Consider the following 57112-nt stretch of genomic DNA (forward strand, 5'->3'; position numbering starts at 1 on the left):
GGAACCTCCCGCCGGCCGAGTTTGCGGAGAAGATCAGGCTGGAAATGCGCGCCGCATAGCCCCAGAAATCAACCCACGGACTCTCCGGAAACTCGGAGGAGAGTCGGGTCTCAGGTCACCGGTCATCTTCTTCCGCTCGAACGCCCCGAGCGGCTGGTTGAGAGCCTCGCGACCTTCGGAACGGAGATCGAGAGGCAATGAACATCCCCGCCAGATGGGCCTATTTTTCCGTCTTCGTGGGCGTGTGCGGACATGCAAGTTCGGAGTTCTTCGCCAAGCTGTCTGGATTGGCCGGCCCGGAAGTATCCGTGTGGCGGTATCTTATCGGAGCGGCCGGGCTGATCGCCTGGTCGGTGTCGCGAAGCGAAACACGCGATCTCGTGACGCCGCTGCGAGAGGATTGGCAAAGTCTGGTGCCTCTATCGCTGCTTGGCGTATCGCTTGCCTACCTGTTCTTTCACTGGTCCCTGGATTTCGCCAGCGTTATCCAGGTTGCCACCTTGGTAACGACAATCCCGATTTTCGTCGGGCTGATAAACCTTGCGGTCAACCGCACGCCGATTTCTACGGTCAAGATCATCACCGGATTGCTCGCAGTGGTCGGTGTTTCAGCGCTGCTCACCGATGGATACCTTGACGTCCTGAAGGCTGGCGGACAGTCGCTTTGGGGTGTCCTCATGGCCTTGCTCTGCGCGGCGCTGGTTGCCGGCTACTCGGTACTCGCCAAACCGCTCATGGTGCGCCACGGCGGTATGCGCATAACCACTATTGCGGTCGCCATCGGAGCGCTCGGACTCTGGGTGGGTGTCGGATTGTTCTGGGGACGATGGGTGAATCCGATCGAACTATCCGGCATGTCAGGCGTTGCGGTCTGGTCGCTCATTGTTCTGGGGCTATGGAACACGACGATCACGCAACTGCTGTGGCTTGGAGGGTTGGCCGCAGCCGCCGACATGACACGGGCCTCTTACCTGTTCTTCCTCAAGCCGGTAATAGCGGCCGGGCTTGCGATTGCATTCCTCGGAGATAGTCCGACGTGGCTGCAGCTTGCAGCGATCCTAGTAGTGTCCGGATCGGTCTTCGTCGAGGTCTTGTGGCCGCGGGCGCGCGACGCAGCAGCGCAGAAATGAAGCGAGTCCGCCAAGAACGGCAAAGTCTGCCTCGTCCCGCAAATCAGTCGTTTAAGAAGATCGCACCGAGGTCCGGACTGCCGATCAGACGGCTGTTTGCGCACTATCAGATCGTCGGCTTAAATTGCGGGTATATGTCCGCCAGTTTCGTGCAGCGGGCTCGCTGGCTGCCGAGAGACGCGAGCGCTTAATCGGCAAATGTAGAGGATCGAGCCTCGAGCATCTGTCGCAGGGCGGGGATATCTTTGACGACAAGACGTCCGTAGAGGCGCTCAAGCACACCCGATCGTTCGAACTCGGTCAGCAGGTCGCCGATCATCGAGCGGGACAGGTTGGTCATCTGGGCAAGCTCGTGCTGGGTGATATCAAGTTCCGTCACGAAGCCCACCGGGTCAGTCGCGACCCGTGCGCCGCAGAGCCTGAGGAGCACCGCCGCGAGGCGTGAACCGGATGCGCGGATCGTCAGGTCGTCGAGGCCCGCGACGGCCAGCGCAACATGATCCGCCGCGAGGTGGCCAAGAGCTCGCCAGACCTGCGGTCGTTCCCTGCCAAGGGTTTCGAGTACCGGAAGCGGCAGAAAGAGATAGGTCGAGGGGCGCAGGATGGTGAGCGTGGTAAGCCGGGGCATCCCGGAGAAAAGCTCGACTTCTCCGAGCCATGACCCGGCGTGAAAGTGGCTCAGCATGGTTGGCCCGTGGTCAGACTGCACAGTGTCCATGCGTATGTAGCCCGACGCGAGATAGAACAGCCCGTCAGGCGCATCCCCCACTCGGTAGAGGACCGCACCGCCATCAGCCTTCCGCAGAATGCCACGCTGCAGTATCCTGGTGCGGTCTTCCTCGGGCAGAAGCGAGATCCATCCGCTCTCTCCGATCCGCGATATTACCACCTTACCCGATCCTTCCATCGCTCCGCGACCTCAGAATGTCCGCCACCGGCATTCGAAGACCCGGTCGGCTGCTAAGGTTACCATCGAGTGAGGCGGGCTCAACAGCCACAATCTAGAGTACTGAGACTTCGGCCAGCTGAGAGGAGAGAGACCATGACGATGAGACTTGGATGCGGCACGCTCGCCCTCTGCACACTGGTACTGCCTACCGATGCGATTGCTCAGGAATTGCCAGGGCTCCGGCCAGGCATGAACATCGAATACTCACCGTACCTGCAGGAGGACTTCCCAAACCAGGTGTTCTTTGGCGACACGCATCTGCACACCTCCTATTCGGCCGATGCGGGCCTGGTCGGCGCGACAACCACGCCGGACGACGCGTTCCGCTTCGCAAAAGGCGAAGAGGTGATCTCGTCCAATGGCATCCCGGCCCGCCTGAGGCGGCCCCTCGACTGGCTGGTGGTCACCGATCATGCGGAAAATCTCGGCATTCCCGCTGCGCTTGCCGACGACGATCCGGTGCTCACCGATACCGAATGGGGCGCGCAACTCGCGGAGATCGCAGCGCCGGGCACAGAGGAGTCGATGGTCGCGTCCTACGAGTTCTGGATGCAGGCGACCTTTGCGGGGGAGGATCCGCTCGCCGGCACGCCCTTCGGCCAAACGATGTGGGAGAAGGCGACCGAGTCCGCCGAGCGGCACAACGATCCCGGCGCCTTCACTGCCTTCATCGGCTTCGAATGGACGTCGCAGCCGAATGGCTCGAACATGCACCGCAACGTCATCTATCGCGACGGCAAGGACCTCGCCGACCAGAAGGTGCCGATCAGTTCCTATGACAGCGACGATCCAGAAGTGTTGTGGGACTGGATGGAGGATTTCGAGACGACGACCGGCGGACGCATGTTCGCGATTCCGCACGGCGGCAACCTGTCCAACGGGCTGATGTTCGACGATATCACCCTTTCGGGCGAGCCGTTGACCGAGGCCTACGCAAGCCGCCGAATGCAGTATGAGCCGCTCTACGAGATCACCCAGATGAAGGGTGACGGCGAAGCCCATCCGATGCTGTCGGCCGAGGACGAGTTCGCCGACTACGGAACCTGGGACAAGGGCAGCTTCGGCCCCGAGCCCAAGACGCCAGACATGCTGCCAAGGGAATACGCACGATCCGCATGGATGCGGGGACTGGGCTATGAGGCAGATCTGGGCGCCAACCCGTTCAAGTTCGGTGTCATAGGCTCGACCGATGCCCACACCGGTCTCTCGACGGCGGCAGAGAACAACTTCTTCGGTAAGGTCGCGCTGGTGGAGCCGACAGGCGATCCGATCCGCTATGAAGAGACGATCACCGGGCGTGCGACGCCAGATCCTTCGGACGACCTCACGCACGCCGATGCGCTTGCCTCCGGCCTCGCCGCGATCTGGGCTCGGGAGAACACGCGGGAAGCGCTATTCGACGCGATGGAGCGCAAGGAAGTCTACGCTACCACAGGCACGCGCCTTCGGGTGCGGGTCTTCGGCGGCTGGGACTTCACGCCGGAGGACATGGTCCGGTCGAACTTTGCCGCGCATGGGTACGAAGCCGGGGTGCCGATGGGCGGCGACCTGAGCGCGGCTCCGGACGGCGGTGCGCCGGCTTTCCTGATCCGGGCGCTGCGCGACCCCGACGGGGCCAATCTCGACCGGATCCAGGTGATCAAGGGCTGGACCGCCGAAGATGGCCCGCAGGAGCGCGTCTACGATGTGGCATGGTCGGACGACCGGACGCTCCACGCCGACGGCAAGCTGCCACCGGTGGGCGACACGGTTGACGCAGGAACGGCAACCTACACCAATGCAATCGGAGCTCCGGTCCTCGGGGCTTACTGGCAGGATCCGGATTTCGACCCGACACAGCGCGCTTTCTACTACGTCCGCGTGATCGAGATCCCGACGCCGCGCTGGACGACATATGACAGCGTCTTCTTTGGCATAGACCTCCCGGACGGCATGGATGCGAGCCAACAGGAGAGGGCATACACCTCGCCCATCTGGTACACGCCGGCCGGGTGACAAAGCGTTAAGGGGAAAGGCAGTAACCCCCTATCCTCCACCCGACATGGGAAAGCCGAAGATTGCGATGTCTTTGCGCCCCTGAACGCAATTCTTGTGGAGGGCTTCGCACAGATAGGTGTATTCGCGCCAGCCGTGGGGCGCGATACCTAGTATTTATATGGACAAAGTTGTCACATCAGCTCGCCAATATGTTCTGGAGATATGATGCGAACGCCACAGCTCCCGGTATAGTGAGCGTCAGGATGAAAGTCGGACAACATCGCCCATGCTAGTGCTAAAAGCCGCTATCTTCGTCGTCGTTATTGGTGGGGCGGGTATCCTAGCTCTCCGCATTGCCTTTCCGCTTCCCGACACGAACTTCGCAGAAGCCACGTACAGTCTGCCGGCAAACCTTGATGGGCCCCTGGGCAAGGCCATCCAACCAGCCTTGCAGAGGCACCCGAACCAGAACGGGGTTCGGCCACTGGCCGAAGGACGTGGCGCTTTTGCAGCTCGGGCGATCCTCGCGCGTGAGGCGGTGAGCTCGATTGATGCGCAATATTACATCTGGCAGGACGATACGACCGGGCTCATGCTTCTGGAAGAGTTGCGCGCGGCTGCTGAACGCGGGGTGAGGGTTCGCTTGCTGGTTGACGACAACGGCATCCCGGGTCTCGACGCATTGATGGCGGAACTTGACGCCATGCCGACTGCCGAGGTGCGGATTTTCAATCCATTCACCATGAGATCACCCAAGCTGCTGTCCTATTTCTTCGATTTCCACCGACTAAATCGTCGGATGCACAACAAGTCGATGATTGTGGATGGAGTTGCCAGCATCGTCGGCGGACGCAACGTGGGTGACATCTATTTCGCCTATGGCGACGGCACCCACTACTTCGACATCGACGCGATCACCATCGGCCCGGTCGTGGCGGAGATTTTCGCCGCCTTCGACAAATACTGGAACAGCGACGCGGTCTATGCGGCCGATCGCGTGCTTGCTGCTCCCTCCACTGCTGCCATCGAGAACCTGGCCGCCACGGCGCGCAAGAGCGACGACGGCGCGGTGTACCAGCAGGCGGTGGCCGACAATGCGCTGACCAAATCCATCGAACAGCGAAGCATTACATTCGAATGGGGCGAGGCCCGGCTTTTTGTGGATGACCCTGCCAAGGGGCTGGGCGAGGCTGCGCAGGATAAGCTTCTGGTCGAGGACCTCGTCGCACTGGCCGAAGAGACCGACACCTCGCTGGATCTGGTCTCGGCATATTTCATTCCTGGGCCTAGAGGCGAAGAGGTGTTGACCCGACTCGCGAACCGCGGCGTGCGTGTTCGGGTGCTGACCAATTCGCTCGACGCGACCGACGTGATGCCGGTCCATGCCGCCTATATGGGGTACCGGAAGGCCCTGCTGCGCTCCGGCGTCGAGCTTCAAGAGCTTCGTTCGCTACGGGATGAACGGGTGGAGATGAGCTTGCCCGAAATTCTCGCCGGTTCGGCCTCCGGTCTGCACGCGAAAGTCTTTGGCTTCGATGGTAACCGCGTCTTCATCGGTTCCTACAATCTCGATCCCCGGTCGGCACAGTTGAACTGCGAGATGGGGCTCCTCGTCGAAAGTCCGAACTTGGCTGCAGCGCTTGCTCAGCAGCTCAGCAATCACGACACCGTCTATCGTCTCGAGCTGGACAAAAGCGACAAGATTCGCTGGATCGGCGAGACACACGGGGAAGAGCGGGTCTACTCGGTCGATCCCGAGACGAGCGCACTACAGCGCGGGCTGGCGCGGCTGGTCGCACTGCTGCCGATCGAATGGATGCTTTGAGGGCTCAGCAAATGGCCGCGTGTATCTTCTGCGAACCATTACGTCTGGCCTTCGCTTCGTCGCGATTTGTCCGTGCGCGGCTTACCATGAGCTTCTCGGCTTAGGCGGTTTAGAAAGCGCTACCTAACCTTGGCAGCGGTAGTGCGTACAGATCTCAACGCTTAAGTAGCGCGCTCTTGAGTCATTCACTCCGTTGGTACCGAAGGACCGTAACTCCGGCGCCGTTAACAAAGGCAAGTTGATTGCCGCCGAGCACATAGCCCGTGGTATCCTTGAGAGCCTCCAGAACGTCCGCCTCAAGCTTCTCGCGTTGCTCCGGACAGGCCATGCGGGTCCCTGCCATCACATCCGGGAAAGCGATCCTGTCCCGACCGATTGCTGCCTGCCCGGTGAACCTGTTGCAACCGCCATATAGCGCGAAACTTCCGCCCTCACCAAAGGAGAGCGAAGGCGGCTCTTCGCCCACGAACATTCGTCCTCTGATCTCGAAGCTGCGCCATTTCGTCCCTGCAAGAATGGGTGCCCCAGCTACCGCGTCGGTTCTCGCCCCCGGCATTGCCTCAAGCAAGATCTCAACTTCATTTCCTGCGCCGCGGGTCAGAACCGGATAGGAAGATGTCGTTCTCAGAAGCAGGTTACTGCTTTCTCCCCGGATCGAGGCAGAGACGACATAAGACATTCTGGCGTCGATCTCTGCCGCGTCATAGGGCAACTCGACCCGAGCCGGGTAATCGGCAGACCAGAATCTCCGCGTCGCAATCGTCTCCGACGGTGCGTCCGCGCGCGAGACGTCGAGTAACGCGACTTCCAGTATGGCGCCGCCGGGGATCGCGACCTCCTCTTGCAGGCGGATTGTCACGGTAATTGACTCATCCTGAGCCGCGACCGGCGTGGTCGCGCAAATCGCGGCACCGAGGATCGTCATCGCCTTCCACGTCATCATCAAAACACCTTTCTTCAAACCCCAGCTATGGCATTGATGCTGCAGAGGCTCGACTGAAGGTAGCATCCTCTAGCTGTCCGGCGAGCATGCCCTCTCAGTATCACCATCACTAGTGGCGGAAACCAACAGCGCCTTTGAGAGATGGGTTCGGGCTTCTGCAAGGTCGCTGCAAAGCCGTCGAAATTGCGCTCACTCGCCAATTTGCCTGCTACCAGCCATACTTGGCCTCCGATACAAATTCGAGGCGTGGATATCATGCAGCAGAGTTTTCCCGACAGGTTGAAGCGCGCCTTGGCGCAACTCGCCCTGGCCGCGCTCAATGCGACATTGATCTTGATCGTGCTCGGCTTGTTCTTCGCATGGCGGCTGGCAGTGACCGCAGAACGGATAACCGATCAGGCGATTACCTCCGCCGCCGCGCAAGTGGCGCAGCTATCCTCGGTTCAGGAAGATCTGACCGGGCTGAAAGACCAGTTCGCCGGTCTGAGAGCGGACATCGAGGAAGTGCGCCTGGAGGGGACCGAAAGCGCTTCGGAAGCCTCGGAAAGGATTGCCGCGAAACTCGACGAGATCGAAGCGCAGATCTCCGAGGTAAGCGGCCAACTCGGGCCTGCTGTCGAGGCAATCTCCATAGATCCGGGAATCCTGGTTGATCGCGCTGTAGAGACAGGGATGTCCGAGTTCGGAACTTGGGTGGCAGGCATGCGTGGGTGCGATTTTCCGGGTACTGAGTGACCAGGGCAACATCTGACCAGTTCAAACCGGTCTCGATGTGCCCGCGTTCGCGCGAACTTAAGTTGCTCCGAGACGCAAAAGCCCGGGACGCGATGAAGCGGCGCGCAGTTTTTGCCGCGACCGGCACCCGCACGCGGGTGCCGGTCTTCAGCGGCTGGGATTTCGAAGAGGATGAGGTCTTGCGGCCAGATTTCGCGGCATAGGGATACGCTCGGGGCATTCCCATGGGCGGTAACTTGTGCCCCGATCCCGCAGGCGCCGCACCTCGCTTCAGCACCGAGCCCCACGGGATCCGGACAGCCCGAACCTAGACCGTATCCAGGTCGTGAAGAGCTGGCTCGGGGCGAAAGTCCAGACGCAGGAACGCATCCACGACATTCCCTGTGCCGACAGGACATCATCGATGGGGCCTGTGACGGCAAGGTAGGCAATACCGTAGTCATCGACAATGCGACCTTCACCACCAGCATCAGGCGGGTCGTGCTCAGTAGTTGGTGGCACGATCCAGATTTCGATCCTACACCCTGGGCTTTCTACTATGCTCGGGTCCTGCAGATATCGTCCCCGCGCTGGACGACCTACAACACCGCATACTTCGGTGTCGAGATGCCGGAAGGAACGAAGAAGACTGTCCAGAACAGTGCCTACACTCCACCCGAACCGGCCATTGAAACTTCGCAGCCATCTGAGCATTGGGCGGATGGAACCAGTTACGAATTGTCCTAGCTAAATGCCTCGTAGATGCTCGGCGAAGGCGCAAGTTGGGGGACGGGACCGTGCGAACACTAAGCCGCAGGAAGCTGTTGAAGGGGGTGCCGCAACCGCAGGCCTCATGGCTCCGGCCGGCTGGGCGATCGGTCAGACAAACTCCCTGTCGGATATCGGCGGAACGATCGTGTCCGGACCGCGCGCGACGATCTACACGGCGCGCGAGATCGTCACGCTCGATCCCGCCAGACCCTCGGCCGAGGCGATCGCCGTGGTCGGCGGCCGCATCTTGTGGGTCGGTTCGCTTGACGAAGTCCAGGGCGTCGTGGGCGAGCAGCCGTACCGCATCGATGACACATTCGCCGACAAGGTCATTGTCCCCGGCTTCATCGCGCAGCATGACCATCCGGTGCTCGCCGCCCTGTCCATGTCATCGGAGATCCTCTCTATCGAGGACTGGGCTTTGCCGTCCGGCACGGTTCCGGCGGTCAAGGACAAGGAAGACTTCGTCGAGCGCTTGACCGAGGCCGTGAATGCGCGCACCGATCCCGGCGAACCCGTTGTGAGCTGGGGCTATCACCCAGCCTTCTACGGTCCGCTGACACGCGAGGATCTGGACGCAATCAGCACCGAACGGCCGATCCTCGTCTGGGCGCGCTCCTGTCACGAGATGATCCTGAACAGCAGCGCCCTCGAAGCGGGGGGCGTCACGCAAGACCTTGTCGCCGGTTTCGACGAAACGTCGCAAAGCCAATCCGATCTCGAGGAAGGCCGGTTCTGGGAACAGGGGCTCTTCGCGGTCATGCCGAGTATCGCGTCGCTGGCGGCAACGCCGGAACGGCTGCGCTCCGGCCTGGAGATCAGCCGCGACTTCATGCACGGCAAAGGCATCACGTTCGGGAACGAGCCGGGTGGCATCCTGGCCAAGCCCGTACAGGACGGGGTCATCCGATCCTTTACCCGCGCGGCCGGTGCGCCCTCGACGATCGCGTCGAGCAGCCGTTCCAGGTCGCGGTCGATCTTGTCGAGCCGGGCCCGGTCGCGATCGCGCGTGTCGTTCTGTGCGCGGCGCAGGGTGTTGAGCTCCCGGGTGTACTCCGTGCAGAACGCCTCGAGCAGCTCGTCGCGCATCAAGGCATGCTGCAGCCCATCGAGAATGTGGGCTTCGAGCGCGTCCTTGCGGATCGTGCGGGTCACGCTGCAGGTCCCCTTGTTGCGCGCACCGGCGCAGCCGAAATGGTGTTTGCTGATCTTGACGAAACCGGCACCGCAGCAGCCGCACTTGATCAGGCCGGAGAGCAGGTATTGCGGGCGGCGCTTCTCCCAGAATCCGTCGCTTTCCGGGGAGGCACGTTTGCCCAGCGCGGCCTCGGACTGCCGCGCCTTCACGGCTCCCCAGGTCGCATCGTCGATGATGCGCAGTTCGGGGACGTCCGTGATGACCAGGGCCTCCGGCGGGTTGAGACGAGAGACGCGTTTGCCGGTCTCGGGGTCCTTGATGTAGCGCAGCCGGTTCCAGACCAGCCGCCCGATGTAGAGCTCGTTGTTCAGGATCCCGGTGCCGCGGTCCTTGTTGCCGTGAATGGTTGAGGGCCCCCAGGCCGTTCCCGTCGGGCCTGCTATCGCCTCGGCGTTCAGCGCCTTGGCGATGGCCCGGGGCGAGGCGCCGTGGGCGTAGTCCCGGAAGATCCGCCGGACGATCTCGGCCTGCTCCACATTGATCGTGCGCTCGCCGCGGCGGGCATTGCCCTCCGGGCTCCAGGTCCGGACGACATCATAACCGTAGCAGTTGCCGCCACCGGACTTGCCGGCTTCGACGCGTCCCCGGAGCCCGCGCCGGGTCTTGTCGGCGAGATCCTTCAGAAACAGCTGGTTCATCGTTCCCTTGAGGCCGATGTGCAGTTCCGAGATCTCTCCCTCGGACAGCGTGACCAGCGGGATGCCGGCGAAGCGCAACTGCTTGTGGATCGTCGCGATGTCCGCCTGGTCCCGGCTCAACCGATCGAGCGCCTCGGCTAGGACGAGATCGAAATGCCCCGCTCTGGCCTGGCTCAGCATCGCCTGGATGCCAGGCCGCAAGAGGCTCGCGCCCGAGAGACCGTGGTCGGCGAACACTTCGACGATCTCCCAGCCGTCACGTGCAGCGCGTTCACGGCACATGCGGACCTGATCCTCGATCGAGGCGGCCGATTGGAGATCCGAGGAATAACGGGCGTAGATGGCGCAGCGCATGGTGGGCTCCTAGCGGTTGAACCTGGCGAGGATGGCGCCGTAGGCGTCGATGGCCTCGGCGGATCCGGCCTGGTTGTAGTGCCGGGTGGTGATGTCGGGGCTTCGGTGCGTGAGCAGCCCGGCGGCGATGGCCGGGTCTGCCAGGCCGGCATGGGCGATGTCGGTCGCGGCGACATCGCGGAGCTGATGCGGCGTAAGCCGGCGGCCGACCAGCTCCTCGGTGAGCGCGCTGATCCGCTGACCGATGGAATGGGCCGACAATGGGCGACCGCGGTCGCTGATCCAGAGCGCGGTCTCCGCGCTGCCCTCAGGCAACAGGGCAGTGCGGGCGTCGGAGAGATAGGTCTCGATGACAGGGACGATGCCGGGATCGACGGTGACGCGCTGGTAGCGTCCCCCTTCGTCTCGGTTCCGGGGATCTAGATGACATGGCCGCCGCTCTCGATCCGGTAGCTGCGGCCGATCTCGAGCGCGGCGAGGTTGGCGCGCCGGATCGGATGGCGGGTGAGAACCAGCAGCAGCGCCGCATCGCGGATTGCCACGGCGCGCCGTTTGGGACTGCCATCCAGGGCGAGCGCATTAGCCAGGTGCGCCCGCGCGGCGGCGATCAGCGCCTTGCCCGTGGGCAGGGGCCGGTCCTCCGTCGCGTCCCGCAGTGCGCGTTTGGCGGAGGCCCGGAGGCGCCGGGACCGCTTGCTGAGGTGTGCGAGGTCCGCCTCCGGCGCGGCGGCCTCGAGGACATAGGCCAGCGACTCGATGCGGTTCGCGAGCGTGATCGGGGCGAGATCCGACTGGATCCCGATGAACCCGTCGACGCGCTCGGCGGTCGCCCGCGCCGCCGGATCCGGTTTCGCCGCGAGATCCACCCCAAGGGCTGCGAGATAGCCGAGCCAGATGCCGTAAGCCTCCTCATGGCGTTTGAGCGAGGTCGGCCGCAGGTGCGCCAGGGGGCCGGAGGGGTTGAGCACGCCGCCGTCGCGGATGAGCGCGTCCCACATCGCCCGGTCGACGGCGGGCCAGTCGGGGCGGCGAAGGGTGCGCGCGGTTGCCAGCGTTCCGATCATCGTGCGGCCTTCCTGTGGCCGTCGAGGATCGTGCCCCAGGCCCGGTTCGCGTCGTCCGTCAGCAGGTAGTCGTAATGCGCCCGCGTGGTGCTCTCGTGCCGGTGCCCGAGCAGGCGGCGCAGCCCGTCGAGATCGCCCGGGCGCTGGCGCAGGTAGACCACGCCGGCAAGGTGGCGGAAGTTGTGCGGCGAGAGCCGGATGCCAAGATGGCGCGACGTGGCGGCCTCGATCGTCCGCACGAGACACGAGGCCGAGAGCGGCTCCGGCTTGCCGCGCTTGGAGAACAGGTAGGGACTGTCGCAAGTGACGAGCGCCGGGCGATGCTCCGCGAGGAACCGGTCGAGAAGCTCTTCCACGCGCGGCGAGAGCTCGGCCGTGCGATCGACGTTGTTCTTCACCATGTGGGCCGGCAGGACCAGCCGCCGCACGACGCGACCTCCACGGCGCTCGGTCTGGATGTGCTGATCGAGACGCAGCCCGAGCAGTTCGCTGCGCCGGAGGGGCAGGTGGATGAGAATGGCGATGGCCAGCGCGGTCTCGTGGCGGAGCGCGATCTTCTGCGGGTTGCTGGTGCGCTCGGCCTCGCGCTGGAACTGATCCGGCAGTGCCAGCAGGCCGCGGATCACCGCGTCATCGTGGAACGGGTCGACCCGCGCCTGCACCTTCTTCGGCATGCTCTTGTCCTTCGGGGACAGCTTCGACACATAGCCGTCGAGCAGCGCCACAGCCGCCTTGTCGTCCGCATGCCAGCGGGCGGCGTGCCGAAGCCCGACCGCGAGCTCCTTGAGACCCGGACCGGGCTGGCCATTGCTGCGCGCCAGACGCCAGGTGAAGACGGTATGGTGCCGTCGCCCTCCATTTCCATCCAGCTGTCGGGGGCGGTTGCGGTTTCGTCGACCTCGGCCGTCAACCCGCCGAGACCAAGCGCGCGGGCGACCTTAAGCCCTGCCCGGATGATGCCGTCGTCGATCACCATAACGGTGACAGTGGCGCCAGAGATGATGTTCAGGTCATGTGCCGAACCGCGCTCCGCGGCTTCCGCGACTAGATCGACACCGCGATACCCGGCGGCCATGTCACGAATCTTGCGGTCGGGAATCCCGATCAGAACGATTGGTTCCGAGTGTTTGACCAAATCCACACCAAGAACCCGCGCGTCGTCGTCGATGGCGACCATGGTATGGATGGGTTTGCCGGAATACCCGGTCGTTCCGACGAAGTCCGAAGTGACGAAGACGAACCCGATCTCTTCCCCGTCGCTCAGGACGGACGCGACCGGTACGTCCTGCCGAATTGCTCCCCAGGCGTAGGCGCCCTCGACAAGATCGGCGGGCGCGATGTCGGTCAGGTAGCGGGAGAGGATCGAATTGGACGGCTGCGCTGCAGCAGGCAATGCGGCCACCAACAGGAGGCACACGACGAGGCGCAGAACTATGTGAAATGAGAAACACATGGGTCAGGAAAACTCCGGAATTGGAGGGCCGCGCGCATCGGGCAGCCCCATCCGTGCCGGTCTTCGAAGTCCGGTCGGTTCCGGAGCTTCAATAAGAAACGCGATTGCTGGGAGGCGCGGAAGATCTCTGGTATTTGGGGGCGACGCCGATTGGCACCATCATGCAATCCGCGCAATGGCCGCACGCGGCTGACTGGCGCTCGACAAGATTGCCATCGCGGTCGAGGATCGCCGTGCGCGTGCCGGTTTCGCTGCAGATGACGATCTCGGTCTGACCGGTGCGAGCGATCTCATGAACCGTCCCGAGGTATCCCCCGGCCGCCGCCGACGGGGTAAGCGCGGCGACGAGAAATCCGACAGCAAGTGTGGCGATACCTCGAGTCATGAAGGCTGAATACGCCCGCATCGGATTCGGGAGTTTGTTCCCGAGCAACAACGGCGCCGGATTTGTTCGCATCACGATCGTCTGGCTTGAGCCGCTCAGAAAGTAAGCGGGGATCCTCGCCACGCATGGAAAACAGACGAGCGGGCGGTCTGGATGGTAACTGCCTTATTGCGAAGCTAGCGCAACACCTCGTAAAGCGCTCGCATGGGCCATGACATCACCATTCTCGACGTTCCACCGTTCTCCAGCCTCTGCAATCTTGCCTTCAGCCTTCGGCGCGAAGTCTTCGTTCGGGAACAGCAGGTGCCGGAGGAGGAAGAGTTCGACGAACACGACATTTCTGCTACGCACATTGTCGCCATTGCCGAGGGTGAAGTTGTGGGAACCCTGCGCCTCGTCTCGGCCGTGGAGCACGTGAAGATCGGGCGGGTGGCCGTTCGCAAGAGTGCACGGGGCAGGGGCATTGCCCGTGCGATGCTGGCCTACGGAATGGAGAGTGCACGGCGCCGAGGGTGGGAAAAGTTCCATCTGGCTGCTCAACTCGACAAGCTTGCCTTCTATGAGAGGCTTGGCTTCGTGGCCTATGGCGAAGTCTTCGATGACGCGGGCATTCCCCACAAGTCGATGCGGAACCACGGAGACTGAGCACAAGCTTTCTACCGCGGATGGTCCAAGGTAGCTCCATGGTTGTCGCTCCGACGCTAGGCGCTGCCCACACCACCGCGGGCGTGGGCCTCCACTCGGAGGGAGCTTTCCAAGTGAGACTTCTTCTGGAATAGTGAACCGAACAAAGGGGCTCGTTCGGGCGGCTGCACGTTGCCCGGGCGCTATGACCGGGGGGGAGCGGTTGTCAGCTACGATGCCCAGCCGCCGGAACTTTCTGCGGGGAAGGTTCGGCAAGCCGAATGCCGACGCGATGCGACCTCCGGGAAGCGTTCAGGATTTCCACGATCTGTGCACCGGCTGCGGCGACTGCATCGTATCCTGCCCCGAAGGCATAATCGTTCGCGATGAGGACCGCCTTCCGGTGGTGGATTTCGTTCACGGGGCTTGCACGTTCTGCGGCGCTTGCGCCGAGGTTTGTCCGGCGGGGGCGCTCGCTGCTGGACACGTCGCCGACTGGCCATGGAGGGCGCGGATCACGGATTCCTGCTTTTCTCTGCGCGGGATCACGTGCCGAGCATGCGAGGATGTCTGCGAGCCGCGCGCGATCCGGTTCCGGCTGGCCACAGGCGGTCGATCCCGGCCTGTCCTTGATCTGGATCAATGCACGGGATGCGGCGATTGTGCGCATGCATGCCCTGCGGACGCCGTCAGTTTCGACCGTCGCGACACCGCGGACCCGGAGGTTTCCAGATGAACATTTGCGGCTGCCTGGTGCACGTTTCCACGGCGCAGGTGGCCGATGCGCGGGGCCGGCTCGATGCGATGCACGGGGTCGAGGTTTACGCGGCAAGCGATGACGGCCGCCTGGTGGTCGTCGTCGAGGATACCGAGGCTGCCAGTGCGGCCGATCTGATCATGGAAATTCACCAGGTGCCGGGCGTCATCTCGGTCACGCTCAACTACCACCATTTCGAAGACGTGCCACCGCGGGCGGCATCCGCCACGCTCTCAAGCCGGAGAACAGACGCATGACCATCTCGGAGTCCCGTCGTACCTTCCTGAAGGCAACCGCCGCCGCCAGCACTGCCGCCGCCGCGGGCATTCCGCTGGCCACAGGCCAGGCCGTGGCGCAGGTTCAGGCGCCCGACATTCGCTGGGACAAGGCGCCTTGCCGCTTCTGCGGTACCGGCTGTTCCGTCCTCGTCGGGACCAAGGAAGGCCGGGTGGTCGCTACCCAGGGGGATCCCGATGCGCCGGTTAACCGGGGGCTCAACTGCATCAAGGGCTACTTCCTGTCGAAGATCATGTACGGCACCGACCGGTTGACCACGCCTCTGCTGCGCAAGACCAACGGCGTCTACGACAAGAACGGCGAGTTCGAGCCCGTGAGCTGGGACGAGGCCTTCGACATCATGGCCGAGAAATGGAAGGCATCGCTCGCTGCGAAGGGACCGACTGCGGTCGGCATGTTCGGCTCGGGCCAGTGGACGGTGTGGGAAGGCTATGCCGCTTCCAAGCTCTTCAAGGCCGGCTTCCGGTCGAACAACATCGACCCCAATGCGCGGCACTGCATGGCCTCGGCCGTCGTCGGGTTCATGCGCGCCTTCGGTATCGACGAGCCGATGGGCTGCTATGACGACCTGGAAGCCGCGGATACGTTCGTGCTCTGGGGCTCGAACATGGCCGAGATGCACCCGATCCTGTGGTCGCGCCTGACCGACACGCGCCTGACCAAGCCGGGCTGCGAGGTCCATGTTCTCTCGACCTTCGAGCACCGCTCGTTCGAACTGGCCGACAATGGCATGGTGTTCACGCCGCAGACCGACCTCGCGATCCTCAATTACATCGCGAACTACATCATCCAGAACGACGCGGTGAACTGGGACTTCGTGAACGAGCGCGTCAACTTCACCAGGACCGACACCGACATCGGCTACGGGCTGCGCGACACGCACCCGTTGCAGGAAGCCGCTGCCAACCCGAACTCGGGCAAGCTGACGCCCGTCGAGTTCGACGAGTATGCAGCTGCAGTTGCCGAATACACGCTGGAGAAGACCGCGGAGATTTCGGGCGTGCCCGCTGCACAGCTCGAACGCCTGGCGCAGCAGTATGCCGACCCGAACCGCAAGGTCATGTCGCTCTGGACCATGGGCTTCAATCAGCACAGCCGCGGGTCGTGGGTGAACGGGCTGGTCTACAACGTGCACCTGCTGACCGGGAAGATCTCGGAGCCGGGCAACTCGCCGTTCTCGCTGACCGGCCAGCCCTCGGCCTGCGGTACAGCGCGTGAGGTCGGCACCTTCGCGCACCGTCTGCCCGCCGACATGGTGGTCAACAACGAGGAACACCGGACGATCTGCGAGACCGCTTGGGGCATCCCCGAGGGCACGATCCCCGAGAAGCCGGGCTTCCATGCGGTGCTGCAGAACCGGATGCTGAAGGACGGTGTCCTCAATGCCTACTGGGTGCAGTGCAACAACAACATGCAGGCCGCGCCCAACATCAACGAGGAGGGGTTCCCGGGCTATCGCAACCCAGAGAACTTCATCACCGTTTCGGATCCGTACCCGACCGTCACCGCGCTGGCCGCAGACCTGATTCTTCCCACCGCGATGTGGGTCGAGAAGGAAGGCGCCTATGGCAATGCCGAGCGTCGGACCCAGTTCTGGCGGCAGCAGGTCAACGCGCCGGGCGAGGCGAAGTCGGACCTGTGGCAGCTGATGGAATTCTCGAAGCGCTTCACCACCGACGAGGTCTGGCCCGAAGAACTGCTCGCCAAGAAGCCCGAGCTGCGTGGAAAGACCCTGTTCGAGGTGCTCTACCGGAACGGCAAAGTTGATGCCTACCCGGTTTCGGACGTCGCCGAGGGGTTCGAGAATGCCGAAAGCGCGCATTTCGGGTTCTACGTGCAGAAGGGCCTGTTCGAGGAATATGCCGGCTTCGGCCGAGGCCATGGTCACGACCTGGCCGAGTTCGACACCTACCACCAGGCCCGCGGCCTGCGCTGGCCGGTCGTGGATGGCAAGGAAACGCTCTATCGGTTCCGCGAGGGCTATGATCCCTACGTGAAGGAAGGCGAGGGGGTGAAGTTCTACGGCAATGCCGACGGGAGGGCCAAGATCATCTTCGCGCCCTACGAGCCGCCCGCGGAAAGCCCGGATGAAGAGTTCGACCTTTGGCTCAGCACTGGCCGCGTGCTGGAGCACTGGCATTCGGGGTCGATGACCCGCCGGGTGCCTGAACTGCACCGGGCCTTCCCCTCGGCGGTGGTGTTCATGCACCCGGACGACGCGTCGGATCGCGGACTGCGTCGCGGGCAGGAGATCGTCATCTCCACCCGGCGTGGCGAGATGCTCAGCCGCCTCGAGACCCGTGGCCGGAACAAGCCGCCACGCGGCCTCGTGTTCGTGCCGTGGTTCGACGAAGGGCAGCTGATCAACAAGCTCACGCTGGATGCGACTTGCCCGCTCTCGAAAGAGACGGATTACAAGAAGTGCGCCTGCAAGGTCGAGCGGGCCTGATCGCGACCGGTGGCGCAGCGCAATGTCCGCCCAGCCGAAGCCGCTCTCGCCCGCCCGCCGGAGGTTCCTGACGGACACCGCGCGGATGGCAGGCGGCTGCGCTGTGGCGGGCTCGTTTCTGGCTTATCTCGCGCGGGACGCCAGGGCGCTGCCTGCAGAGGCATTGCGCCCGCCCGGCGCCCTGCCGGAGGACGACTTCCTGGCAGCCTGCGTTCGCTGCGGCCTGTGCGTCCGTGATTGTCCTTTTGACACGCTGAAGCTCGCAGAACTGGGCGAGGACGGGCCCGCGACCGGCACGCCCTATTTTACCGCGCGCGACGTGCCTTGCGAGATGTGTGACGACATCCCCTGTGTCGCAGCATGCCCGACCGGCGCGCTGGAGCCCGCGCTTGACCATATCGACGACGCCCGCATGGGAACCGCCGTTCTCGTGGATCAGGAGAACTGCCTCAACTTCCTCGGCCTGCGCTGCGACGTCTGTTACCGCGTCTGTCCGGTCATAGACGAGGCGATCACGCTGGAGCTGTCGCACAACGACCGATCCGGCCATCACGCGATCTTCGCGCCGACGGTCCATGCGGAGCGATGCACTGGCTGCGGCCTGTGCGAGAAGAGCTGCGTCCTGCCCGAGGCGGCGATCAAGGTGCTGCCTATACGCCTGGCGCGAGGCAGTTCGGCAGATCACTATCTGAAAGGTTGGGAAGAGAAGGAGCGCAAAGGCGCGCCCGTGGTCGAAGGCATCATCGATCTTCCCGACCGCATGCCTGAAGGCACCGGCGCTTTCGAACCGGCGTTCAAATTGCCGGAGGCAGGGCAATGAGCGCCAAGACTCCTCTGCCGGTCGGACGCGAGGCCATTGAGGCAAAGGGCTGGTTTGGCGCGCACCGCTTCCTGATCCTTCGGCGGTCCAGCCAGGCATTCTTCCTGGGCTTGTTTCTGCTGGGTCCCTGGTTCGGGATCTGGTGGGTGACCGGCAACCTGGCCAGTTCGCGGACCTTCGACGTGCTGCCGCTCACCGATCCGCTGGTCTTGCTGCAGGGCTTTGCCGCTGGGCACTGGCCCGCAACCACGGCGCTTATCGGGGCGGCCATCGTCCTGATGATCTACGCGCTGATCGGTGGCCGCGTCTACTGCTCCTGGGTCTGCCCCATCAACCCGGTAACAGACGCCGCGCATTGGATGCACGAGAAGCTCGGGCTCCAGAAGGGCTGGCAACCGCGCCGCTCCACCCGCTACTGGCTACTGGGCGCGGTGCTCGCCGTTTCGGCGCTGACCGGCACTATCGCATGGGAAGTCGTGAACCCCGTGACCATGGTCCACCGGGGGCTGGTCTTCGGCATCGGCTATGCGTGGGCCCTGGTGGTGGCGGTTTTCGTCTTTGACCTCTTCGTCTCGCGCCGGGGCTGGTGCGGTCACCTGTGCCCTGTTGGCGCCTTCTATGGCCTGATCGGCAGCACCAGCCTGATTAGGGTCAGCGCGCGCAACCGCGCGGCCTGCGACGACTGCATGGATTGCTACGCGGTGTGCCCGGAGAACCAGGTGATCTCGCCTGCGCTGAGAGGGAAGGGCGGCGACACGCCCGTAATCCTTTCGGGTGATTGCACCAACTGCGGCCGCTGCATCGACGTCTGCTCGGTCAACGTCTTCGACTTTACCTACCGCTTCGACGAACGCACAACCCCATCCGACGGGCCTGCGAAGGACAGTCCCGCCCGAGATGCGGCCTGATTGGAACAAGGGAGACTTCAGATGAAACCGATGGTCCTCGCGGGAACGGCCGCACTGGCAGTCACGATGATCGTGACGGGCCTTGCAATCGCCCAGTCTACCGGCGAGGTGCGCAGCCTGCGCGGTGCAGAAGTGGACCAGACGATCCCGGTCGACGAGATCCATCAGCAGATGCAGGGCCGGATGTCGCGCAACTATCGCCAGCAACCGCCGCTGATCCCGCATTCCATCGACCAGTACCAGATGGATCTGCGCACCAACCAGTGTCTCAGCTGCCATGACTGGACAGTGGCGGGAGACCGCGGCGCACCAACCCTTTCCATGACCCATTACCTGGACCGGGACGGCAACCAGCTCGACAAGGTCGCCGGAACCCGCTGGTTCTGCAACCAGTGCCACGTGCCGCAGGCCAACGCGCCCGCGCTGGTCGGCAATGATTTCCAGCCGTCGAACGCTTCGAACTGAGCCTGCGCAAGGAGAACTGACGATGGCCGATCCGAACGACGCACCGAAGCGCGGCTTCCTCCGGCGGCTCTGGGACGGGTTCTGGAGACCCGTTTCGGCGTTCAGCCTTGGCTTTATCCTGATCGCGGGCTTTCTCGCCGGGATTCTGTTCTGGGGCGGGTTCAACTGGTCGCTGGAACTGACCAACACCGAAGAGTTCTGCGTTTCTTGCCATACGATGGAGACCAACCTCGGCGAGTATCGCGAGACGATCCACTACAACAACCACTCCGGCGTTCGTGCAACCTGCCCGGACTGCCATGTGCCTCATGAATGGCAGCACAAGGTGAAGGCCAAGATCATGGCCGCGAAGGACGTGTATCACGAGCTTCTCGGCACGATCTCGACACCCGAGAAATATGAGGAGCACCGGCTTCACATGGCCTCTCTGGTGTGGCGCAAGATGAAGGCATCCGACAGCCGGGAATGCCGCAACTGCCACGCGTTCGAGTACATGGACTTCACCATTCAGGAGGCGCGCGCCGCGGACTCTCACCAGCGAGCAATCGACGACGGCATGACCTGCATCGACTGCCACCAGGGCATCGCTCACGCGCTCGCGCCGGGCTACATGGAGGAATACCAGAAGATCGCCGACGAGTTCGCGCGCGCAGAGAGCGGCTTCCCCTCTGCTGCGGATTTCGCCGCGATCCGGACCTACCTCGAGGAGGCCCCGGAATGAACCGAACGCCCCACACTCACCCCGTTTCGGTCAAGCGGCCAGGAAAGGCACGGACATGCTAGGCACTCTGGATTTTCTCGGAACCGTCGCGGCGAATATTCTCAGTCTTCCCGGGTTCGTCGGCCTGGCGCTTGGCATGACGACCCGCAACTGGTTCTTGGCCGCGATCATGGGCGGACTTGTCGGAGTTGCAGAGACGCTGCTCTTCAACGAATTCCACCTCGCGCAGATCAACACCGCAGACCTGTCGATCGCAATTGCCGTTGGCTTGGTCGCCGGCACGGTCGGCTGCGCGATCCGTCACAAGGGTGCGACGGTCTGAAGTCGCGACGCCCGGCGGAACAATCGGACGGTGACATCAAAGACGTGCACATACTCGCTGAGGTGTATTGCGCCTCTGCAACATTCAATATTCTGTCGAATTTCGTGCGATCACGCAATGGGTGCAGTATTCAGTTTATGTCCTCGCGAGAAGTGCAAGTGATTGTCAATTAATTTTATAATTTTTACTCAGCGGCGGATATCACTTATTGCTCGGTTTCAATTGGATCGGCTGCGTGGCGCCGTAGGTTCAGATCGCTCTCTCCAACGCTGCCCCGAGTACCTAGACCCGGCGCCGCAAGGCGATCTGTCGCATGGCCGCAGTTGAGGGCGCAAATTGCCCCACGGGTGTTCATCGCGGGTCTGTTGCTGGACATGTCCCGGTTGACCTGGATCGGTGCCATCCTGTTTGGGGCATCGACGCTTTTTGCGCTGCTCACTCTGCCCGTCGAGCTCAATGGCAGCAATCGTGCGCTGAAGCAGCTGGTCGCACATGGGATCGTGTCGAAACCGGAGGAACTTGAGGGTGTTCGTGCTGTTCTGCGCAGTGCGGCCTGGACCTGTGTAGCCGGCGCCGTCTCCGCCCTTTGAACCTGGCTATTCCACCTGATCCTTCTGTTCGGGTCAGGTGCCATACAAAGGTCCTGGGTCGTTGCGGGAGCTCTACTGACGCGCATCTTACTGGCGTTGTGCCCGCCGCGAGGTCCGAACCGAAACTGGAAGCCAGTTCGGAGGGTGATCGGCTTGCATTCACCGCTTCTCACTCGAAGATCGAACTTTCGATCTGCTCACCGGTCATCCGCTCGTAGAGGTATTGGTTCCAGTAGGGGGTCCAGCTTACCAGTACCCGCCCGGTGCCGCTGAATACGCGCAATCGTCTTTGACCCGAGATGAAATTGCGCGGAAAGCGCGCCGAGCGCCGGGATGAAAACCGGAGCCCGGAGGTGCGTCCCAATACGAGTCTGCCCTGGGCCTTCAGCTCCCCGTCGGTCACCTCGACCTCTTCGACCGGGCCCGGCGCATTCAATGCGATCTTCCCCGGACCCTCCACGGTGGTCTTCCAGTTGAAGAAGCCGTCTCCGGCCCAGAGGCTTGCGAAGAACGGATCGCGCGTGAAACCGAGGGTCACGCTGCCTTCGGAGGCCCAGTAGATTCCCGGCTCGAGGATCCACTTTTCTCCTGCGGCGGCCTCGAAGATGTGATAGCCGGTCAACGAGGGTTGCAACAGGATCGTACCGGTCCCTGAGTAATCCGGCCTGATCCGCGCTTCCTTCGTGAAAATGGCCCTGTAGATATCGCCCGCGCCCGGCAGGCGTGGGACGAGTTCGATGTTCCCGCGCATATTGGATAACGCCCCCTTGCGGGCCCGGACCGTTTCGTCCTGGAGCGACACGACGACCTGCCGCATCCCCTCAACCTCGCGGGTCGAGAATTCAGCCATCGGCCGGTCCTCCGGACGAAAGGAACAGCGACGCCGTCATGTCTGCCCCTCGTCCCATTTGAGCTGCCGTTCCCAGAGCAACTCGAACGGTGCTGGCTCCAGCCCCGAAATACCGCGAAGCGGGTTATCGAGGGTTACGATCACGAAGAGGATCACGCCAAGGAAGAACGAGGTGATCGTGCCCACCATGAACTGGGTGTGCGGCCGCATCCTCAGCAAGCATAACAGCAGCACGTTCACCACCGCGCCCACCAGGACCGCGTACCACAAGACATCGGGGATCTTTGTGATGACCCCGGCGAGCCTTTGTTGCCGCGCTACCGAGAAGTCGCGGAAGCTTCCGACGGCGCTCTGGTGCAAAACCGTTTCGCCCTGCGTACCCGGCTCGAAGTTGGCGAGCTTCGCGGCGATTGCGTCGGCCCGGTTGGCGCCACCGTCTAGGAATTCGCCCTCGCGGTGGGCGGGCCAGTCTCGGTGGATCGTATAGAGCACATAGTCCCGCAGCATGACCTGTATCTCGCTGCGCGTCGGCTCGGGATAGTTCTCGACCTGGGAGTAGAGCGAGCCAACCGCGAGCGCTTCCTCAAGGATCGCATATCGCACGCGTTCACTGTTCTGATAGGCGGACACGGTCAACAAGCCCAGAAGCAGGCCGTAAAACAGATTGAAGCCGGAAGCGCCGAAGCTGAGGTTCTGGTTGAAGTCGGGACCGGTGCCGAAAAATATCCTGAAGAGCGGCTTGATCAGCAGCAAGCCCACGAAAACGGCCCCGACCGCAACAATCGAGAACCAGATGGCAAGCTGCCTTGGCGGTATGTCGAAGACGAATTCCGGCACCGCGCCGCCCCCCTGTGAGGCCGCGGTATTCCGCTTCGGCCACCCTGTTATGGTAGCCGCTGATGGAGGATTGAAAAACCCGGAAAAATCGTGTGGGCTGGAGGCAGAAGCTTCTCCGATTGAACAATGCACACATAGGTAAGCCCTGCCTGAGCGGGGTAGTAGGGGGGATGATGCTTCGGAACGGCCTTGTCGCCGCCCGTGGGTTTGCGGCGCTACTGACCTGTGTTCTCGCCCATGCGTCGAGCGTCATGGCTGCCGATCTGCGGCTGGTGACATTCGGGGGCGCGACTCTGACCGGCAACTACTATGCGATTGCTACGGCGATCTGTGCGCGAGTGAATGATCTCGGGCGGGAGGATCTGCGCTGCAGCCCGGAAGCGACCCCGGGTTCTCTCTACAATCTTCAGGCGATGAAGCGGGGCGAACTGGACTTTGCGCTCGTACAGTCGGATTGGCAACGCGCCGCGGTCTACGGCATCCGCGGATTTGAAGATGATGGCCCCATGACCGAGCTCCGGAGCGTCATGTCGCTCTATCAGGAAGCGTTGACGCTCATTGCGCGACGGGATGCGGATATCGCTTCGGTCAATGATCTCCGCGGGAAAGTCCTGGATATCGGGCATCCGTCCACCGGTCGCCGTGCGACCGTGCAGGCGCTCGTGGATGCGCTCGGTCTTGATGACGGCAGCGTGGAATTGCGCGAACTCATGGGGCCGGCTGTCGCAGACGGCCTGTGTGGGGGGCGCATAGATGCGACAATGGTGGTGTTCGGGCACCCCAATCCGACGGTCGCGCGGTTTCTCGAGGAATGCGATCTCGTCCTTGTCCCCGTCGCGGGGCGCCGGGTCGACGTTTTTCTGAACGAGAACGACGACTACGACGGGTTTGCAATTCCCGGTGGCACATATTCGGGCTTTCCCGATCCGGTGGAGACATTCTCCGTTGGCGCCACACTGGTGGTGCGCGACGACATTCCTGACGAGATCGTTTCGATTTTCACCAGCACGCTGTTGGAGAACTACGAGGCTCTGAGCGAGGAACTTCCGGTTCTGCCGCAAGGCGACCCGCTCGGACGGCGCGCCATCGGGCTGACGGCGCCGGTGCATCCGGCGGCCGAGAAAATCTTTGCCGGCGCGGGCGGATAGTCCGGAAAGAAAAGGAGGGCGATCGATGCCAGCGAAGACGATTGATCTGAGCCTGTCTCATGATGCCGCGACTGAAAAGGTGATCGCTGCACTGGCGCAGGAGGGGTTCGGGGTCATCACCCGGATCGACATGCACAAGACGCTCGCGGAGAAACTGGGCGTGGATTTCCGGAACTACACTATCCTCGGTGCCTGCAATCCGAAGCTGGCGCATCAGGCGCTGTCCGAGGCACCAGAAATAGGCCTGCTGCTGCCTTGCAATGTCACGGTTGAGGACGCGGAGGACGGCGTGCGCGTTCGCTTGCCGGATGCCGAGGAACTCATGGGCCAGTCTGGTGAGGCCAGCGGGTCAGCCCTAGGAGAGCTTGCGCGAGATGCAAACGAGCGCTTGGAAAGGGTGTCCGCAGCGCTCACTGCGTGAATGGTTGAGTGCTGGCGGATTGGTCGATTTGGGAGGCTTCTCCTCCTACAACACCGGACCAGATTGATGCCGGTGCTTTGCGCCAAGCTTCCCTGGCCGGTAAAGGACGGGAAATCCAGGAAGGCGAGCAAGATCCCGGACGGGGGCAAAGCGCTCACCCCGTGGACGGGCGAAGAAGACATACGCCGGACGAGATACGGCGCCGGAGTAAATGCTTTAGACCGGCTATCGCGGCGTTCCCACTATGGGTGACGTCGACTTCTGGGCCTATCGGCGTGGCGCGACCCCGACCTAATCGCGCTTGGGACAACTTGCCGCCGGCGCATTCGGAAAACCGCCTTCTCGACTGTTGCCGCCCGAGTGTCGGAACCGGCATTGGTTCCGCAGCCATGCAGATGCCAAAGAAGAATTGGTCGACCGGTGCTGGATAAGGCCATTGAAAACGGTCGATTGGCGCGATCCGCACTCGGATCAAATTCCTGTTCCCTGGTGGCCGAAGTTGATCTGGCAAAGGGTGACAGGCTATTCTCGAGCGGGGCAGAAAGGGGGGATAGACAATGCGCACATCGCGTTCAGCCCATTCTGCGCCATTACCAGCGACCGCTTTCGAGTTTCCGGAGCATCAATCATTCGGGCCTGAACCGGCTCGAACCGAGTGCTATTCGGAACCTTGACCACATGAAGATGTTTCTGGTTCGGCTATTACAGTGGTCCGTCGGGGGCATCGTAATCGGTGCTATGGCAGTAACGCTGGCGATATCGTTCGCGGCGCTGATCTATACTGGACCTCTTGCGCCTTATCTTGGGGCAGGTGCCGATTTTGCGCTGCTCGGGGCTGCAGTCATGGCTGTCGTCGGCACCTTCGCCTACTCGATCCGCGGGGTCATAGCCAATCCACAGGATGCCACCGCCGTGGTTCTCGGAGCGGCGGCGATCGGTGTTGCATCGTCGAGTTCCGTGCCCACCGAAGCGCTTTTTCCTACGGTTCTGGCATTGACCGTCGCGGCGTGCCTCGTTGCGGGGGTCAGCGTCTTTCTGGCCGGTATTCTGCGTCTCGGCGCCATGGTTCGTTACACGCCGTATCCTGTGACCGCCGGGTTTCTTGCTGCGACGGGGTATCTTCTCGTGATGGGTGCCGTGGCTATCGTGACTCGCGAGAGCGTCACGTTGTTCAATCTCTTCGGCGTGATCGGAAACGTACCACTCTTTCATTGGCTGCCGTGGATCGTAGCGGGGCTCGTACTGGCCATCGTCGCAAATCTCGTTCCCGGAGACTTCACGCTTCCTGCGGCTCTTGTTCTGGCCACATCCGGCTTTTACGGTTTCCTCGCATTCAATGGGATTTCGCTCGAAACGGCGCTCGCCCAAGGTCTGCTCCTGGGGCCGTTCCATGAGCGGGACCTGGGAAGTGCCTACGACTGGCAGTTCATCCAGCACATTCAATGGATGGAAGTGATCGGCGCCGCGCCGGCTCTGGCGGCGATTGCCGGCCTTGCGCTGCTCGGCTCGCTCCTCAACACCACCGGTCTCGCAATCATTTTCCAGCTGACGTCCGACACCGAGCGCGACATGCGCGCGACCGGGCTTGCCAATCTCGCGTCCGCGCCTTTCGGCGGATTGCCCGGTTACATCATACTGGGCGAGTCCATTCTGGCGCGACGAATGGGTCTCACGGGACATGCGCCGGGTTTGTTCGCCGCCGTCGCGTGCGCCGCAGCTGCCGTCGCCGGAACCCAATACCTCGCTTATGCGCCCGCCGGCTTGATGGCGATGGTTGTCGCCTATCTCGGCTTCGACCTGCTGGGTACATGGCTTCTGGCCAGCCGCCGCCGCTTGTCCCGGTATGAATATGCGATTGTCGTTCTAATCGTTCTGGTAACCGCTACTCTCGGATTTCTGGAGGCGCTGGCCCTGGGAACTCTCGCAGCTGCCGCGATCTTCGTATTTGCCTATGCGAGCACCGATGTGGTCCGCGCAAGGTCCACGCTCGCCGACCGGCGGTCGTGGATGGAGCGATCCGACGAAGAGATCCAGCAGCTGACTCAAGTCGGTCATGCCTGCGTTGTCCTGGAGCTATCGGGGTTCCTGTTTTTCGGAACGGCGGACAAGGTGGCAACGCGGGCCAGAACTGAGCTCGGCTCACAGTCCGAAGTCCGTTTTCTGATCCTCGACTTCAGTCGCGTTGCTGGCCTTGACGCATCGGCGTCCGTCTCTCTTGTTGACGTCGTCAGGACCTCAATGGCTGCCGGCGTAGAGGTTATATTCTGCGGCGCATCGCCCGGACTGGAAGGCCAGATACGGCTGGCGGTTCCGAGCCAACAGCAACTGCGGTTCAACGGCACGCTGGATGCTGAACTTGAACGGGTCGAGGATATCCTGCTGCATGAAACCATGGACCGGCCAGTCCCAAAGCCGCGCCTCCTGGAGGTCGTTCACCGGCTGGAGCAGGAACTTGCAGGTCGTCAGGACATCATTCGACGCATCTCATTGCACGATGGTCAGGAGCTTTTGGAGAGCGGTGTCGATAGCACCGAGTTATACGTCGTCAGCAGCGGACAACTCCGTGCGGAGGTTCCTGCCGTTGGTGGGGTTCGCCAGATCATCGCCAAGTTCCGCGCTGGCGCCCTTATTGGCGAGGTCGCTCACTATGCTGGCGTACCGCGCACAGCTTGGATCGTCGCGGAAACGCCCTGCGAACTCGTGCGCATCGACCCAAGCCATCTGGATAGCTCCCGGTCGACGAACGTGTCGGACTTTCACAAAGCCTCTGCCGAGGCCATGGCGCGACGGATCATGCTTACGACAGAGCATAATCGTGATGCAGGCCTCGGGCGGAGATAAGCGATTGGTTTGCGAGGCCCCACGCTTTGAGCGGCATGTTGCAAGGAGACCTAGGCGGCCCTCTTCAAAATGTCGCCAGCGCCGAACCACAGTGACGGCTGATGCGGCGGTTGCATGGCCAGTTTCGGCGATGCATCCTTCTTTAGGCCCGTCGGGAGGGGCGCAGCCGCAAAGGGGCGTACGTGCGTGCATGATCTGGTCGCTCTTCATCGAAGGTGCAGAGAAACGCAGCCCGTCTTAAACGTAGCCATTCAGAAGGTGGGCTGCGCCAGTATGGGGAGAAGGAAGTTCAAGCCACGCCATCCAGTTGTCGGTGTTCCGCGCAGCGCCATTTTCGGCCTGGTTTGTATGCTCGCCGCATGCGGCCCGAATGTTTACGACGAGATCGAGTTAATGCCCGCGCCAACGGTCTATTCCGAGGCTGCCGTAGACCCGTTCACGAACATTGACACAGCGAATGTCCAACAGCGCGCGACGCTTTTCTACGCCACGGACCGGATGCCGTCCGGGCAAGCGGATCCGCAGGCCTTCTACAACAATGAGCGGGGGCATTTGCTTCGGGCCGGAACAGCCCGTGTGCAGATCTCCCCGCCGCTGGAAACCTGGGAGGAAATCAAGCGCACCACCCTGCTCAAGGACAAGAACGAGACCTACAAGCTTCGGGTGTCGCAGGTGAATGAGATCGGCGTCCTGCCGTTCAGCCTGACCAGGTACTTCCAGAATGCACCGTCCCAATCATCGATGCAGGCGGCCGGTCGGGAGTTCGCCGCGCGGATCGACACTCAACTGGCCCGCTCTGGCAACAAGGATATCTTCATCTACATCCACGGCTACAACGTGGACTTCGATTATTCGACCCTCGTTTCGAAAGAATTGCAGCATTTCCTCGGGTATCAGGGCGCGTTCGTCAGCTACAACTGGACGGCAACTCCAAGCCGTCTTGCGTATTTCAAGGATCAGGAATCCATTCTATCCACCCGGCGTAACCTGCGGTCGCTGATCGAGTACCTGTCGGAAAACACGCGAGCGCGCCGCATTCACCTCATTGGCTACAGCGCGGGAACTCGGCTCGCGTTCGAGGTCGCTTACCAGATCGCGCTGCTGCCTGACCCGAAACCGCAATTGGGGCGGCTTGTTCTCATCGGAAGCGACCTCGATACGTCTTTCGTACTTCAGGCGCTTGAAGACGGCCTCCTTGATGCCGTGGAGGACATCAGTTTCTACCAGTCCCAGACGGACAGCGCGCTCGCCATTTCGCGCGCCGTGTTCGGCCGCCAACGGATCGGACAGGCAGCGGAAAAGGGTACGCTTCCGCCCGATTTTGTCTCGGGGCTGAGTGCGATCAAGGATCTCCATATCATCGACGTGACGAATGCGGAGGCAGCCTCGACCGGCAATGGGCACTGGTATTTCCGGTCGTCGCCGTGGGCGAGCAGTGATCTCTTCATATCGCTTCTGAGCGACCGGGATCCGAGCGAAAGGGGACTCGTCCGCGTGCCCGGAGAGGTCGTGTGGCGCTTTCCGACGAATTATCCGGAAGTCCTGAAAGCGCGGGCGCGCCAATTCTAGGTGGGTCTTGAAACGGCGCAATGCAGTCAACTCGAAGAGGAACTGCACGATTGACACCTACTTACCAGTAGGTAGATTTGACGCAGCGAAGCACGTCCGATGATGCTTCGGTTCAGGGAGGAATAGGAAACATGAAGATTGTCGATCGCAGATTTCTGGCCGGAGGCGCGATTTCGGTCCTGGCCATGCTGGCGGGCGGTGCCGCGCAGGCCGTGGACCTGGAGTTCATGGTTAACGGCAACGAGGATGTCTGGGCGGACATGGTCGAGCGCTACAAGGACGTTGCTCCGGACGTGACCATCAACGTCAACATCGTCGGCTATGACGTGATCCGTGACCAACTTCCGATCCAGCTCGAGGCTGGGACCGGGCCGGATATCGCTACGGTGACCAGCCTGGGCGGGCTCAACCGGTATTATTTGGACATCACGCCTTATGTGGATGCCGACTACTGGCAGGACGCCTATGGCGCATTCTTGCCGTGGTATCGTGCGGGCAAGCCTGATGGCATCCATGGCTGGCACTCGCAAGTCACTGTGACCGGGCCCTATGTCAACGTGACCCTGTTCGAAGAGGCCGGCGTCGAAATCCCCGAGCCGGGCGCGACCTGGGATGATTGGGCCGAGGCGACGCAGCAGGTGCAGGACGAACTGGGGCTTTACGCCGGGATGGTCATGGACCGCTCGGGGCATCGCTTTGCCGGGCCGGCGATTTCCTACGGCGCGCAGTATGTGACCGAGGATGGCGGCGATCTGGTCGTGGACGATGGCTTCCGCGAGATGGCACAGAGGATCCTCGACTGGCACGCGTCGGGTCTGATGCCGCCCGACATCTGGCCGGCGGTCGCCGGGCAGACCTATGCCAATGGCAACGAGATCTTCTTTGCCCAGGAAGCTGCGTTTTACATGTCCGGGTCCTGGAACCTGCTGAACGTCGAGTCTTCGGTCGGGGACGAGTTCGAATGGGCGGTGGTGCCGGTGCCCTGCGGCCCGGCGGCGTGCGGGTCGATGCCGGGCGGAAGCGGTCTCGTGGCATTCGGGCACACCGAGCATCCGGAGGAGGTTGCGGCCTTCGTCGACTGGATGGCCTCGACCGAGGTGGCAGAGTATTTCTATGCCAACTCCTACCAGATCCCGGCGCACAAGCAGCTGCAGACCCAGGGCATCGACTACGAGGCCGCAGGCGCGTCAGCGGCGGTGCAGGACGGTCTGAACACCTTTGCCGAGTCCGCCGCGAAAGTGGCCGAGGAGGCACCTCAGGCCTACTGGATCCAGGGCGATGCGCGGAACACCGAATTTTTCAATGCGACGGTCAAGTACCTGGGTGACGCGCTGAACGGTGAACTGACCCTCGACGAGGCGCTGGAGAAGATCCGCGAAGAAGCCGGCGCCTCCTGACGGCGAGCTGACGTGAAACGGCAGTTGGCCCGCCTTCGGGCTGGCTGCCACACGCAACCTTCAGCACGGGTAGCAGTCGGATGAGTCTTGCCGCCATTCTCGTGATGGTGACCGGAGGGGTCTGGGTCGGCTACGGCAGCTTCTGGCTGCTACGGCACCGGAGCTATCGGGTCGACCAGATCCCCAGGTTCGTCATGGACCTCATCGGGTTCCCGGTGGAGTACATCCAGACCGTTCGCGGTCGGTCTGGCGTGCCGTGGGCGCTGCTGATGCCCAACCTTGTGATCTTCGGCCTCTTCACCTTCGTGCCGGTGATCCTGAACTTCTGGGTCTCGCTGACCGGCGGCCCCTCGATCAACATCTACGAGCGTCCGTTCATCGGCGTCGAGAACTACACGCGGATCTTCGACTGCGAGACGATCCTGACGCCGAAGACCTGCACGAACGAGGGCTATGCCTTCTGGCGCGGGCTGTTCAACACGCTGTTCTATGTCGCGGTGCAGGTGCCGGTGCTGTGCCTTGCCTCGCTGATGACCGCGTTGGTCGTTAACAAATCCCTGGCCGGGCGTGGGTTCTGGCGAGCGATGTACTTCTACCCGGTGATGCTGTCGCCGGTGGTGATCGCGAACATCTGGTCGTGGATGCTGGATCGCAAAGGCGCGCTGAACGCGGCGCTGGGGTCGACGACCGAGACCATCTCCGCGCTGTCGGCGACGGCCTATTTCGACCTGACGATGACGGTGATCCTTGGCGTCCTACTGCTGGTGGCGAGCGAGCGCACGCTGCGGGCAGGGCGTGAGCCCTCGGTCGCGTGGGCAACCGTATTCGGCGTGCTTTTCACGGCGCTTATGGCCTGGTCGAATATCGTCGCGGCAATCGTGCCCGGCGCGCCAGGCTGGGCGAGCCTGCTGGCGGGCCTGGTTCTTTCCGGCTGGCTGGCGTGGTTCGTCTCTACCGGCAGCGCAGGGATACGCTACGCGCTGATCGCCTTCTGCATCGCCGCTGCCGCGCTGCTGCTGACGATCCAGTTCGACACCGTGTTCGACCTTGGCCGGTTCCGCCCGATCAACTGGCTGGTCACGCCGAACACCGGCTGGCCGATGTTCTGGCTGATATTCGTCTACACCTGGTCGAACATGGGCTTTTACATGCTGATCCTGCTGGCCGGCCTGCAGGCGATCCCGCCCGATCTCTACGAGGCGGCGAAGATGGATGCGACCAAGCCGTTCCGGGTCTTCTCGCGCATTACCATGCCGCTGCTGGTTCCGACGATGCTGGTGGTGCTGGTGCTGGTCCTGATCCGAAGCTTCCAGATGTTCGACGAGGCCTATCTGCTGACCGGCGGCGGGCCGGGCAGCGAGACCCGGATGATCGTGCAGAACATCTATGACACCGCTTTCGGGACGCCGAATCCGGACTACGGCATCGCCTCGGCGGCGTCGATCCTGATGGCGCTTATCATCGCCGTGTTCACCTTCGCGCAGCTTTACATGTCGCGCCGCAGCTCGGGGGTTTGATGATGCGCAGCCTCACCCGCTTTCTGACCCGGACCAAGGGCGCGAACGGCAGCATCGGGCTGACCGATGTGCTGGCCTTCAGCTACCTGATCCTCGGGGTACTGATGATCCTGGTGCCGGTGCTCTGGACCTTCCTTGCCTCGATCAAGTCCGAACGGGCGTTGAACACGTCCGATACGCGGCTGCTGCCCTACGAGCAGGTCGAGCGTACCATCGAGGGGTATGGCGAGAAGTTCATCTACGAGGTCGAGACCGAGGATGGCGATCGGGTGGAGGTCTTCAAGGCCGGGCCGACGCGCCGCATCACCGAGGTGGCGCCGGTCGACCGACCGGACGAGACCTTCGAGGTTCCGCGTGTGGACCTCGAACCGGCCGAGGACGTCCGTGTCGCCGTCGAGAACTACCTCGACCCGATCCTGAAGCGGAACGGGCAGACGAACTTCCATTTCGCCACGTACCTGTTCAACTCCGTCTTCGTGACAGTGATGGCGACGCTGATCACGCTGGTAATCAACGCAATGGCGGCGTTCGCGCTGTCGAAATACCGGTTCAAGGGGCGGCTGAGCGTCACGCTGCTGATCATCTCGACGCTGCTGATCCCGAGTGCGATGACGCTGGTCTCGACATTCTTCGTGGTCTGGACGCTGGGCATCTTCGGCTCGCTCTGGGGCGTCATCATCCCGGCGGCCGCGACCCCGACGGGCGTGTTCCTGCTGCGCCAGTACATGCTGACAATCCCGGACGAACTGCTGGAAGCCGCGCGCATGGACGCCGCATCCGAGTGGCGGATCTTCTGGCGAATCATCATTCCGCTGTCGATGCCCGCGCTGTCGGTGCTGGCGATCCTGTCGGTCATCTGGCGCTGGAACGACTTCATGTGGCCGCTGATCGTGCTGATCTCGGATCCGACCAAGCACACGATCCAGATCGGCCTGACCGCCTTCTCCGGCGAGTTCGACACCAGCCTGCACTACGTCCTTGCGATGACGGTGGTCTCGCTGATCCCGGTCACGCTCGTCTTCGTCTACCTGCAACGGTTCATCACGACCGGCATCGCAAACACAGGTCTGAAATGAATAGCGCTCCGACACTCGAGCTGAGGGATATCCGCAAATCCTTCGGCGAACTGGAAGTCATCCACGGCATCGACCTGCAGATCCATGAGGGCGAGTTCGTCGTCTTCGTCGGCCCGTCCGGGTGCGGCAAGTCCACGCTGCTGCGCCTGATCGCCGGGCTGGAGGATCCGACCAGCGGCGACGTGAACATCCTCGGCAACCGGGTCAACGACAAGCCGTCCTCGGATCGCGGACTGGCGATGGTGTTCCAGAGCTACGCGCTCTACCCGCACATGTCGGTGCGAAAGAACCTGTCGTTCGGGCTGGAGAACACCAACATGCCCCGCGCCGAGATCGAGGAGCGGGTGCAGGCCGCTGCCTCGCTCTTGCAGATCGAGCAGCTTCTGGAGCGGCGCCCCGGTCAGCTTTCCGGCGGTCAGCGGCAGCGGGTCGCGATCGGGCGTGCCATTGTCCGCGAGCCGGTCGTGTTCCTGTTCGACGAGCCGCTGTCGAACCTCGATGCCGAACTGCGCATGCAGATGCGGGTGGAGATCTCGAACCTGCACGCGCAGCTGTCGAACACGATGATCTACGTGACCCACGACCAGGTCGAGGCAATGACCATGGCTGACCGTATCGTGGTCCTGCGCGGCGGCAACGTGGAGCAGGTCGGCAAGCCGCTGGAGCTGTACAACCACCCCGCCAACAAGTTCGTCGCCGGGTTCATCGGTGCGCCGCGAATGAACTTCGTCGCCGGTCGCGTCCGGCAGTCGGGCGGAGAGAGCGTTCTGACGCTCGACGCCGGCTACGAGCGTGTGATCGCGACCGATCTACAATTGCCCGACGGATACGCAGTGACGGTCGGCGTGCGGCCCGAGGCGATCCATGTCTCGCTTGACGGCGATGGGGATATCGAGGTCGGGGTCGAGAACTTCGAACAGCTTGGCGCGGTGACGTATATCTACACCGTGCTGTCGACCGGCGAGAAGGTCACCGTGCAGCTGCCGCGCCAGGTGGCACTCACGCGCGGACAGAAGATCCACATCACCTTTCCGAAGGACAGCATTCACCTCTTCAGCGACGAGGACGAGGCGGCGATCCCGTTCACATGACCCTCGGCCGTCCCGGCCTGGACAAGTACGCACCCCGAATGTGCGGATGTGCTCCGTTTCTCGGGAACACTTACAGGAGACACCATGACTGACAGCTTCAAGTTCGCGGCGATCGGGATCGAGCATCGCCATATCTTCGGTATGTCCCGCAACCTGATGGACGCGGGCGGCATCCCCGTTGGCTGGTGGAACGAGGGCCATCCCGAGACCGAGGGCATGATGCAGAAATACCTGCCCGATCTGCCCCGGGTCGAGGATCGCCGGACCTTCCTCGACGATCCCGAGATCGCCATGATCCTGATTGCCGACATTCCCAGCCGCCGGGCCGATCTGGCCATCGAGGCAATGGAGGCGGGCAAGGACGTGATGGTCGACAAACCGGGCTGCACGACGCTTGAACAGCTGGACCGGATCCGCGAATGCCAGGCGCGCACCGGCCGTATCTGGTCGGTGAACTTCTCGGAGCGGTTCGAGGTTCCGAGCGTGACCCGGGCCGCCGAGTTGGTGCAGGCGGGTGCCATCGGGAAAGTTGTGCAGACCTGTGGACTGGGCCCGCACAGGCTGAACAAGCCGACCCGTCCGGGCTGGTTCTTCGACCGCGAGGCTTATGGCGGGATTCTTTGTGACATCGCCTCGCATCAGATCGACCAGTTCCTTTACTTCACCGGCTCGACCGACGCCGATATCGCGACCGCGACCGTCCGGAATTACGCCAACCCCGAGACGCCGGGCCTTCAGGACTTCGGCGAACTGGTGCTGCGCAACGAGAAGGCTCACGCCTATATCCGCGTGGATTGGTACACGCCGGACGCGCTGCCCAATTGGGGCGACGGGCGGCTGACGATCCTGGGGACCGAGGGCTACATCGAGATCAGGAAGTATGTCGACATCGCCAATCCGCTGGCGACCGACAACCTGTTTCTGGTGAACGCCGAGCGCTACGAGAAGATCGATTGTTCGGACGCCGGGCTGCCCTATTTCGCGCGGCTGATGGCGGATGTCCGGGACCGGACCGCGACCGCGATGCCACAGGAGCATGCGTTCAAAGTCATGGAGCTGGCGCTGAAGGCACAGCTGCTGGCCGAAGGCACTGCGGCATGATCCGGGTCGCCATTCTCGGCGCGGGCATCGGGCAGAGCCACCTGGCCGCCTATGCAGTCCTTCGCGAACGGTTCGAGGTCCGGACCGTCTGCGACATCGACGCCGAGCGGGCGGGCCAGATGGTCAAGGGAACCGGCATCCGCGTCGAGACCGATCTGAACGCGGTGCTGGCCGACCCTGAGATCGACCTCGTCGACGTCTGCCTGCCGCCACATCTGCACTTCAGCGTCTCGAAGGCGGCGATGGAGGCAGGCAAGCACGTAATCTGCGAGAAGCCGCTGGTGCCCTCGTTGCGCGAGGCGGATGCGCTGATTTCCGTCGCTACCGACAGTGGGCGGCAGTTGTTCCCGGTGTTCCAGTATCGCTACGGTCAGGCGGCGGCGCAGCTCGACGCGCTGCGGGAGGCAGGGCTGGTCGGCAAGCCTTATGCGGCCAGCATCGAAACCCACTGGAACCGCGGCGCGGCCTACTATGCGGTCGACTGGCGCGGAACCTGGGCGGGCGAGAACGGCGGCGCGGTGCTGGGCCATGCGATCCACAACCACGATCTGCTGGCGGCGATCATGGGACCAATCGCCCGGCTGAGCGCGACGGTGACGACCCGCGTGAACCCGATCGAGGTCGAGGACTGCGCGGCGATCCTGTTCGAGATGGAGAACGGTGCTGTCGCCACCAGCTCGATTACACTGGGTGCGGCCAACGATACGACGCGGTTCCGGTTCTGCTTCGACGGGCTGACCGCCGAAAGCGGGTCCGAGCCCTATGCCCCGATGTCGGGGGCCTGGAAATTCTTCGCGCGAGAGCCCGCGAAACAGGCGGATGTGGATGCGGTCCTTGCCGAGGTGCCGACGGTGCATCCCGGCTTCATCGGGTACTTCGACGCCATAGCGGATCATCTTGGCGGCAGGCCCGGCCGCGCTGTCACGCAGGAGGACGGCCGCCGCTCGATCGAGCTTGTCGCCGCGATCTATCACGCCAGCCGCACTGGCGCCCGGGTTAGCCTGCCGGTTGGGCCGGAAAACCCTCTTTACTCCGGTTGGGCGCCGGCAGCCTGAGGCACGGATAGCGATGTACGGCACCAATCTCGACGAGCTTCACACCGACAACAATCGCGCCGACTATCCGGCGCCGGCGGGCGAAGGGGACACGCCACCGACTAACACCACCCCGCACAAGCTGGCGGCGGGTGAGGCGATCAATCGCTGGCTCTACACCAACCCGAGCATCGAGCATTGGGAAGGTGAGATGCGGCCCACTGTCGATAAGGTGGATTACCGGTTTCTAGCCGCGGTCACCGGCCTTTCGCCTGCGCGGGACAAGCTGGATGCACGCGGTCCGCTTACGGACACCGCCGTGCCTGCAGGGCCGTTCGAGCATCTCTATGTGAACAGCAGTTCGCCGAACGTCGACTTCTCGCTGTTCGCCTATGTGCCGCTGTTGATCCGCCGGGCGTTGCGCTGTCGCTTGCATACGGGCGAAGGCGGGCGTGCGCGCTTTCGCCTGACCGCCTGCGGGGCCATTCGCCTGTGGCTGGGCGACGAACTGGTCGAGAGTTTCGCACCCTGGTCCTTCAACTACGAAAGCTCGCGCGAGGTGGAACTGGACCTTCCCGCGGGGGACGTGGACCTGACCGTCGAACTGGAGGATCTGCACGAGCGGAACACGGTCAACTATTTTGCGGTGACCTGGATCTCGGGGGCAGAGGTCTCGTACTCCGTGCCCGCGGCGGACCCCGAGCGGCTCGAGGATGCGATGGCCGTGATCGACGGGCTCGATTTCGATCGGGTCTACTTCGATGGGGGGCCGCTATCGCTTGGCCTCGAGCAGCCGCCGCGTTTCGGGCTGCCGGTCGAAGTGGTCTCGCTGGGGCAGGCGGCGCGTAACCACAGCTACGAGTGGTTGGATACGCCGCCGATCACGCTGACGCTGGAGCCGGGGGCGTCGACGGTGACGTTCCCGGATGTCGAGACACTTCCGACGGGATGTTCCGAAGTCACCATTTGCGCACGCGTCGGCGACGTGCGGATCCCGAAGCGTCTGGGGACAACGATCCTGACGCGGGCCATTCCGCTTCACGGTAGGGACGTCGCCGCGCGCAAGGCCGAGGTGCTTCGCCACACGCTGAACGACACCGGCAGCGAGATCTCGGTCGCGATGGTACATCTGGCGCAGGGCGTCTGCTCCGACAGGACCCGCCGTGTGCTTGAAGAAGGATTGCGGCTGATCGAGAGTCGCCACGATTGCTCTGACTTCGCCTATCTGGCGGCGCTGCGCATCTGGCGCGATTATCGCGGGACCCTTCCCGAAGACCTCGAAGTGCGGCTGGAACGCGCACTGCTGGGCTTTCGTTTCTGGGTGACCGAGCCGGGCAACGATGCCATGTGGTTCTGGTCCGAGAACCACATCCTCTGCTTCCACATCTCGCAATACATCGCCGGACACCTCTTCCCGGACAGGCGCTTCCCAAACAGCGGCCGGCTGGGCGAGACCCATGAGGCAGAGGCGCGGCAGCGGCTATATCGGTGGTTCGAATCCATAGAGAGCTTCGGGCTGTGCGAGTGGAACTCGGCCGCCTATTACCCGATCGACATGTTCGCCCTGCTGGCGCTGCACGACCTGTCGCCCGACGAGGTGCTGAAGCAGAAGGCGAAGCAGTTGCTGGACCGGATCTTCGTGATGACGGGACTCCACACCACGGGCGGCGTGCCTGCGGGGACGCAGGGGCGGTCCTATGAGAAGGAACTGCTGCCCGGCCCGATCAACGAATTGGCTGTGACGGCGGCCATCGCCTTCGGCGGCACGTACTACCCGGCGCAGGGGCGCGCGGCGTTCAGCTTCTGCCTGTCGGACTACGAGCCGCCAGAGGCTGCGGCCCGGTTCGCGCGCCCCGCCAGGGGCGAACTGATCGAGGCGCGCTATCATCAGGGGTTCCGGCAGCATGGCAAGCTGACGCTGTGGAAGACGGACCAGGTGCAGCTTTCGACCGTTTCGGACCACATGACCGGGACACGCGGCGCACAGCAGCATGTGATCGACGTCCAGTTCGCCGGGAACCCTATGGCGCGGTTGTGGATCAACCATCCCGGTGACCGGAAGCCTTGGTCGGAACGCCGCCCTTCGCGGCTTGCGGGCAACCACTGGCTGCCGAGGGTCGCGCAGCATGGCGGCACGGCGTTGATGATTTACGACGTGCCCGAAGACGACCGGTACATCCCCCATAGCCAGCTCTTCGCAATCACCCCGGCTTTCGATGAGCTATGGCAGTGCGAGAAGGGCGTGCTGCTGCGATCGGGGCAGGCCTGTGCCAGCATCTGGTGCTCGGAGCCGCTGGAGGTGGAGACGCGGGGCGCCTATCGCGGGGCAATCTTCCGGGCCAACGCCCGGCGGACCGCCTGGGTTGTCTCGCTTGAGACCGATGTGTCCGAGGCGGACGTCGCCCGCTTGCAGGAGCGGCTGCAGAACGATGCGCTGGACTTCGACCGGGAAGCACTCCGGCTCGGGTATGGAGCTTATGCGCTGGATTATCGATCCGGACACTTCACGAAGGATGGGCAGGAGCTGCGGCAGGATTTTGGCTCCCCGGTGCCGTTCGTGTCGGTGAACGGCGGCGAGTTCGCCGAGTGGAACAAGCTGCGGTGATGCGCTGAACCGGGATCAGGCGGCCGGGTCTTGCGGCGGTTCGGCTGCCTCGTTCCCGGTCTGCGTGTCCGTATCGTTCAGCGTCCACGTCACGACCAGGTCGTAGAAGACGCCGAGCACGACCGGGCCCAGGAACAACCCGATCAGACCATAGCTGAGCGTGCCTCCGACAACTCCCACGAATATCACCACGGCCGGTGTCTTGAGCCCCCGGCCCATCAAGAGCGGCTTCAGAACGTTGTCTATCAGGGTCAATGGTACGACGGCGAGGGTCAGAAGCAGGGCCGTCATGCCCGACATCGTGAGCCAGGCCCAGATCAGGACAGGCACCACCACGAGTCCGGGGCCGATCTGGATGATGCACAGGAACAGCATGACGAAGGTGAGAATCCCGGCGCTGGGGACGTCGGCGAGATGGAATACGATGCCGATCGCAAGAGACTGAAGCGCAGAAACCCCGATCACGCCGCGCGATACGTTGCGGATCGTCAGCGTGGCTGTATCCACGAACTCGGCACCGCGCGGGGCGACAACGCGCGAGGCAAGGATCCGGCCCCCGTGCGCCAGCGCGGGTCCACGAACGAGCAGCACGCCGGCCAGGATTATCGCGAACAGGATGCGAAGCAGATCGAAGCCGATGCCGGATATCAGTCCCAATGCGCGCGAGCCGATTGGCGTGAGGATCTCGTGGTAGCGGGAAAAGACCTCGTCGATGCCGGCCGAACTGGCGGCCCAGAACTCTGCGACCTTGTCACCCACGACCGGCAACGAGGCGAGCCGGGGCGGAAGCGGCGGCGCGCTTAGTGTGCCGGCGTTGATCTGGGCGACCAGATCGTTGGTGTTCTCGATGAAGCTGCGCGTGATCGCGGCGACCGGGCCGATGACAACGACGAGCAGCGCTATTGTGAGAAGAGTCGCCGCCAGACTTTTCCGGTCTCCCATCTTCCGTGCCAGCCAGACGTGCATGGGGGCCAGGATCACCGCGAGGACCACAGCCCACACGCCGATCACCAGGAACGGGCGGATCAGGCCGAAGGACCAGTAGACGAAGAGACCCAGCAGCGAAAGCCGGACAACCAGGTCGATCATCCGGGCTTCGAACTGGTCGATCCGCTCGGCGGCTTCGTCTCCTGCCTGCGGCGGAGTGTGTTTCTCTTCGGTCGGCTGTGTCATCGCGTGGCTCCGGCAGGCGAGCGGGAACGGTGAAGCGCGGCGTCCAAGGACGGTTGTGCCCGCGGTCCCCTCATGACGTCGCCCTCCGGTTCGCGGTCAATGGCCCTTCAGCACCAGCAACTGCACCGGCATCAGAATTGCCTGGATCCGCAGGATCGCTGCGTGGATCAGCCCGACGGCGTCGATCCCGTGCAGCATCACGCGTTTGGCGCTGCCGGTGCTTTCGTCTGCGATCACGTCGTGGTTGTTGGTGTAGAGGTTCGCAATACAGCTGGCGCCCTGCGGCAGACCTTCGAGATCGCCCTCGTAGAGCGGCTCCATGATCACGGTGATCGAGCCTGCGGTCGAGACGTTCTGAAGCTCCACAAGCTGGTCGGTTGGGCGGATCTGGCCGCTGGCGATGACGTTCTGGATCTCGGTTACGACCATCGGAATGACCTGCCACGGCTTCGCCATGCAAGCGACCTCGCCGATCATGCCGAGCTTGATGACCTGAGACTCGATCTGGCCGAATCCCGCGGCAAGGCCGGTGACCTTGCGCTCCGGCACGAGGATGCCGGCAGGGCGCAGCATCGGGTTCACCACGTCGCCGGGGCGCAGCGTGAACTGCTGCACGACGCCGTCGGTCCCGGCCACCACCAGCGTCTTCTCGAGGTCCACCTCGGCCTCGTGCAGGGTCGCTTCGGCATGGGCTTTCCGGGCGGGCAGCTCGAAGTCGATCGTGGTCTGCAGCACCTCGCGCGCGGCAATTGCGGCATCGACAAGACCCTGCTCGGTGTCTACGCGGACACGGGCGCGGTCGACTTCGCGCTTCGAGACCGTGTCGGGGTTGCGATCATAAAGCTCCTGCCGGGTCTCGTATTCGTCATAGGCCTGCTGGTAGTTGCCGCGGGCCTGGACGATCCGGGCCTCGGCTTCTTTCAGTTGGGCGGTCGCGACGCGGACCTGGGCGTCGATCTCGTCGATCGCGCGTTTCGCCGCCTCGACGGCGGCTTCCTGCGAGGTGCTGTCGAGCCGGAACAGCGGATCGCCTTCCTTCACGATGCCGTTGATGTCCACATAGGTCTCGGCCACGCGGCCGTTGGTCTCGGGCAGGATGGTGACGGTGCGGAAGACCGAGGTCGCAGCCTTGGTCGAGGGGTGGAAGTAGAAGATCGTGGTAATCAGCGAAATCGTCAGGATCACGCAGAGGGTGATGCCCCAGCGCAGTTCGTACCAGACGGAGAACAACGTGATCTCCTTGCCGACGCGCTTGCCCTGAACGAAGCGGCGATAGAGAAAATCCGGCAGGATCGTCAGCGAGGAGCAGAGCATGAGTTCGAGCATCGGTCAGGCGCCCCGCATCTCGGTCGGCGCCTCGTTCGACGCCCCCGCAGTCGGTGTGTTGTCTTCCGCTGGTGGTTCGGGCTCGCCTGCCATCTTGCCCAGCGAGCGGGCCATGGAGGTCAGCGGCGTCGTGAAATCGGGCAGCGGGACGAGCGCCAGCAGAAGCCCCGCGATCCAGAAAATGTGGTTGTGGGTGAACAGCGCGATCAGCGCCAGGACCGCCACGATCTCGTACTGGAGCTTCTGGCCCCGGTGCGCCATGTGCTCGGGCAGGGCGTGGAGCTTCAGGTAGAAGACGCCGATCCCGATAATTGCCAGGATCAGGAAGACCCCCATCGAGGTCATCAGCCAATCGGATTCGTCCGGGCCTGGAACGAACATAGGCAGGTGATGCGTTGCGAGCGGGTGCATGGCGTGGGACGCTTCGTGTTCGGTGTCCATGCAGGTCTCCATCTGGCGGGGGCGGCGTTAACCCGAGCGGGACCCGCCGGGCAGGTGTCGGGTGGTTCGGCATCGGCAGGATGCGCTTCGGACAATAGCGGCCCCGCCTTTATGAGGCAACTTGCATGTCCCGTCACCGGCATCTGTCGTGGCGGGGGTAACTTACTGTAAATGCTTGCGGTAAACTCGGCAGACCGACAGTTGCCTTGGCTTCTTCAGCCGGCGCGCAGTGACGCCCCCCACCTTGGGTCGATGCGTGCTATGGCATGGGTCACCGCCCCGATCAGGTCGGGATGGATCTGGCGGAAGACGAGATCCTGCGCCAGCTTCGTTCGCAGGCTGGGGGCGAGCTTGTGGGCCTCGTCCAGCCGCTCGCGCGCCTCGGTGTGACGCCCGAGTTCGTTCAGCGCGGCCGCCGCCATCATTGGTACATAGGGTATCCTCGGCGCATCGATCGCCCGGCATTCGCGCAGCGCGTCCTCGTAGCGGCCATGGGCGAAATGGTAGAGGACCAGCCCCATGCGGTACTGGCCGGTCTGAAGCGGGTTCCGGATGTAGGCCTCTTCAAGCATCGCAACCGCGCTTTCCCAGTTCATCCGCATCGCATAGCGGAAGCCGAACTCGGCAAGCAGTTCCGGATCGTTCGGGTTCAGGGCCCTGGCGATCTGAAGCGTCTTCAGGCTTTCGTCCGGGTAGCCCGAGAACCACTCGGCCACGGCGCGGGCGTGGTAGGCGCGGCTGGAGCTGGGTGCGAGATGGATCGCGCGCCGCGCCAGCTCGAACGCACGGTCGAGCGGGTGGACGTCCAGGCCGGGAACGTCGTAGCCGTAGCGTGCGGCGTTGGAATACATCAACGAGAGGCAGGGATAGGCCGCAGCGAAGTTCGGATCGCCCTCGATGGTGGCTTCGAGATCCTTGCGCAGCGGCTCGAAGAGCAACGGGTCGAGCGACCGCCAGTAGTCCTGAAAATCCAGCAGCTTCTGATATCCGGTAAGCTGTGCCGGCTCGTTGCCGACGGCCTCGCGAGCCTGGCTGTCCAGGATGCCGTCGCGCAAGGCCAGGACGCGGGCGATGTCCCCGGCGATTTCGGTGCAGAGGCTGATCACGCGCTCAGGTTCAGGCAGCTTGCGCTCAAAGCTCTGTGTCCAGACGAAGCGGCCGTCTTCGGCCTTCTTCATCAGCAGGTCCACGCGCAGCAGCTCGCCCGAGACGTTGACGGTGCCCATGAGTCGGTAATCGACGTGAACGAGCGGCGCCCGGTCGCCGTCCGGCCCGGCGAGCGCGTCGGCGGTTTCGAACCCGTAGACAAAGAGCTCGGTGAAGCGCGTCAGCGCGGCGACGACCTGGCGGGTCATCGTCCGCCCGATCTTCGAGATACCATCCAGATCGCCTTCCTGATCGAAGTTCTCGACCAGCAGCCTTGGGCCGAGCTCCTGGAGGGAATGGGGCGGCGCGGTATCGGTGAGCGGCGGCGGGGCGGGCGACTTGCTTTCCGTTCTCTCGAAGACCGGGACATAGGCGCCTTTCGGGATCGAGAGGCGCACCCCGTCCCGCTCGCCCTCAACGAGGTAAAACAGCTCGATCGCGCGTCTCAGCCGAGCGGCCTCGATCCGGACGATGGAATCCTGCTGCGGGTCGAAGTCGTCGCTTCTGCCGAAGACGCCCGTCGCGATCGTATAGGCCTTTATGCGGTCGGCGCGCCCGGACAGCGTCTCGTCCACGACGAACTGCAAAAAGCGCCGGTTGCGCTCGGACGCCTGGAAATCGGATGAGCCCAGGATCCGTTCGAGTTCTTTCCTCACGGAGTCGTCGCTCACCGCTGTGGGTGCGAAAGTCGTCATGTCGGAGCCTCCCGGGGCGGCCGGTCTGTCGATCAATAATCCGGTCTGGAAGCTGCGATGTTACGGTAACGTACTCGTGACCATTCGGACAATCTTCAAGATCACGGCAATATCGCACTTCCTGAAATATCTGAAGAACACGCTACGTCGTGGAGGCTTCGTGGGTCAATGCGTGTCGTCGACCAAGTCTCGGAGAGATTTCCGGACCGTGCGCTGCTGATCCGCAGGCTTTACTTGCGGGACGAGGGCTTTCGCGCGGTTTGCGAGGATCTCGCGCTGACCTTGAGTTCCCTGCGGCGGTTCGAGGCGCGCCCCGATGCACATCTGCGCCCGGAGGTGGACGACTACCGCACGGTGTTGTGCGAACTTGAGGCGGAACTGGTGGACTGCCTCGATTCGGTCGACGGCCGGTGATGCGCCGGGAACCGGGGTGCGGGAAAGCCCGTGAGCTAACAGTAAGCTACACCCCCTGGATAGATCGGGTTTGCAGCATCCCTGTAGCCTTTCGGCAACGGCGGTTGTCTGGCCGCTGCCACCCGGGGGGAACATGGACAAGCACATTCTCGAGACCGGTCCGGACCGACGGATCGATCACTTCTTTTCGCTTCCGGGTGCAAGAACGGACCGATGGCGCGCGCTTCACGCGGCGGCGCGTTACTGGGCGCGGGGGCGCGGAGACAAGGACACCGTGCGCGGTCTGTTCGGCGAGCTGGGCCCTTACGAGGCCTTTTTCGCCTATCCGGGGCGGTCACTGCTTGCGTCGTTGCGGCAGCGGATCGATGGCGGCCGCGCCGAGGCCGCCTCGATCCTCGCGCAGCGTATCTCCGAAGCGATCCTGACGCGGTCCTACAAGGAGGACGCCGATGTATGGCAATCCGCCGAGGCGGTTGCCGAGACGCCGCCCGAGCTGAACACCACCACGCTGGCCCGCGGGCAGTCACATCGGCCCTATTTCGAGATGCTGCTCGTTGCGCCCGGCGCCGAGACCCGTAGCGAGCACCTGATCGAGGAAATGCGCCACCTGCGCCGCGCCGAGGACGCGTTCATCTACGAGACGGTACCCGTCGCCAGCTTCGAAGAGGCGATCTGCGCCGCGATCCTGAACCCGGCCATTTCCGCCGTGACGATCTACGAGGGGTTCGACCACGAGACCTCGAACCCGGTTCCCGTGCTGCGCGACTTCCTGGCCTCGGCCGGTTTCGATGCGGCGCATGTCGCGGGCGCGGATCTGCCGCTGTCGCTGGCCAATGCGCTGAAGCGGGTGCGGCCCGAGCTGGATATCTATCTTCTGTCCGACCGCCATGTCGAACAGATCGCCGGCGATGCCCGGGCCGCGAACGTGCGCCGGGTGCTTTACTCGGTCGAGGAACTTCTGGAGCTGCATCTGTGCGTGCTGGAGGGCATCGACGACCGGTTTCGCACGCCGTTCTTCGACAACCTCAAGAAATACGCGATGCGCCCGATCAGCACCTTCCACGCGCTGCCGATCGCGCGAGGCAAGTCGGTGTTCAAGTCCGACTGGATCCGCGACATGGGCGAGTTCTATGGCCTGAACATATTCCTGGCCGAGTCCTCGGCGACGACCGGCGGGCTGGATAGTCTGTTGGAGCCGACGGGCAACATCAAGCAGGCGCAAGAGATGGCTGCCCGCGCCTTCGGGGCGGATCATGTCTTCTTCGTCACCAACGGCACGTCCACCTCTAACAAGATGGTGCATCAGGCGCTGGTGGCGCCGGGCGATATCGTGCTGCTGGACCGGAACTGCCACAAGTCGCACCATTACGGACTGGTGCTGGCCGGGGGCCAGCCGCTCTACATCGAGGCGTTCCCGATGACGGAATACTCGATGTACGGCGCGGTGCCGCTTGCCAGCATCAAGAAGGCGCTGCTGGATCTGAAGGCCGAGGGGCGGCTGGACCGTGCCAAGATGGTCGATCTGACCAACTGCACCTTCGACGGGCATATCTACAATACGCGCCGGGTGATGGAGGAATGCCTCGCCATCAAGCCGGACCTGATCTTCCTGTGGGACGAGGCCTGGTTCGGGTTCGCCCGCTGGTCGCCGTTCCTGCGACCCCGCACCGCGATGGGCGCGGCCGAGGCGATCGAGACCTGGATGCACGATCCGGCTTCGGTCGAGGCCTATGAGGCGCAACAGAAGGAACTGGGGAAGAACCCCTCGGCGGCAAAGCTGATGGAAACCCGGCTGATCCCCGATCCGCGCAAGATCCGGCTTCGGGTCTATCAGACGAACTCCACCCACAAGTCGATGTCGGCGCTGCGGCAGGGGTCGATGCTGCTGGTCAAGGACATCGACTTCGGCGAGGTCGAGGCGCAGTTCCACGAGGCGGTGTTCACCCATGCCTCGACCAGCCCGAACCAGCAGCTGATCGCCAGCCTCGACGTCGCTCGCCGCCAGATGGAGCTGGAGGGCTACGGGCTGGTCGCCAACGCCATCGAGATCGCGCTCGATATCCGCCAGGAGATCAACGCGCACCCGGTCATCTCTAAATATTTCAAGGTGCTGGGCGCCGACGAGATGATCCCGGCGGAGTACCGAAATACCGGTTTCACCGATTTCCTGACCCCGGGCGTCGACTGGGAGGACCAGGTGCGGTCCATGCACGAGGACGAGTTCTGCCTCGACCCGACACGCATGACACTGGTCTGCGGCACGGCCGGTTTCGACGGCACCCAGTTCAAGAAGCTGATGGCGGACGAGTACGACATCCAGTTCAACAAGACCTCACGCAACTCGGTCCTGCTGCAGTCCAACATCAACAACACCCGCAGCGATGTCGCCAACCTGATCCGGGTGCTGCTCGATATCGCGCACGGGATCGAGCGTGATCTGGCGAAAGGCGGCGAGAATGCCCGTGCGGCTTTCGCGGCACGTGTGAAATCGCTGATGGAGGACGTGCCGGACCTGCCGAACTTCAGCCATTTCAACGAGGCGTTTCGCTGGGACGCGGGCAAGAAGACCTCGGAAGGGGACATGCGCTCGGCCTTCTACAGCGCCTATTACGCCGAAGGCTGCGAGTATCTGCCGCTCGACAGTCCCGACGTGGATGCGCGGCTGAAGAAGGGCCCCGAGATGATCTCGGCCAATTTCGTGATCCCGTATCCGCCAGGCTTCCCGATCATGGTGCCGGGGCAGGTCATCACCAGGGAAACGATCGACTTCATGCGCAAGCTGGACGTGAAGGAAATCCACGGCTTCGAGAAGGACAAGGGGCTGAAGCTCATCCGTCCGGATCACGCCAAGGATCACGTGCGCAAGTAACGCCCGAGAGCAGGAGACCAGACCATGTGGACCTTCTTCGTCGAGATGCTTCGGGCGAACCCGCACATCGCGATCTTTTTCACGCTGGCGGTCGGCTACTGGATCGGGGCCAAGCGCTTCGGCAGTTTCAGCCTGGGCGCTGTCACCGGTACGCTGCTGGCCGGCGTCATCATCGGTCAGCTGGGGATCGAGGTCTCGGGGCAGGTGAAATCGATCTTCTTCATCATGTTCCTGTTCGCCGTGGGCTTCGGCGTCGGGCCGCAGTTCGTGCGCGGCATCGCGACGGATGGTGCACCGCAGGCGCTGTTCGCGGTGGTCGTTTCCGCGCTTTGCCTGCTGTCGGTCTGGATCGCCGCAATGGTCGCGGGTTACGGGCCGGGGCTTGCGGCGGGGTTGCTGGCCGGGGCGCAGACAATCTCGGCCTCGATCGGCCTGGCGGAGGATGCGATCCGCAATTCGGGCATCGAGAACGCCGAGGCCGAGATGGCCCGGATCCCCGTGGCCTATGCGATCACCTATCTGTTCGGGACCATCGGCACCGGCTGGATCCTGGCGTTTATGGGGCCGAAAATGCTCGGCACCAATCTCGAGGACGCCTGCAAGCGGTACGAGCGGGAAGTGCTGAAGGGCGGCACGCAGGACGGCACCTATGTCAGCGCCTGGCGCGCGCGGGAACTGCGCGCCTACCGTGTGCACGACGGTGGCAAGGCGGTCGGCACCACCCGCGCTCAGCTCGAGGCCATGGCCGAGGGCGAACGCATCTTCATCGAGCGCCTGCGCCGTGGCGGCGAGCTTGTGATGCCAAGCGACGACACTCAGCTTCAGGCCGGTGATGTGGTTGCGGTCTCGGGACGGCGAGAGGTGCTGGTGGGCCTGTTCGGTACCGCCGAAGAGGTGGACGACCGTGAACTTCTGGACGTGCCGGTCGAGGCGGTCGACGTGTTGATCAGCAACAAGGCGCTCGATGGGCGCGAGCTAATCGACATCGCGAAGGAGCCTTACACGCGCGGCGTCTATCTGAATTCGATCCGGCGTGGCTCGGCGGCGGTGAACATCCCGATCCAGCCGGGTACCAAGCTGAACCGGGGCGATATCGTTCGTGTCGCAGGCTCGAAAGCCAACGTCGAACATTTCGTCGCGCACGTGGGCTTTGCCGACCGTCCGCTGACCACCACGAACATGGTGCTGGTCGGCCTGTCCATCCTGATCGGTGGTCTGATTGGCGCGCTGGTGCTGCCGGTGGGTGGCGTGCCGATCACGCTCAGCACTTCGGGCGGGGCGCTGCTTGCGGGGATCTTCGTCGGTTGGCTGCGCACAGTGAAGCCGCAGATCGGAAACATTCCGCAGCCGACGCTGTGGTTCATGAACTCGGTCGGCCTGAACGTCTTCATTGCCGTTGTCGGCCTTTCCTCGGGGCCGACCTTCGTCGAGGGGTTGAAGGAAGCGGGCTTCGGCCTGTTCTTCTGGGGCCTGTTCGCAACCTCGGTGCCGATGCTGGCGGCGCCCTATATCGGCAAGTACCTCTTCAAGTTCGACGACGCGATCAACCTGGGCTGCTGTGGCGGCGCGCGGACCTCGACCGCCTCGGTGGCGATGGTCGGCGAGGTGGCGAAAAGCGACGTGCCGATGCTCGGCTACACGGTGCCCTATGCGGTCAGCAACACGCTGTTGACGCTCTGGGGTCTCGTGATCGTGCTGCTCGTCTTGTGACCGTTATGGCGGGGAGGACAGCCTGTCCGAGGTGTCGACGCCCCCGCTGGCCAATGTCCCTTTTACAGTCGGCCCGGCCCGCGCCCGTCGGGGCCGGTCGCGGGCGCTCAGTTCTTGCAGAGGAAGGTTAAGCCCATGTTGGACCGCGATTATTTCGACAGCATTTCGGGGCTCAGCCCGTTCGAGATCAAGGATGAGCTGATCAAGCTTGCCCGCGACGGGGCCGAAAAGTCGTCCAGGCTGTTCCTCAATGCCGGGCGGGGCAATCCGAACTGGATCGCGACGCGGGCGCGCGAGGCGTTCTTCCTGCTGGGCCAGTTTGCGTTGGCCGAGGCGCGGCGTACCTATAACGACCCCGGGGCCGGGGTGGCCGGGATGCCGCCGCGTGACGGTGCGCATGCGCGGTTCACCAAGTGGATCAAGCGGCAGCAGGTCGGGCAGGTGGATGAGCACCTGGACGATGAGGGCCCGTCGCCCGCGCAGACGCTGGGCGATGCGGTCGACTTCGCGATCGGTAAATTCGGCTTCGAGCCGGACGCCTTCGTGCACGAGCTGACGGATTCCATCATCGGCGACAACTACCCGGTTCCGGACCGCGCCCTGCACCACAACGAGATCATCACCCATGAATACCTGATGTGGGCGATGTGTGCCGGGCATCGGCCGGACGTGCAGTTCGATCTCTACCCAGTCGAGGGCGGCACGGCGGCCATGTGCTACATCTTTAAGACGCTGAAGAACCAGCGGCTGTTGAATGCGGGCGACACCATCGCGCTGGGAACGCCGATCTTCACGCCATACCTCGAGATGCCCGAACTCGAGGACTATGGCCTGAACATCGTCCGCATGAGCGCCGAGCAGGAGGACAAGTTCCAGTTCACCGACGAGGACGTCGAGATCCTGGCCGATCCCAAGGTCAAGGCACTGTTCCTGGTGAACCCCGGCAACCCCTCGGCGGCGGCAATGGACCCGGCGTCTATCGCCCGGCTGGTGAAGTTCGTGACCGAGCGGCGGCCCGACCTGATGATCCTGACCGACGATGTTTACGGCACGTTCGTGCCCGGCTTCGAGTCGATCATGGGGCACCTGCCGCGCAACACGATCGGGGTCTATTCGTATTCCAAGTACTTCGGCTGCACCGGCTGGCGCCTGGGCGTGATCGCCGTGGCGCAGGACAACATTTTCGACGAGCGGATCAAGAACCATCCCGAGGACATCCAGCAGTTGCTCGAGGCGCGCTACAAGCCGATGACCCCGGCCCCGCGCGACGTGAAGTTCGTCGACCGCATCGTGGCCGACAGCCGCGACGTGGCCCTAAACCACACCGCCGGGTTGTCCCTGCCGCAGCAGGTGATGATGACGCTGTTCGGGCTGGTCGAGATGATGGACGCGGACAAGGTCTACCAGAAGGCCTGTATCGCGATCTGCGAGAAGCGTTTCCGCAACCTAGTCGACGGAATGGGGATCGAGTCGAATCCCGGGATCCACTACGATCACTACTATGGGATCATCGATCTGGAGTTCTGGCTGCGGAAGTATCTGGGCGAGGATGTCGTTACCTGGGTGAAGGAGAACATCCACCCGCTCGATATCCCGTTCCGTCTGGCCGAGGACCACGGCATCGTCCTGCTGAACGGTTCGGGCTTCGCCGCGCCGAACTGGTCGGTGCGGGTGTCGTTCGCGAACCTAGACGATGCGGCCTATTCGGAAATCGGCCGCGCCGTGCGCTCCATCGCTCGTGGCTACGTGCAGGCCTATCAGGCCTCGAAAGGAGAGACGATCACGGCATGACCCGGGTTCGGCGTCAGACTGGCACGAGCCGGGCCTTGCACCGAAAGCGGTAGGGGCCGAAGCGGGCTGGCAAGTCGCATGTGCCCGCCAATTCGGCCCCGAGAATTCCGAGCCTGGTTCCGGATCCTCCGGGCCGCTCGTGAGAGGGAGGGGTACGATGTCTCCATTCAATGCTCCCAGTGCAGGGGGCCACAATCCCAGAGGACGGGGGACGGACCGCCGTGCGGGAGTCTGGGAGTTTTTCGCCGCCCTGATGTGCTGCACCGCGACGGCGCCGGTGTCGGCGCAGGTTCTTGTGGGCGACGGCTCGGTGACCTGTGGCAGCAGCTACACCATCGCGCCGGGCGACACGCTCAGCCAGGTTTCGGCGCGCGCCTATGGCGACCCGCAGCTCTACGGCTTCATCGCTGACGCCAACTGGGATGCGATTGGCGGCAACCCCGAGAACATCGCTGTTGGCATGGAGCTTGAAATCCCCTGTGTCGATGTGAGTGGCGAGGTGCTGACCCCCGAGCAGGCTGCCGAGGCGGCAGCCTCCATCGAGGCCGCGGTGTCCGCCGAAGGTCCGCTGACCGACGAGCAACTTGATACGCTATTCGGCCCTGTCGCGCTGTTCCCCGATGCGGTCCTGACCCCGGTTCTGGTCGCGGTGACCTTCCCGCTCGACGTGATGAAAGCTGGCCGCTTCGTCGAAGAGACCGCCGAGCTTCCGGACGAGCAGCGCGTCGATCAAGCGGCAGCGCAGGAATGGGACCAGAGCGTGAAGGAGCTTGCCGCCGGGTTCCCGGAACTCGTGACCCGGATGAGCGAGAACATCGACTGGACGGAACAGGCCGGCGAGGCGGTTGTCGCGCAGACCGACGACGTCCTGGCCTCGATCCAGCGGCTTCGGGCAAAGGCGCAGGAGAACGGATATCTCGTCGACAACGACGCTCAGACCATCGAGGAAGAGGGCGACACGATCGTCATCTCGGCCGCCGATCCGAACGTGGTCTACGTGCCGACTTATGATCCGCAGGTGGTCTACAATACGCCGGTCGTCGGGACGCCGTCCTATTATTACGGCTATGGTCACAGCCACTACTACCATGACGATCACTGGCAGGATGCGCTGATCGCCGGGGGGATCATCCTTGGTGGCGCGATCATTCTCGACGAGATCTTCGACGACGATGATTGGGACGGCTGGGACATCGACAACGATATCGACTGGGACCGGGGCGACATCACCATCGACCGGGGCGATCTGGATATTGACAGGGGTGACATCAACATCGGAGACGGCAACAGGCCAGGTATCGGTGACGGAAACCGCCCCGGCATAGGCGACGGCGACCGTCCGCAGATCGGTGACGGGGGCCGGGTCAGCATCGGCGACAGCGACCGGACCCAGATCGACCGCAGCGACCTTGGCGCGTTCCGCGATGGCGACCGCCCAGGTGCTGAGACGCTGCCCGGCAACGGGCGGTCGATCTCCAACGCGACAAGCCGCGATGCCGCGCGCAAGAAGATCGAGGCGCGGCAGTCGATCAACCGGGGCACGGCGACGCTGAAGCCGACGCGGCCGACCGCGACGCAGCGCGCCACTGGCGGCGCGGCACGCGCGACCTCGCCGTCACGCACCGTCAACCGCGGGACCTCGATCAATCGGTCGCCCTCGGTCTCGCGACCCTCGACGGGCCGGTCGCCCACGGTCCGGCAGCCGAGCCGGTCGAACACGTTCCAGCGGTCCGGCAGTCGGCCCTCGATGTCCAGCAACCGTGGCCGATCGAGCGCAGGGCGCGGTGGCGGTGGCCGCGGCGGTCGCGGCGGCGGCAGGAGGTAGGGAAGATGAAACAGCTACTTGCTACGACGACGGCTTTCTCGCTTCTGCTCGGCACGGTTCCGGTATGGGCCGATGCGGCGCGCTTCGCCTCGCCCGAGGCGGCGGTGGACGCGCTTGATGCCGCGCTGGACGCCCGCGACAGGGAGGCGGTGCTGGGCATCTTCGGCCCCGAAAGCGAGGATATCCTGTCCACGGGCGACCAGAACGAGGATCGCGAACTCTGGGGCGATTTCCTGGACGATCTGCACCGGATCCGCAGGCTGGAGACCGGGCCTGACGGCGCGGTCACGCTTTATGTAGGCCGTGACAACTGGCCGTTCCCCGCGCCAATCGTCGAGACGGACGGCATGTGGAGCTTCGATGCCGAGGCAGCCCGCGAAGAGGTGCTGATGCGCCGGATCGGTGGGCATGAACTCGCGGTCATCGATATATTGGAGCGTATCGGGGACATCCAGGCCAGCTATCGGCGGACGGACCATGACGGTGATGGGGTGATGGAGTTCGCTGCCTCGATCCTGTCCTCGCCGGGCGCGCGCGACGGACTGTTCTGGCCGGAAGAGGAGGGCGGGCAGCCGAGCCCGTTCAATGGCGATTTCGCCCGCGCGAACTTCTTCGGGTTCAGCGAGGGCGGCGCCGATGTCGAACCTGAACCCTTCGAGGGCTATTATTTCCGGATTCTCCAGGGTCAGGGCGAGGCCGCGCCGGGTGGTGCCTACAGCTACATGATCGGCGGCAACATGGTGGCCGGTCATGCGCTGGTGGCCTATCCGGCGACCTACGGCGACACCGGCATCATGAGCTTCATGGTCGGCGAGGATGGCGTCGTTCTCGAGGCGGACCTGGGCGAGGACACCCTGGCACGCGCGATCGAAATCGAACGTTACGATCCGGGCGAGGACTGGATGCCCGTGGAGTGACGCAAAGCACCCGGGGTCGTGCGGCCCGGTTGAAACCCGTTTGGTGGATCGCGGTACGTCACCGTATCATACGGTTGCCGGTCCTTACGGTCTGGTAAGACGGATTTGGGAGTCCAACTGTCTGGAAGGCGGTATGCCATGAACGATAGCATCGATCGCAACGAGCCCCCTCTGTCGGCCGAGGCCCTGCGCATGGCCATTCTCGAGAAAGAGATGGAGAAGATGGACGAGGCGCAGAATGCGCGGGAGGCCGAGGAGAAGCGGCTCGCCGAGTTCGCTCACAGCTTCCTTCACGAGCGTGTCAGCGACGAAGAGATCGCTATGGTCCGCAGGCTGGTCACCAACGCGGTGAAGAACGGCGAGATGGAGGCGTTGGTCTACAGCTTCCCGTCGGACCTGTGCACCGACGGGGGCCGGATGATCAACAACAGCGACCCGCGTTGGCCCGAGACCCTGCAAGGCAAGGCCAAGGAGTTCTTCGACAGATATCAGGAGCTTGCCAAGCCCAAGGGCTACCGTCTGAAGGCGATGGTCATCACCTTCCCGGGCGGTATTCCTGGCGATATCGGGTTCTTCCTGAACTGGGCGCCGATCCGGGTCTGAGGGCGCTTTGTTCGCCTGCCTAGCTTAAGCGGATGTGGGCAGGCCGTGAGCCTCGAGGAAATCGTCACGGCAGGGCGTGAATGCGTCGATCAGCGCGCCCGCTTCCAGGCAGACGCAGGAATGTACAGCGTCCGACGGGATCAGAAGCCCGTCGCCCGGGTTGAGAGTGCGCGTTTCGCCCGCGACGGTGAACTCGAAACTGCCGCTGGCCACATAGGTCTGCTGCGTGTGCGGGTGACTATGAGGCAGGCCCTCTCCGCCTTTCTCGAAGCGGAATTCGACCAGCATCAGGTCTGCGCTGTGGGCGAGGATCCGGCGCTCGGCTCCGGGGCCGGAGGTCATCCAGGCGGTCGGGTTGTCATGTGTCACGTGCATCTTGGGGTCTCCGGTCGTGGTGCGCGCTACCAGCGCGGAATGCGGCGTTCGAAGTCGGGCAGGTACTTGCGGATCTCGTGGGTATCGTCCCGGTCCTTCACTCCCTGAGCATCGTAGAGTGCGGCCATCCGGTCCAGTGCCGCGCGATCCAACGATACCCCAAGGCCGGGGCCGGTCGGGACCGGGATGCGGCCATTCTTGAAGCCGAACCGGCCACCCGAGATGACCTCGTCCCGAACCCAGGGGTAGTGGGTGTCGCAATCGTAGCTTTGCCCGGGCGTCGCGGCGGCAACGTGCAGCATTGCCGCCATGCTGATGCCGAGATGCGAGTTCGAGTGCATCGCGAGTTTCATCCCCGCCGCGCGGCAGATATGGCCGAGTTGTACCGCGCCGGTCATCCCGCGCCAGTAATGGTGGTCGTTCAGCACCACCTGCACCGCGCCGCGGGCCTGCGCCTCGAAGACATGCGGCAGTTCGGTGACGACGAGGTTCGTGGCCAGCGGCATCGGACAGTCGCGCGCGACCTGCGCCATACCGTCCATACCGGGCGACGGGTCCTCGAGGTACTCCAGTACGCCGTCGAGTTCGTGCGCCAGCGCGATGGCGGTCTCGGGTGCCCAGGCGCCCATCGGGTCGATCCGCAGGGGCACGCCGGGGAAGGCGGCCTGCAGCTTGCGCATCGTCTCGACCTCTTGCGCCGGCTCCAGCACACCGCCCTTCAGCTTGAGCGAGCGAAACCCGTGGTCGGCGATGAAGCTGCGGGCTTCTTCGACCAGGGAATCCGGGGTCATCACCTCGCCGAAGATGTCCTCTCCGACCTGATCGGCAGGTTTGGGGAACTTGAAGAACAGGTAGCCCGCGAAGGGAATGTCGGTGCGCAGCGCGCCGCCCAGCAGGTCACAGACCGGGCGGCCCAGCCGTTTGCCCTGAAGGTCGAGGAGCGCGACTTCGAAAGCGCCGTAGATCACGTCGACCAGCTTGTGGTCGGCCAGGGCGGTGGCCGCGTTGATGCCGCCGGCGTTGGGCAGTGCTTCGTCGACCCTGTTCGCGAGACCGTTGAGGTCGAAAATGTCCAGCCCGATCAACGCGTCCGCTGATTTGCGCAGACCATCCAGCGTTCGGCGTGCGCCGTAGGTTTCCGACAGGCCGGTCAGGCCCGCATCGGTGTCGATCTCGATGATCGAGCGCAGAAAGACCGGTTGGTGCACGCCCTTTACGTTCAGCACCGGAACGTCCGGCACGGCCACGGGCGTGATGCGTACTTCGGTGATCTTCACATGATCCTCCCTTGCCGCTGCTGATGCGCGGGTTGTGACGATTTGTAAACATTAATCTTGCGAGGCGGTCAAATCTAAGATACTAGTTTGCAAAACTAAGATATCAGAATCATCGCCTAGGGAGGGCGACGCGACATGGTCGAGCTGGATCAGACAAGCGGGCTTGCCTCGATCGAGCAGGAATCGGTGTCCAAACTCCTGGCCGATGTGAAGCTGATCGCCGAGCGCCCCCTTGTTCAGCAGATCTTCGAATCGGTTCGGCGCCTGATCATCACCGTGCGGTTGCTGCCGGGGCAGAAGATATCGGAGAGTGCGCTTTCAGCGTCCTTCGATGCGTCCAAGACCCCGGTGCGCGAGGCGCTTATTCGCCTTGAAACTGCGGGACTTGTAAACATTGTTCCGAAAAGCGGAACGTTTGTTGCCCCGATCCGGATCGAGAAGTATTTCGACGCGTTCTTCATCCGTCTGCAGTTGGAAAGCGGCGCCGTGCGCCGCGCGGCGTCGGTTGTCAGGGCCGGGCAGCCATTGGATGCGGTCGACCAGATCGTCGCACGGCAGGAACGCGCGCTCGGAGAGAAGGACTATGACCTGTTCTTCGCGCTGGATGAGCATTTTCACCAAGGAATATTCGACATGGCGGGCATCAGCGGCGTGTGGGAAACCGCCCGCCGCGCCCAGACCGAACTGTATCGGGTCCGTCACCTGAAGCGGATCTGCAATATGCAGCGCGGTCCGACGATCATGGAACAGCACCACAACATGGTGGCCGCCATCCGCAGCGGCAAACCGGACGCGGCAGAGGCCGCGTTGATCGAGCATCTGGGCTCGCTGGAGCAGGAGGCGGACTCGATCTGGTCCGCCCCCGGACTGATCGAGAATATCGAGCGTCTCAACGCCGAAAGAACAAGACCGCGTCTCCGCTAAGGCGGCGCGGCAATCCATTGGAGGAAAGATGTCGGGTCTGAGACTGGACAAGATCGTCAAGCGCTATGGCGCGGTCGAAGTGGTGCACGCCATCGACCTTGAGGTTCAGCCGCGCGAGTTCGTCGTGCTGGTCGGCCCTTCGGGCTGCGGCAAGTCGACGACCCTGCGGATGATCGCTGGGCTCGAGGAGATCTCGGGCGGCACGCTGACCATCGGTGAGCGGGTGATGAACCGGGTCGCGCCTAAGGACCGTGACGTGGCGATGGTGTTCCAGAACTACGCGCTCTACCCGCATCTGAACGTTGCCGACAATATCGCTTTCGGCCTGCGTATCCGCCGCAAGCCCAAGGACGAGATCGCCGCATCGGTAGCCGAGGTCGCGGGCATCCTGGGGCTGACCGACTATCTTGAGCGTCGTCCGGCGGACCTGTCGGGCGGTCAACGCCAGCGCGTCGCCATGGGCCGAGCGATCGTGCGCCACCCAGAGGTATTCCTGTTCGACGAACCGCTGTCGAACCTCGACGCCAAGCTGCGCACGCAGATGCGGGCCGAGATCAAGCGGTTGCACAAGCGTCTCGGCGTGACCAGCGTCTACGTGACACACGATCAGGTCGAGGCAATGACCCTCGCAGATCGGATCGTCGTCATGAGCGACGGCCGCATCGAGCAGATCGGCACGCCGATGGACCTGTTCAACAACCCTGTGAACACGTTCGTCGCGGGTTTCATCGGCTCGCCACCCATGAACCAGTTTGAAGCGCGGGTCGAGCTTGAGGCCGGTGGTC

General features: G+C 63.4%; 53 protein-coding genes and 1 pseudogene (1 of these 54 cut by a window edge). 37 read left to right on the forward strand and 17 right to left on the reverse strand.

Features of this window, described 5'->3' with window-relative positions; genetic code table 11:
• Positions 1-197: 197 nt before the first annotated feature.
• Complete coding sequence (locus tag ACW9UR_RS19100) at positions 198-1130, forward strand: DMT family transporter (RefSeq protein WP_458918660.1); 933 nt, start codon at positions 198-200, stop codon at positions 1128-1130.
• 187 nt (positions 1131-1317) lie between these two features.
• On the opposite strand, the gene ACW9UR_RS19105 is transcribed toward ACW9UR_RS19100, so the two are convergent.
• Positions 1318-2037 (reverse strand): Crp/Fnr family transcriptional regulator, encoded by a 720-nt coding sequence (locus ACW9UR_RS19105; protein ID WP_458918661.1) that lies wholly within the window; start codon positions 2035-2037, stop codon positions 1318-1320.
• Positions 2038-2172: 135 nt separating this feature from the next.
• Between ACW9UR_RS19105 and ACW9UR_RS19110 the strand changes: the two genes are divergently transcribed.
• Both ACW9UR_RS19110 and ACW9UR_RS19115 read left to right on the forward strand, forming a co-directional pair.
• Positions 2173-4074, forward strand: coding sequence for a DUF3604 domain-containing protein (locus ACW9UR_RS19110; protein WP_458918662.1), 1902 nt, complete (start codon positions 2173-2175; stop codon positions 4072-4074).
• Between the two features lie 268 nt (positions 4075-4342).
• On the forward strand, positions 4343-5881 hold the full coding sequence (locus ACW9UR_RS19115; protein ID WP_458918663.1) for a phospholipase D family protein: 1539 nt from the start codon (positions 4343-4345) through the stop codon (positions 5879-5881).
• Between the two features lie 181 nt (positions 5882-6062).
• Here the strand turns inward: ACW9UR_RS19115 and ACW9UR_RS19120 are convergent, their stop codons facing one another.
• Positions 6063-6824 (reverse strand): YbaY family lipoprotein, encoded by a 762-nt coding sequence (locus ACW9UR_RS19120; protein WP_458918664.1) that lies wholly within the window; start codon positions 6822-6824, stop codon positions 6063-6065.
• A gap of 255 nt (positions 6825-7079) precedes the next feature.
• On the opposite strand from ACW9UR_RS19120, the gene ACW9UR_RS19125 reads away from it, so the two are divergent.
• The 4 genes from ACW9UR_RS19125 (at position 7080) to ACW9UR_RS19140 (ending at position 8285) form a co-directional block, all read left to right on the forward strand.
• Positions 7080-7559 carry a hypothetical protein gene (locus ACW9UR_RS19125; RefSeq protein ID WP_458918665.1) on the forward strand — a complete coding sequence of 160 codons (480 nt, stop codon included), beginning with the start codon at positions 7080-7082 and terminating at the stop codon, positions 7557-7559.
• Between the two features lie 92 nt (positions 7560-7651).
• Complete coding sequence (locus tag ACW9UR_RS19130) at positions 7652-7762, forward strand: DUF3604 domain-containing protein (RefSeq protein ID WP_458918666.1); 111 nt, start codon at positions 7652-7654, stop codon at positions 7760-7762.
• Between the two features lie 122 nt (positions 7763-7884).
• Positions 7885-7986, forward strand: coding sequence for a hypothetical protein (locus ACW9UR_RS19135; RefSeq protein ID WP_458918972.1), 102 nt, complete (start codon positions 7885-7887; stop codon positions 7984-7986).
• Positions 7987-8027: 41 nt separating this feature from the next.
• Positions 8028-8285: a DUF3604 domain-containing protein gene (locus ACW9UR_RS19140; RefSeq protein WP_458918973.1), complete on the forward strand. Its 258-nt coding sequence runs from the start codon at positions 8028-8030 to the stop codon at positions 8283-8285.
• 192 nt (positions 8286-8477) lie between these two features.
• Here ACW9UR_RS19140 and ACW9UR_RS19145 read toward each other — a convergent pair whose 3' ends face one another.
• The 7 genes and pseudogenes from ACW9UR_RS19145 to ACW9UR_RS19175 form a co-directional block, all read right to left on the reverse strand.
• A complete protein-coding gene (locus tag ACW9UR_RS19145) occupies positions 8478-8642 on the reverse strand; it encodes a hypothetical protein (RefSeq protein WP_458918667.1) in 165 nt (54 codons plus the stop codon).
• Between the two features lie 288 nt (positions 8643-8930).
• Positions 8931-10499 (reverse strand): recombinase family protein, encoded by a 1569-nt coding sequence (locus ACW9UR_RS19150; RefSeq protein ID WP_458918668.1) that lies wholly within the window; start codon positions 10497-10499, stop codon positions 8931-8933.
• Positions 10500-10508: 9 nt separating this feature from the next.
• A pseudogene (locus tag ACW9UR_RS19155) lies at positions 10509-10868 on the reverse strand (tyrosine-type recombinase/integrase); the annotation flags it as partial.
• A gap of 50 nt (positions 10869-10918) precedes the next feature.
• The gene (locus ACW9UR_RS19160) at positions 10919-11563 is read right to left on the reverse strand and encodes a hypothetical protein (RefSeq protein ID WP_458918669.1); all 645 of its coding nucleotides are present in this window, start codon (positions 11561-11563) and stop codon (positions 10919-10921) included.
• Entirely contained in the window at positions 11560-12237 is a 678-nt protein-coding gene (locus ACW9UR_RS19165; RefSeq protein ID WP_458918670.1) for a tyrosine-type recombinase/integrase, read from the reverse strand. The genes ACW9UR_RS19160 and ACW9UR_RS19165 overlap by 4 nt, the downstream gene beginning before the upstream one ends.
• Positions 12186-13016, reverse strand: a complete 831-nt coding sequence (locus ACW9UR_RS19170; RefSeq protein ID WP_458918671.1) for an FMN-binding protein — start codon at positions 13014-13016, stop codon at positions 12186-12188. The genes ACW9UR_RS19165 and ACW9UR_RS19170 overlap by 52 nt, the downstream gene beginning before the upstream one ends.
• Before the next feature lie 88 nt (positions 13017-13104).
• Complete coding sequence (locus ACW9UR_RS19175; protein WP_458918672.1) at positions 13105-13473, reverse strand: hypothetical protein; 369 nt, start codon at positions 13471-13473, stop codon at positions 13105-13107.
• A 132-nt stretch (positions 13474-13605) separates the two neighbouring features.
• On the opposite strand from ACW9UR_RS19175, the gene ACW9UR_RS19180 reads away from it, so the two are divergent.
• The 10 genes from ACW9UR_RS19180 (at position 13606) to ACW9UR_RS19225 (ending at position 21354) form a co-directional block, all read left to right on the forward strand.
• A complete protein-coding gene (locus ACW9UR_RS19180; RefSeq protein ID WP_458918673.1) occupies positions 13606-14046 on the forward strand; it encodes a GNAT family N-acetyltransferase in 441 nt (146 codons plus the stop codon).
• Between the two features lie 271 nt (positions 14047-14317).
• The gene (gene napF, locus ACW9UR_RS19185) at positions 14318-14761 is read left to right on the forward strand and encodes a ferredoxin-type protein NapF (protein WP_458918974.1); all 444 of its coding nucleotides are present in this window, start codon (positions 14318-14320) and stop codon (positions 14759-14761) included.
• Positions 14758-15039 (forward strand): chaperone NapD, encoded by a 282-nt coding sequence (locus tag ACW9UR_RS19190; protein WP_458918674.1) that lies wholly within the window; start codon positions 14758-14760, stop codon positions 15037-15039. The genes napF and ACW9UR_RS19190 overlap by 4 nt, the downstream gene beginning before the upstream one ends.
• Positions 15036-17528, forward strand: coding sequence for a nitrate reductase catalytic subunit NapA (gene napA / locus ACW9UR_RS19195; protein ID WP_458918675.1), 2493 nt, complete (start codon positions 15036-15038; stop codon positions 17526-17528). The genes ACW9UR_RS19190 and napA overlap by 4 nt, the downstream gene beginning before the upstream one ends.
• A 22-nt stretch (positions 17529-17550) precedes the next feature.
• A complete protein-coding gene (gene napG / locus ACW9UR_RS19200; protein ID WP_458918676.1) occupies positions 17551-18348 on the forward strand; it encodes a ferredoxin-type protein NapG in 798 nt (265 codons plus the stop codon).
• Positions 18345-19256 carry a quinol dehydrogenase ferredoxin subunit NapH gene (gene napH / locus ACW9UR_RS19205; RefSeq protein WP_458918677.1) on the forward strand — a complete coding sequence of 304 codons (912 nt, stop codon included), beginning with the start codon at positions 18345-18347 and terminating at the stop codon, positions 19254-19256. The genes napG and napH overlap by 4 nt, the downstream gene beginning before the upstream one ends.
• Before the next feature lie 21 nt (positions 19257-19277).
• Complete coding sequence (locus ACW9UR_RS19210; protein ID WP_458918678.1) at positions 19278-19721, forward strand: nitrate reductase cytochrome c-type subunit; 444 nt, start codon at positions 19278-19280, stop codon at positions 19719-19721.
• Positions 19722-19743: 22 nt separating this feature from the next.
• Positions 19744-20442 (forward strand): NapC/NirT family cytochrome c, encoded by a 699-nt coding sequence (locus tag ACW9UR_RS19215; protein WP_458918679.1) that lies wholly within the window; start codon positions 19744-19746, stop codon positions 20440-20442.
• Positions 20443-20497: 55 nt separating this feature from the next.
• Complete coding sequence (locus tag ACW9UR_RS19220; RefSeq protein WP_458918680.1) at positions 20498-20764, forward strand: hypothetical protein; 267 nt, start codon at positions 20498-20500, stop codon at positions 20762-20764.
• A 323-nt stretch (positions 20765-21087) separates the two neighbouring features.
• Complete coding sequence (locus ACW9UR_RS19225) at positions 21088-21354, forward strand: zinc metallopeptidase (RefSeq protein ID WP_458918681.1); 267 nt, start codon at positions 21088-21090, stop codon at positions 21352-21354.
• 169 nt (positions 21355-21523) lie between these two features.
• Here ACW9UR_RS19225 and ACW9UR_RS19230 read toward each other — a convergent pair whose 3' ends face one another.
• Both ACW9UR_RS19230 and ACW9UR_RS19235 read right to left on the reverse strand, forming a co-directional pair.
• Positions 21524-22204, reverse strand: coding sequence for an AIM24 family protein (locus tag ACW9UR_RS19230; protein WP_458918682.1), 681 nt, complete (start codon positions 22202-22204; stop codon positions 21524-21526).
• A 36-nt stretch (positions 22205-22240) separates the two neighbouring features.
• Entirely contained in the window at positions 22241-22963 is a 723-nt protein-coding gene (locus tag ACW9UR_RS19235) for a bestrophin-like domain (protein WP_458918683.1), read from the reverse strand.
• A 251-nt stretch (positions 22964-23214) separates the two neighbouring features.
• Here ACW9UR_RS19235 and ACW9UR_RS19240 point away from each other — a divergent pair, with 251 nt between their 5' ends.
• From ACW9UR_RS19240 to ACW9UR_RS19290, 11 genes are all read left to right on the forward strand, one after another.
• Positions 23215-24189 (forward strand): TAXI family TRAP transporter solute-binding subunit, encoded by a 975-nt coding sequence (locus tag ACW9UR_RS19240; protein ID WP_458918684.1) that lies wholly within the window; start codon positions 23215-23217, stop codon positions 24187-24189.
• Between the two features lie 25 nt (positions 24190-24214).
• Positions 24215-24610, forward strand: coding sequence for a DUF302 domain-containing protein (locus tag ACW9UR_RS19245; RefSeq protein ID WP_458918685.1), 396 nt, complete (start codon positions 24215-24217; stop codon positions 24608-24610).
• Between the two features lie 678 nt (positions 24611-25288).
• On the forward strand, positions 25289-27451 hold the full coding sequence (locus ACW9UR_RS19250; RefSeq protein ID WP_458918686.1) for a SulP family inorganic anion transporter: 2163 nt from the start codon (positions 25289-25291) through the stop codon (positions 27449-27451).
• Positions 27452-27637: 186 nt separating this feature from the next.
• Positions 27638-29020 carry an alpha/beta hydrolase gene (locus ACW9UR_RS19255; RefSeq protein WP_458918687.1) on the forward strand — a complete coding sequence of 461 codons (1383 nt, stop codon included), beginning with the start codon at positions 27638-27640 and terminating at the stop codon, positions 29018-29020.
• Between the two features lie 131 nt (positions 29021-29151).
• Complete coding sequence (locus ACW9UR_RS19260) at positions 29152-30417, forward strand: ABC transporter substrate-binding protein (protein ID WP_458918688.1); 1266 nt, start codon at positions 29152-29154, stop codon at positions 30415-30417.
• Positions 30418-30497: 80 nt separating this feature from the next.
• Positions 30498-31934 (forward strand): carbohydrate ABC transporter permease, encoded by a 1437-nt coding sequence (locus ACW9UR_RS19265; protein WP_458918689.1) that lies wholly within the window; start codon positions 30498-30500, stop codon positions 31932-31934.
• A complete protein-coding gene (locus tag ACW9UR_RS19270) occupies positions 31934-33010 on the forward strand; it encodes a carbohydrate ABC transporter permease (protein WP_458918690.1) in 1077 nt (358 codons plus the stop codon). The genes ACW9UR_RS19265 and ACW9UR_RS19270 overlap by 1 nt, the downstream gene beginning before the upstream one ends.
• The gene (locus tag ACW9UR_RS19275) at positions 33007-34101 is read left to right on the forward strand and encodes an ABC transporter ATP-binding protein (RefSeq protein WP_458918691.1); all 1095 of its coding nucleotides are present in this window, start codon (positions 33007-33009) and stop codon (positions 34099-34101) included. The genes ACW9UR_RS19270 and ACW9UR_RS19275 overlap by 4 nt, the downstream gene beginning before the upstream one ends.
• An 84-nt stretch (positions 34102-34185) precedes the next feature.
• A complete protein-coding gene (locus tag ACW9UR_RS19280) occupies positions 34186-35202 on the forward strand; it encodes a Gfo/Idh/MocA family protein (RefSeq protein WP_458918692.1) in 1017 nt (338 codons plus the stop codon).
• Complete coding sequence (locus ACW9UR_RS19285; RefSeq protein WP_458918693.1) at positions 35199-36257, forward strand: Gfo/Idh/MocA family protein; 1059 nt, start codon at positions 35199-35201, stop codon at positions 36255-36257. The genes ACW9UR_RS19280 and ACW9UR_RS19285 overlap by 4 nt, the downstream gene beginning before the upstream one ends.
• Before the next feature lie 13 nt (positions 36258-36270).
• Entirely contained in the window at positions 36271-38841 is a 2571-nt protein-coding gene (locus ACW9UR_RS19290) for a hypothetical protein (protein ID WP_458918694.1), read from the forward strand.
• 15 nt (positions 38842-38856) lie between these two features.
• Here ACW9UR_RS19290 and ACW9UR_RS19295 read toward each other — a convergent pair whose 3' ends face one another.
• From ACW9UR_RS19295 to ACW9UR_RS19310, 4 genes are all read right to left on the reverse strand, one after another.
• Complete coding sequence (locus ACW9UR_RS19295) at positions 38857-40014, reverse strand: AI-2E family transporter (RefSeq protein ID WP_458918695.1); 1158 nt, start codon at positions 40012-40014, stop codon at positions 38857-38859.
• Between the two features lie 96 nt (positions 40015-40110).
• A complete protein-coding gene (locus ACW9UR_RS19300; protein ID WP_458918696.1) occupies positions 40111-41340 on the reverse strand; it encodes an HlyD family secretion protein in 1230 nt (409 codons plus the stop codon).
• Positions 41341-41343: 3 nt separating this feature from the next.
• Positions 41344-41781 carry a hypothetical protein gene (locus ACW9UR_RS19305; RefSeq protein ID WP_458918697.1) on the reverse strand — a complete coding sequence of 146 codons (438 nt, stop codon included), beginning with the start codon at positions 41779-41781 and terminating at the stop codon, positions 41344-41346.
• A gap of 215 nt (positions 41782-41996) precedes the next feature.
• Positions 41997-43622: a tetratricopeptide repeat protein gene (locus ACW9UR_RS19310; RefSeq protein WP_458918698.1), complete on the reverse strand. Its 1626-nt coding sequence runs from the start codon at positions 43620-43622 to the stop codon at positions 41997-41999.
• Between the two features lie 168 nt (positions 43623-43790).
• Here ACW9UR_RS19310 and ACW9UR_RS19315 point away from each other — a divergent pair, with 168 nt between their 5' ends.
• The 7 genes from ACW9UR_RS19315 to ACW9UR_RS19345 all read left to right on the forward strand — a co-directional run bounded on the left by ACW9UR_RS19315 (position 43791) and on the right by ACW9UR_RS19345 (position 53751).
• The gene (locus ACW9UR_RS19315; protein ID WP_458918699.1) at positions 43791-44036 is read left to right on the forward strand and encodes a hypothetical protein; all 246 of its coding nucleotides are present in this window, start codon (positions 43791-43793) and stop codon (positions 44034-44036) included.
• A gap of 133 nt (positions 44037-44169) precedes the next feature.
• Positions 44170-46905 (forward strand): ornithine decarboxylase, encoded by a 2736-nt coding sequence (locus ACW9UR_RS19320; RefSeq protein WP_458918700.1) that lies wholly within the window; start codon positions 44170-44172, stop codon positions 46903-46905.
• A 24-nt stretch (positions 46906-46929) separates the two neighbouring features.
• Complete coding sequence (aspT, locus tag ACW9UR_RS19325) at positions 46930-48615, forward strand: aspartate-alanine antiporter (protein WP_458918701.1); 1686 nt, start codon at positions 46930-46932, stop codon at positions 48613-48615.
• A gap of 135 nt (positions 48616-48750) precedes the next feature.
• On the forward strand, positions 48751-50406 hold the full coding sequence (locus ACW9UR_RS19330) for a bifunctional aspartate transaminase/aspartate 4-decarboxylase (protein ID WP_458918702.1): 1656 nt from the start codon (positions 48751-48753) through the stop codon (positions 50404-50406).
• A gap of 253 nt (positions 50407-50659) precedes the next feature.
• Positions 50660-52231 carry a DUF3300 domain-containing protein gene (locus tag ACW9UR_RS19335; protein WP_458918703.1) on the forward strand — a complete coding sequence of 524 codons (1572 nt, stop codon included), beginning with the start codon at positions 50660-50662 and terminating at the stop codon, positions 52229-52231.
• Positions 52232-52236: 5 nt separating this feature from the next.
• Positions 52237-53148, forward strand: coding sequence for a DUF2950 family protein (locus tag ACW9UR_RS19340; RefSeq protein WP_458918704.1), 912 nt, complete (start codon positions 52237-52239; stop codon positions 53146-53148).
• Between the two features lie 138 nt (positions 53149-53286).
• Complete coding sequence (locus tag ACW9UR_RS19345) at positions 53287-53751, forward strand: hypothetical protein (RefSeq protein WP_458918705.1); 465 nt, start codon at positions 53287-53289, stop codon at positions 53749-53751.
• Positions 53752-53775: 24 nt separating this feature from the next.
• On the opposite strand, the gene ACW9UR_RS19350 is transcribed toward ACW9UR_RS19345, so the two are convergent.
• On the reverse strand, positions 53776-54126 hold the full coding sequence (locus tag ACW9UR_RS19350) for a cupin domain-containing protein (protein WP_458918706.1): 351 nt from the start codon (positions 54124-54126) through the stop codon (positions 53776-53778).
• A 26-nt stretch (positions 54127-54152) separates the two neighbouring features.
• Positions 54153-55403: an enolase C-terminal domain-like protein gene (locus ACW9UR_RS19355; protein ID WP_458918707.1), complete on the reverse strand. Its 1251-nt coding sequence runs from the start codon at positions 55401-55403 to the stop codon at positions 54153-54155.
• Between the two features lie 135 nt (positions 55404-55538).
• Here ACW9UR_RS19355 and ACW9UR_RS19360 point away from each other — a divergent pair, with 135 nt between their 5' ends.
• Together ACW9UR_RS19360 and ACW9UR_RS19365 are read left to right on the forward strand one after the other, a co-directional pair.
• Positions 55539-56327, forward strand: a complete 789-nt coding sequence (locus ACW9UR_RS19360; protein WP_458918708.1) for a GntR family transcriptional regulator — start codon at positions 55539-55541, stop codon at positions 56325-56327.
• A 28-nt stretch (positions 56328-56355) separates the two neighbouring features.
• A protein-coding gene (locus ACW9UR_RS19365; protein ID WP_458918709.1) for an ABC transporter ATP-binding protein crosses the window boundary here: on the forward strand, positions 56356-57112 show its 5' portion. It continues 353 nt past the right edge of the window; only the first 757 of its 1110 coding nucleotides appear in the window; the start codon lies at positions 56356-56358; the stop codon falls past the right edge of the window.

The sequence above is a fragment of the Halovulum sp. GXIMD14794 genome, from assembly GCF_054457455.1.

Coding starts and splice junctions, on each gene's coding strand:
- ACW9UR_RS19100 (WP_458918660.1), top strand. CDS start 198: ATGAACATCCCCGCCAGATGGGCCTATTTTTCCGTCTTCGTGGGCGTG.
- ACW9UR_RS19105 (WP_458918661.1), bottom strand. CDS start 2,037: ATGGAAGGATCGGGTAAGGTGGTAATATCGCGGATCGGAGAGAGCGGA.
- ACW9UR_RS19110 (WP_458918662.1), top strand. CDS start 2,173: ATGACGATGAGACTTGGATGCGGCACGCTCGCCCTCTGCACACTGGTA.
- ACW9UR_RS19115 (WP_458918663.1), top strand. CDS start 4,343: ATGCTAGTGCTAAAAGCCGCTATCTTCGTCGTCGTTATTGGTGGGGCG.
- ACW9UR_RS19120 (WP_458918664.1), bottom strand. CDS start 6,824: ATGATGACGTGGAAGGCGATGACGATCCTCGGTGCCGCGATTTGCGCG.
- ACW9UR_RS19125 (WP_458918665.1), top strand. CDS start 7,080: ATGCAGCAGAGTTTTCCCGACAGGTTGAAGCGCGCCTTGGCGCAACTC.
- ACW9UR_RS19130 (WP_458918666.1), top strand. CDS start 7,652: ATGAAGCGGCGCGCAGTTTTTGCCGCGACCGGCACCCGCACGCGGGTG.
- ACW9UR_RS19145 (WP_458918667.1), bottom strand. CDS start 8,642: ATGACCTTGTCGGCGAATGTGTCATCGATGCGGTACGGCTGCTCGCCC.
- ACW9UR_RS19150 (WP_458918668.1), bottom strand. CDS start 10,499: ATGCGCTGCGCCATCTACGCCCGTTATTCCTCGGATCTCCAATCGGCC.
- ACW9UR_RS19160 (WP_458918669.1), bottom strand. CDS start 11,563: ATGATCGGAACGCTGGCAACCGCGCGCACCCTTCGCCGCCCCGACTGG.
- ACW9UR_RS19165 (WP_458918670.1), bottom strand. CDS start 12,237: ATGCCGAAGAAGGTGCAGGCGCGGGTCGACCCGTTCCACGATGACGCG.
- ACW9UR_RS19170 (WP_458918671.1), bottom strand. CDS start 13,016: ATGTGTTTCTCATTTCACATAGTTCTGCGCCTCGTCGTGTGCCTCCTG.
- ACW9UR_RS19175 (WP_458918672.1), bottom strand. CDS start 13,473: ATGCGAACAAATCCGGCGCCGTTGTTGCTCGGGAACAAACTCCCGAAT.
- ACW9UR_RS19180 (WP_458918673.1), top strand. CDS start 13,606: ATGGGCCATGACATCACCATTCTCGACGTTCCACCGTTCTCCAGCCTC.
- napF (WP_458918974.1), top strand. CDS start 14,318: ATGCGACCTCCGGGAAGCGTTCAGGATTTCCACGATCTGTGCACCGGC.
- ACW9UR_RS19190 (WP_458918674.1), top strand. CDS start 14,758: ATGAACATTTGCGGCTGCCTGGTGCACGTTTCCACGGCGCAGGTGGCC.
- napA (WP_458918675.1), top strand. CDS start 15,036: ATGACCATCTCGGAGTCCCGTCGTACCTTCCTGAAGGCAACCGCCGCC.
- napG (WP_458918676.1), top strand. CDS start 17,551: ATGTCCGCCCAGCCGAAGCCGCTCTCGCCCGCCCGCCGGAGGTTCCTG.
- napH (WP_458918677.1), top strand. CDS start 18,345: ATGAGCGCCAAGACTCCTCTGCCGGTCGGACGCGAGGCCATTGAGGCA.
- ACW9UR_RS19210 (WP_458918678.1), top strand. CDS start 19,278: ATGAAACCGATGGTCCTCGCGGGAACGGCCGCACTGGCAGTCACGATG.
- ACW9UR_RS19215 (WP_458918679.1), top strand. CDS start 19,744: ATGGCCGATCCGAACGACGCACCGAAGCGCGGCTTCCTCCGGCGGCTC.
- ACW9UR_RS19220 (WP_458918680.1), top strand. CDS start 20,498: ATGCTAGGCACTCTGGATTTTCTCGGAACCGTCGCGGCGAATATTCTC.
- ACW9UR_RS19230 (WP_458918682.1), bottom strand. CDS start 22,204: ATGGCTGAATTCTCGACCCGCGAGGTTGAGGGGATGCGGCAGGTCGTC.
- ACW9UR_RS19240 (WP_458918684.1), top strand. CDS start 23,215: ATGCTTCGGAACGGCCTTGTCGCCGCCCGTGGGTTTGCGGCGCTACTG.
- ACW9UR_RS19245 (WP_458918685.1), top strand. CDS start 24,215: ATGCCAGCGAAGACGATTGATCTGAGCCTGTCTCATGATGCCGCGACT.
- ACW9UR_RS19250 (WP_458918686.1), top strand. CDS start 25,289: ATGAAGATGTTTCTGGTTCGGCTATTACAGTGGTCCGTCGGGGGCATC.
- ACW9UR_RS19260 (WP_458918688.1), top strand. CDS start 29,152: ATGAAGATTGTCGATCGCAGATTTCTGGCCGGAGGCGCGATTTCGGTC.
- ACW9UR_RS19265 (WP_458918689.1), top strand. CDS start 30,498: ATGAGTCTTGCCGCCATTCTCGTGATGGTGACCGGAGGGGTCTGGGTC.
- ACW9UR_RS19270 (WP_458918690.1), top strand. CDS start 31,934: ATGATGCGCAGCCTCACCCGCTTTCTGACCCGGACCAAGGGCGCGAAC.
- ACW9UR_RS19275 (WP_458918691.1), top strand. CDS start 33,007: ATGAATAGCGCTCCGACACTCGAGCTGAGGGATATCCGCAAATCCTTC.
- ACW9UR_RS19280 (WP_458918692.1), top strand. CDS start 34,186: ATGACTGACAGCTTCAAGTTCGCGGCGATCGGGATCGAGCATCGCCAT.
- ACW9UR_RS19285 (WP_458918693.1), top strand. CDS start 35,199: ATGATCCGGGTCGCCATTCTCGGCGCGGGCATCGGGCAGAGCCACCTG.
- ACW9UR_RS19290 (WP_458918694.1), top strand. CDS start 36,271: ATGTACGGCACCAATCTCGACGAGCTTCACACCGACAACAATCGCGCC.
- ACW9UR_RS19295 (WP_458918695.1), bottom strand. CDS start 40,014: ATGACACAGCCGACCGAAGAGAAACACACTCCGCCGCAGGCAGGAGAC.
- ACW9UR_RS19300 (WP_458918696.1), bottom strand. CDS start 41,340: ATGCTCGAACTCATGCTCTGCTCCTCGCTGACGATCCTGCCGGATTTT.
- ACW9UR_RS19305 (WP_458918697.1), bottom strand. CDS start 41,781: ATGGACACCGAACACGAAGCGTCCCACGCCATGCACCCGCTCGCAACG.
- ACW9UR_RS19310 (WP_458918698.1), bottom strand. CDS start 43,622: ATGACGACTTTCGCACCCACAGCGGTGAGCGACGACTCCGTGAGGAAA.
- ACW9UR_RS19315 (WP_458918699.1), top strand. CDS start 43,791: ATGCGTGTCGTCGACCAAGTCTCGGAGAGATTTCCGGACCGTGCGCTG.
- ACW9UR_RS19320 (WP_458918700.1), top strand. CDS start 44,170: ATGGACAAGCACATTCTCGAGACCGGTCCGGACCGACGGATCGATCAC.
- aspT (WP_458918701.1), top strand. CDS start 46,930: ATGTGGACCTTCTTCGTCGAGATGCTTCGGGCGAACCCGCACATCGCG.
- ACW9UR_RS19330 (WP_458918702.1), top strand. CDS start 48,751: ATGTTGGACCGCGATTATTTCGACAGCATTTCGGGGCTCAGCCCGTTC.
- ACW9UR_RS19335 (WP_458918703.1), top strand. CDS start 50,660: ATGTGCTGCACCGCGACGGCGCCGGTGTCGGCGCAGGTTCTTGTGGGC.
- ACW9UR_RS19340 (WP_458918704.1), top strand. CDS start 52,237: ATGAAACAGCTACTTGCTACGACGACGGCTTTCTCGCTTCTGCTCGGC.
- ACW9UR_RS19345 (WP_458918705.1), top strand. CDS start 53,287: ATGAACGATAGCATCGATCGCAACGAGCCCCCTCTGTCGGCCGAGGCC.
- ACW9UR_RS19350 (WP_458918706.1), bottom strand. CDS start 54,126: ATGCACGTGACACATGACAACCCGACCGCCTGGATGACCTCCGGCCCC.
- ACW9UR_RS19360 (WP_458918708.1), top strand. CDS start 55,539: ATGGTCGAGCTGGATCAGACAAGCGGGCTTGCCTCGATCGAGCAGGAA.